At 73.0% G+C, this 56,155-nt stretch carries 56 protein-coding genes and 1 tRNA gene (2 of these 57 cut by a window edge); 11 read left to right on the top strand and 46 right to left on the bottom strand.

The window, feature by feature from the left end; translation table 11 throughout:
- A protein-coding gene (locus QOL16_RS06195) for a DUF1648 domain-containing protein (RefSeq protein ID WP_139266526.1) crosses the window boundary here: on the top strand, positions 1–801 show its 3' portion. The gene continues 144 nt to the left of window position 1, outside the view; only the last 801 of its 945 coding nucleotides appear in the window; the start codon falls outside the window, past its left edge; it ends in the stop codon at positions 799–801.
- Between the two features lie 245 nt (positions 802–1,046).
- Positions 1,047–1,739, top strand: a complete 693-nt coding sequence (locus QOL16_RS06190) for a bifunctional 2-polyprenyl-6-hydroxyphenol methylase/3-demethylubiquinol 3-O-methyltransferase UbiG (protein ID WP_083394122.1) — start codon at positions 1,047–1,049, stop codon at positions 1,737–1,739.
- 99 nt (positions 1,740–1,838) lie between these two features.
- Here the strand turns inward: QOL16_RS06190 and QOL16_RS06185 are convergent, their stop codons facing one another.
- The gene (locus QOL16_RS06185; RefSeq protein WP_065959897.1) at positions 1,839–3,281 is read right to left on the bottom strand and encodes a GAF domain-containing serine/threonine-protein kinase; all 1,443 of its coding nucleotides are present in this window, start codon (positions 3,279–3,281) and stop codon (positions 1,839–1,841) included.
- Positions 3,282–3,398: 117 nt separating this feature from the next.
- On the opposite strand from QOL16_RS06185, the gene QOL16_RS06180 reads away from it, so the two are divergent.
- Both QOL16_RS06180 and QOL16_RS06175 read left to right on the top strand, forming a co-directional pair.
- Positions 3,399–3,977, top strand: a complete 579-nt coding sequence (locus QOL16_RS06180) for a tetratricopeptide repeat protein (RefSeq protein WP_083395194.1) — start codon at positions 3,399–3,401, stop codon at positions 3,975–3,977.
- 101 nt (positions 3,978–4,078) lie between these two features.
- Positions 4,079–4,681 (top strand): dihydrofolate reductase family protein, encoded by a 603-nt coding sequence (locus QOL16_RS06175; protein WP_071285658.1) that lies wholly within the window; start codon positions 4,079–4,081, stop codon positions 4,679–4,681.
- A gap of 135 nt (positions 4,682–4,816) precedes the next feature.
- Here the strand turns inward: QOL16_RS06175 and QOL16_RS06170 are convergent, their stop codons facing one another.
- The 13 genes from QOL16_RS06170 to QOL16_RS06110 form a co-directional block, all read right to left on the bottom strand.
- Positions 4,817–5,008, bottom strand: a complete 192-nt coding sequence (locus tag QOL16_RS06170; RefSeq protein WP_071285660.1) for a hypothetical protein — start codon at positions 5,006–5,008, stop codon at positions 4,817–4,819.
- 55 nt (positions 5,009–5,063) lie between these two features.
- Positions 5,064–5,627 (bottom strand): hypothetical protein, encoded by a 564-nt coding sequence (locus tag QOL16_RS06165; protein WP_305411469.1) that lies wholly within the window; start codon positions 5,625–5,627, stop codon positions 5,064–5,066.
- Positions 5,624–6,199 (bottom strand): DUF6286 domain-containing protein, encoded by a 576-nt coding sequence (locus QOL16_RS06160; protein ID WP_065959888.1) that lies wholly within the window; start codon positions 6,197–6,199, stop codon positions 5,624–5,626. Before QOL16_RS06160 ends, QOL16_RS06165 begins: the two co-directional genes overlap by 4 nt.
- 8 nt (positions 6,200–6,207) lie before the next feature.
- A complete protein-coding gene (locus QOL16_RS06155) occupies positions 6,208–6,522 on the bottom strand; it encodes a hypothetical protein (RefSeq protein WP_305411467.1) in 315 nt (104 codons plus the stop codon).
- Entirely contained in the window at positions 6,519–6,710 is a 192-nt protein-coding gene (locus QOL16_RS06150; RefSeq protein ID WP_065959885.1) for a DUF2273 domain-containing protein, read from the bottom strand. The genes QOL16_RS06155 and QOL16_RS06150 overlap by 4 nt, the downstream gene beginning before the upstream one ends.
- The gene (locus tag QOL16_RS06145) at positions 6,703–7,161 is read right to left on the bottom strand and encodes an Asp23/Gls24 family envelope stress response protein (protein WP_065959883.1); all 459 of its coding nucleotides are present in this window, start codon (positions 7,159–7,161) and stop codon (positions 6,703–6,705) included. Before QOL16_RS06145 ends, QOL16_RS06150 begins: the two co-directional genes overlap by 8 nt.
- A 422-nt stretch (positions 7,162–7,583) precedes the next feature.
- Positions 7,584–10,424, bottom strand: coding sequence for an alpha/beta fold hydrolase (locus QOL16_RS06140; protein ID WP_071285171.1), 2,841 nt, complete (start codon positions 10,422–10,424; stop codon positions 7,584–7,586).
- Positions 10,425–10,694: 270 nt separating this feature from the next.
- On the bottom strand, positions 10,695–11,435 hold the full coding sequence (locus QOL16_RS06135) for a hypothetical protein (RefSeq protein ID WP_071285169.1): 741 nt from the start codon (positions 11,433–11,435) through the stop codon (positions 10,695–10,697).
- 156 nt (positions 11,436–11,591) lie between these two features.
- Positions 11,592–12,566 (bottom strand): alpha/beta hydrolase, encoded by a 975-nt coding sequence (locus QOL16_RS06130; protein ID WP_071285168.1) that lies wholly within the window; start codon positions 12,564–12,566, stop codon positions 11,592–11,594.
- Positions 12,563–13,411, bottom strand: coding sequence for a carbohydrate ABC transporter permease (locus tag QOL16_RS06125; RefSeq protein WP_065959875.1), 849 nt, complete (start codon positions 13,409–13,411; stop codon positions 12,563–12,565). The genes QOL16_RS06130 and QOL16_RS06125 overlap by 4 nt, the downstream gene beginning before the upstream one ends.
- Positions 13,408–14,391, bottom strand: a complete 984-nt coding sequence (locus QOL16_RS06120; RefSeq protein WP_071285167.1) for a carbohydrate ABC transporter permease — start codon at positions 14,389–14,391, stop codon at positions 13,408–13,410. The genes QOL16_RS06125 and QOL16_RS06120 overlap by 4 nt, the downstream gene beginning before the upstream one ends.
- Before the next feature lie 74 nt (positions 14,392–14,465).
- Complete coding sequence (locus QOL16_RS06115) at positions 14,466–15,791, bottom strand: extracellular solute-binding protein (protein WP_065959874.1); 1,326 nt, start codon at positions 15,789–15,791, stop codon at positions 14,466–14,468.
- Positions 15,792–15,840: 49 nt separating this feature from the next.
- On the bottom strand, positions 15,841–16,836 hold the full coding sequence (locus QOL16_RS06110; RefSeq protein ID WP_071285173.1) for a family 43 glycosylhydrolase: 996 nt from the start codon (positions 16,834–16,836) through the stop codon (positions 15,841–15,843).
- A gap of 188 nt (positions 16,837–17,024) precedes the next feature.
- On the opposite strand from QOL16_RS06110, the gene QOL16_RS06105 reads away from it, so the two are divergent.
- Both QOL16_RS06105 and QOL16_RS06100 read left to right on the top strand, forming a co-directional pair.
- Entirely contained in the window at positions 17,025–18,077 is a 1,053-nt protein-coding gene (locus QOL16_RS06105) for a LacI family DNA-binding transcriptional regulator (RefSeq protein WP_065959870.1), read from the top strand.
- Between the two features lie 148 nt (positions 18,078–18,225).
- The gene (locus QOL16_RS06100; protein WP_175473128.1) at positions 18,226–18,375 is read left to right on the top strand and encodes a hypothetical protein; all 150 of its coding nucleotides are present in this window, start codon (positions 18,226–18,228) and stop codon (positions 18,373–18,375) included.
- 148 nt (positions 18,376–18,523) lie between these two features.
- Here the strand turns inward: QOL16_RS06100 and QOL16_RS06095 are convergent.
- The 3 genes from QOL16_RS06095 to QOL16_RS06085 form a co-directional block, all read right to left on the bottom strand.
- A tRNA-Pro gene (locus QOL16_RS06095) sits at positions 18,524–18,597 on the bottom strand.
- A gap of 132 nt (positions 18,598–18,729) precedes the next feature.
- Positions 18,730–19,422 carry a hypothetical protein gene (locus tag QOL16_RS06090; protein WP_071285916.1) on the bottom strand — a complete coding sequence of 231 codons (693 nt, stop codon included), beginning with the start codon at positions 19,420–19,422 and terminating at the stop codon, positions 18,730–18,732.
- Positions 19,410–20,258, bottom strand: a complete 849-nt coding sequence (locus QOL16_RS06085; protein ID WP_071285914.1) for an endonuclease/exonuclease/phosphatase family protein — start codon at positions 20,256–20,258, stop codon at positions 19,410–19,412. The genes QOL16_RS06090 and QOL16_RS06085 overlap by 13 nt, the downstream gene beginning before the upstream one ends.
- Positions 20,259–20,398: 140 nt before the next feature.
- Here QOL16_RS06085 and QOL16_RS06080 point away from each other — a divergent pair, with 140 nt between their 5' ends.
- Both QOL16_RS06080 and QOL16_RS06075 read left to right on the top strand, forming a co-directional pair.
- A complete protein-coding gene (locus QOL16_RS06080; RefSeq protein WP_065959867.1) occupies positions 20,399–21,133 on the top strand; it encodes an SGNH/GDSL hydrolase family protein in 735 nt (244 codons plus the stop codon).
- A gap of 129 nt (positions 21,134–21,262) precedes the next feature.
- On the top strand, positions 21,263–23,392 hold the full coding sequence (locus QOL16_RS06075) for an ATP-dependent DNA helicase RecQ (RefSeq protein WP_071285912.1): 2,130 nt from the start codon (positions 21,263–21,265) through the stop codon (positions 23,390–23,392).
- A gap of 546 nt (positions 23,393–23,938) precedes the next feature.
- Here the strand turns inward: QOL16_RS06075 and QOL16_RS06070 are convergent.
- The 6 genes from QOL16_RS06070 to QOL16_RS06045 form a co-directional block, all read right to left on the bottom strand.
- Positions 23,939–24,808, bottom strand: a complete 870-nt coding sequence (locus QOL16_RS06070) for an oxidoreductase (RefSeq protein ID WP_071285910.1) — start codon at positions 24,806–24,808, stop codon at positions 23,939–23,941.
- A gap of 79 nt (positions 24,809–24,887) precedes the next feature.
- Entirely contained in the window at positions 24,888–25,412 is a 525-nt protein-coding gene (locus QOL16_RS06065) for a hypothetical protein (protein WP_254780342.1), read from the bottom strand.
- 180 nt (positions 25,413–25,592) lie between these two features.
- Positions 25,593–27,116, bottom strand: coding sequence for a ribosome biogenesis GTPase Der (gene der / locus QOL16_RS06060; RefSeq protein WP_071249400.1), 1,524 nt, complete (start codon positions 27,114–27,116; stop codon positions 25,593–25,595).
- A gap of 182 nt (positions 27,117–27,298) precedes the next feature.
- Positions 27,299–27,982 carry a (d)CMP kinase gene (cmk, locus tag QOL16_RS06055; protein WP_254780343.1) on the bottom strand — a complete coding sequence of 228 codons (684 nt, stop codon included), beginning with the start codon at positions 27,980–27,982 and terminating at the stop codon, positions 27,299–27,301.
- Positions 27,983–28,164: 182 nt separating this feature from the next.
- Positions 28,165–29,283, bottom strand: coding sequence for a prephenate dehydrogenase (locus QOL16_RS06050; RefSeq protein WP_254780341.1), 1,119 nt, complete (start codon positions 29,281–29,283; stop codon positions 28,165–28,167).
- Between the two features lie 19 nt (positions 29,284–29,302).
- A complete protein-coding gene (locus QOL16_RS06045) occupies positions 29,303–30,133 on the bottom strand; it encodes a pseudouridine synthase (RefSeq protein WP_083394138.1) in 831 nt (276 codons plus the stop codon).
- Between the two features lie 159 nt (positions 30,134–30,292).
- Between QOL16_RS06045 and QOL16_RS06040 the strand changes: the two genes are divergently transcribed.
- Entirely contained in the window at positions 30,293–31,600 is a 1,308-nt protein-coding gene (locus QOL16_RS06040; protein ID WP_305411615.1) for a hypothetical protein, read from the top strand.
- Here QOL16_RS06040 and QOL16_RS06035 read toward each other — a convergent pair.
- The 9 genes from QOL16_RS06035 to QOL16_RS05995 all read right to left on the bottom strand — a co-directional run bounded on the left by QOL16_RS06035 (position 31,503) and on the right by QOL16_RS05995 (position 39,032).
- Complete coding sequence (locus QOL16_RS06035; protein ID WP_083230007.1) at positions 31,503–32,252, bottom strand: SMC-Scp complex subunit ScpB; 750 nt, start codon at positions 32,250–32,252, stop codon at positions 31,503–31,505. The genes QOL16_RS06040 and QOL16_RS06035 overlap by 98 nt on opposite strands.
- Positions 32,242–33,093 (bottom strand): ScpA family protein, encoded by an 852-nt coding sequence (locus tag QOL16_RS06030; RefSeq protein WP_065959858.1) that lies wholly within the window; start codon positions 33,091–33,093, stop codon positions 32,242–32,244. Before QOL16_RS06030 ends, QOL16_RS06035 begins: the two co-directional genes overlap by 11 nt.
- Positions 33,077–33,955, bottom strand: a complete 879-nt coding sequence (locus QOL16_RS06025) for a ParA family protein (protein WP_065959856.1) — start codon at positions 33,953–33,955, stop codon at positions 33,077–33,079. Before QOL16_RS06025 ends, QOL16_RS06030 begins: the two co-directional genes overlap by 17 nt.
- Before the next feature lie 207 nt (positions 33,956–34,162).
- Entirely contained in the window at positions 34,163–35,035 is an 873-nt protein-coding gene (locus tag QOL16_RS06020) for an SseB family protein (protein ID WP_071245905.1), read from the bottom strand.
- Between the two features lie 4 nt (positions 35,036–35,039).
- The gene (priA, locus tag QOL16_RS06015; protein ID WP_065959937.1) at positions 35,040–35,786 is read right to left on the bottom strand and encodes a bifunctional 1-(5-phosphoribosyl)-5-((5-phosphoribosylamino)methylideneamino)imidazole-4-carboxamide isomerase/phosphoribosylanthranilate isomerase PriA; all 747 of its coding nucleotides are present in this window, start codon (positions 35,784–35,786) and stop codon (positions 35,040–35,042) included.
- 295 nt (positions 35,787–36,081) lie between these two features.
- Positions 36,082–36,732 carry an imidazole glycerol phosphate synthase subunit HisH gene (gene hisH, locus QOL16_RS06010; protein WP_253181533.1) on the bottom strand — a complete coding sequence of 217 codons (651 nt, stop codon included), beginning with the start codon at positions 36,730–36,732 and terminating at the stop codon, positions 36,082–36,084.
- Positions 36,729–37,331 carry an imidazoleglycerol-phosphate dehydratase HisB gene (gene hisB / locus QOL16_RS06005; protein WP_065959853.1) on the bottom strand — a complete coding sequence of 201 codons (603 nt, stop codon included), beginning with the start codon at positions 37,329–37,331 and terminating at the stop codon, positions 36,729–36,731. The genes hisH and hisB overlap by 4 nt, the downstream gene beginning before the upstream one ends.
- The gene (locus tag QOL16_RS06000; protein WP_071285154.1) at positions 37,328–38,464 is read right to left on the bottom strand and encodes a histidinol-phosphate transaminase; all 1,137 of its coding nucleotides are present in this window, start codon (positions 38,462–38,464) and stop codon (positions 37,328–37,330) included. The genes hisB and QOL16_RS06000 overlap by 4 nt, the downstream gene beginning before the upstream one ends.
- Before the next feature lie 190 nt (positions 38,465–38,654).
- Positions 38,655–39,032, bottom strand: coding sequence for a LysM peptidoglycan-binding domain-containing protein (locus tag QOL16_RS05995; RefSeq protein ID WP_065959850.1), 378 nt, complete (start codon positions 39,030–39,032; stop codon positions 38,655–38,657).
- Between the two features lie 236 nt (positions 39,033–39,268).
- On the opposite strand from QOL16_RS05995, the gene lexA reads away from it, so the two are divergent.
- Positions 39,269–39,913, top strand: a complete 645-nt coding sequence (gene lexA / locus QOL16_RS05990; RefSeq protein ID WP_071245900.1) for a transcriptional repressor LexA — start codon at positions 39,269–39,271, stop codon at positions 39,911–39,913.
- 339 nt (positions 39,914–40,252) lie between these two features.
- On the opposite strand, the gene hflX is transcribed toward lexA, so the two are convergent.
- Positions 40,253–41,791, bottom strand: coding sequence for a GTPase HflX (gene hflX, locus QOL16_RS05985; protein ID WP_071245927.1), 1,539 nt, complete (start codon positions 41,789–41,791; stop codon positions 40,253–40,255).
- A gap of 61 nt (positions 41,792–41,852) precedes the next feature.
- On the opposite strand from hflX, the gene QOL16_RS05980 reads away from it, so the two are divergent.
- Positions 41,853–42,467, top strand: coding sequence for a class I SAM-dependent methyltransferase (locus QOL16_RS05980; protein WP_065959846.1), 615 nt, complete (start codon positions 41,853–41,855; stop codon positions 42,465–42,467).
- 184 nt (positions 42,468–42,651) lie between these two features.
- On the opposite strand, the gene dapF is transcribed toward QOL16_RS05980, so the two are convergent.
- The 13 genes from dapF to QOL16_RS05915 form a co-directional block, all read right to left on the bottom strand.
- Complete coding sequence (dapF, locus tag QOL16_RS05975) at positions 42,652–43,542, bottom strand: diaminopimelate epimerase (RefSeq protein WP_071285017.1); 891 nt, start codon at positions 43,540–43,542, stop codon at positions 42,652–42,654.
- Positions 43,539–44,492, bottom strand: a complete 954-nt coding sequence (gene miaA, locus QOL16_RS05970; RefSeq protein WP_175473117.1) for a tRNA (adenosine(37)-N6)-dimethylallyltransferase MiaA — start codon at positions 44,490–44,492, stop codon at positions 43,539–43,541. The genes dapF and miaA overlap by 4 nt, the downstream gene beginning before the upstream one ends.
- The gene (miaB, locus tag QOL16_RS05965; protein ID WP_071285018.1) at positions 44,479–45,975 is read right to left on the bottom strand and encodes a tRNA (N6-isopentenyl adenosine(37)-C2)-methylthiotransferase MiaB; all 1,497 of its coding nucleotides are present in this window, start codon (positions 45,973–45,975) and stop codon (positions 44,479–44,481) included. Before miaB ends, miaA begins: the two co-directional genes overlap by 14 nt.
- Before the next feature lie 141 nt (positions 45,976–46,116).
- Positions 46,117–46,992 (bottom strand): regulatory protein RecX, encoded by an 876-nt coding sequence (locus QOL16_RS05960; RefSeq protein ID WP_083395093.1) that lies wholly within the window; start codon positions 46,990–46,992, stop codon positions 46,117–46,119.
- A complete protein-coding gene (recA, locus tag QOL16_RS05955) occupies positions 46,989–48,050 on the bottom strand; it encodes a recombinase RecA (RefSeq protein ID WP_065959841.1) in 1,062 nt (353 codons plus the stop codon). The genes QOL16_RS05960 and recA overlap by 4 nt, the downstream gene beginning before the upstream one ends.
- Before the next feature lie 341 nt (positions 48,051–48,391).
- Positions 48,392–48,616 carry a DUF3046 domain-containing protein gene (locus QOL16_RS05950; protein WP_065959838.1) on the bottom strand — a complete coding sequence of 75 codons (225 nt, stop codon included), beginning with the start codon at positions 48,614–48,616 and terminating at the stop codon, positions 48,392–48,394.
- A gap of 178 nt (positions 48,617–48,794) precedes the next feature.
- Positions 48,795–49,103 (bottom strand): helix-turn-helix domain-containing protein, encoded by a 309-nt coding sequence (locus QOL16_RS05945; RefSeq protein WP_058742950.1) that lies wholly within the window; start codon positions 49,101–49,103, stop codon positions 48,795–48,797.
- Positions 49,104–49,255: 152 nt separating this feature from the next.
- Positions 49,256–49,738, bottom strand: coding sequence for a CinA family protein (locus tag QOL16_RS05940; protein ID WP_071285056.1), 483 nt, complete (start codon positions 49,736–49,738; stop codon positions 49,256–49,258).
- Between the two features lie 149 nt (positions 49,739–49,887).
- Positions 49,888–50,526, bottom strand: a complete 639-nt coding sequence (gene pgsA / locus QOL16_RS05935; protein WP_065959837.1) for a CDP-diacylglycerol--glycerol-3-phosphate 3-phosphatidyltransferase — start codon at positions 50,524–50,526, stop codon at positions 49,888–49,890.
- Positions 50,527–50,545: 19 nt separating this feature from the next.
- Positions 50,546–53,500, bottom strand: a complete 2,955-nt coding sequence (locus tag QOL16_RS05930) for a DNA translocase FtsK (protein ID WP_071285019.1) — start codon at positions 53,498–53,500, stop codon at positions 50,546–50,548.
- A gap of 48 nt (positions 53,501–53,548) precedes the next feature.
- A complete protein-coding gene (locus QOL16_RS05925; RefSeq protein WP_065959834.1) occupies positions 53,549–54,793 on the bottom strand; it encodes an ABC transporter permease in 1,245 nt (414 codons plus the stop codon).
- Positions 54,790–55,539 carry an ABC transporter ATP-binding protein gene (locus QOL16_RS05920; protein WP_071245888.1) on the bottom strand — a complete coding sequence of 250 codons (750 nt, stop codon included), beginning with the start codon at positions 55,537–55,539 and terminating at the stop codon, positions 54,790–54,792. The genes QOL16_RS05925 and QOL16_RS05920 overlap by 4 nt, the downstream gene beginning before the upstream one ends.
- Positions 55,536–56,155: the 3' portion of an efflux RND transporter periplasmic adaptor subunit gene (locus tag QOL16_RS05915; protein ID WP_071285020.1), read on the bottom strand. Its footprint extends 418 nt past the window's final position; 620 of the gene's 1,038 nt are visible here — the last part of the coding sequence; the start codon falls outside the window, past its right edge — the gene reads right to left on this strand; its stop codon occupies positions 55,536–55,538. The genes QOL16_RS05920 and QOL16_RS05915 overlap by 4 nt, the downstream gene beginning before the upstream one ends.

Raw genomic sequence — 56,155 nt, 5'->3', positions numbered from 1 at the left:
GGGTCGCCGTGGCCGGTGTTCGGCGGGGCCCTCGCGACCGCGGTCGTCGCGCTCGGCGTCGCCCTCGCGGTACCCCGGTTCCCCGACCGACGGACCGCCGCCATGGTCGTGCTCGTCACGGAGCTGCTCGCCTCGGTGCTCGTCGTCACCTGGATCCTGCTGGCGGTCGTGAACCGGTCCGCCGAACCCACCCTGCCCGTCGCCGCGACGCTCGTCGTCGTGCCGGTCGCGGTCGTGGCCGGGGCGGTCCCGCTCGTCGCCCTCTGGCGGACGGCCGGCCCGGTCCCCCGTCGCGCGGTCGCGCCGCTGGCGGTGCCGCCCGGTGCCCGGGTCGCGTGGCGGGGCCGTGCCGGGAGCCGCTGGTTCGCGGTGCTCGGGGTCCTGCTCACGGTGATCGGCGTGGTCGCGGCGGTGATGGTCGGCGTCGGGGCGGACGCCACCGGGACCGCGGTCATCACGGGTGGGGTGTCCGTGTTCGTCGGCCTCACGGTGCTCGTGCTCGCCCGGGTCGAGGTCACCGTCGACCGCCGCGGTCTCCGGGTGACCTCCGCCGTGACCCGGCTCCCGCTCATGCGCGTCCCGCTCGACCAGGTCCGGTCCTGCGGGTGGGAGGACGTCTCCCCCGGACAGTGGGGCGGTTGGGGGTACCGGATCAGCGGTCGGGGCGTCGCGTACGTCTCGCGATCGGGACCGGGGCTCGTCGTCGAGACAGTGGGTGGCGGCGCCCGCCTGGTGACCGTGGACGGGGCAGCCGAGGCGGCCGCCACCCTCGGGGCGCTGCTCGAGGCGCGCGCGGCCTGACCCGGCCGCGACAGGTGGACGCGACCCCGGGCGGACGGGAGGGACGGGGTCGGGCCGCCACGCCCCTCCCCTCCGTCGTGGGCGGACGGGAGGGACGGGGCGGCCAGCCACGCGCCTCCCGTCGGTCGGTCGGCCGTGGAGGCCGGGAGGCACGGGGCGGGGCCGCCACGCGCCTCCCGGCCGGATCGTTGCCGGACCGGCAACGCGGCTTGCGCCGCGGCGCAGCCGCGCGGTGGACTGACCGGATGCACGAGCACGACACCGCTGCCGCCCGAGCCGACGAGCGCGGCGCCCAGGTCGACGAGCGGGACGCCCGCACCTGGTGGGAGGAGCGCTACGCCGAGCGCGACGGCATCTGGTCGGGCCGCGTGAACGCCGTCCTCGCCGCCGTCGCCGCGGAGCTGCCGGGCGGCACCGCCCTCGACCTGGGGTGCGGCGAGGGCGGTGACGTCGTCTGGCTCGCCGGGCGGGGCTGGCACGCGACCGGGGTCGACCTCTCCCCCACGGCGGTCGCCCGTGCCGCAGCCGCCGCGACCACCGCCGGGGTGGCCGACCGTACCGCGTTCGCCGCTGCGGACCTCGCCACCTGGGTGCCCCCGGCGGGCGAGCGGTACGACCTCGTCACGGCGTCGTTCCTGCAGTCGTGGCCGGTCGAGATCCCGCGCGCGGCGATCCTGCGACGGGCCGCCGGGTTCGTCGCACCCGGCGGGCACGTCCTGGTCACCGCGCACGCCGCGCCCCCGCACCGCGACCTGCCCGCGGAGATGCGGTCGTACCGGTTCCCGACGCCCGAGGAGGACCTCGCCGCACTACGGGGCGACGACCGTGACACGTGGGAGGTCCGCCACGCCGAGCTCCGACCGCGGACCGCGACCGCCCCGGACGGGACGGCGCACGAGACGGCCGACAGCGTGGTGCTGCTGCGTCGGCGGAGCTGACCGACCGGACCCGGCCGGGCTGGGCCCAGCCGGACCTGACCGGGTGGGACCTGACCGGGTCGGGCCTGACCGTGTCGGGCCGCGCCGGGCCGCGCTCGCTCAGGCGCCGTGCGCGTCCAGGGGCAGCGCGTCGTTCGTGGTGCGCAGCGATTCCTGCCGGAGTTCGAGCTGCGTGACCGCCAGCGCCGCGAGGTCCCGGAGGTTCGCCAGGTCGGCCTCCGAGGCCTCGCGCGGGTGCGTGTCGAGCACCGCGAGGGTGCCCACCGCGGTGCCGTCGTGGCGCAGCAGGGGGACGCTCACGTAGAAGCGCAGGCCGAGCGGGCCGGTGACGAGCGGGCTCTCGCGCATCTCGGGGTGGGTCGAGCCGTCCGGGATCACGACGGGCACCGGCACGGGTGCGAAGCCGTTGCGGAAGGTGATGTTGCGCGCGGCCTCGTCGACGCCCTCGGCGATCCACGACTGCGACCACTCGCGGTCCTCGTCGAGGACGTCGACCAGCGCGATCGGGGCGTCGAACAGCCGGGCGGCCATCGCGACGGTGCGCTGCAGCGACTCCTCGGGCAGGACGTCGAGCGTCGCGGGGCGCGTGCCCTCGGCGGTCGCCGGGCGGGTGCCGTCGGCGGTCGCGGGACGGGTGCCCTCGGCGGTCGTGGTGCGGCCGCCGTCGGTCGACCCGGGCGACTGACCGCCGGACGGGTCGCTGCTGGCCGTCTCGGCGATGACGACGTCGCGGAGCATCGCGACGAGCTGCCCGCCGACCGGACGGTCGGCCGGGGTCTGCGCGGTCATCGCGCGGAGCAGGTGCTTCCAGTGCTCGGGCAGCGGCTCCGGCAGGACCGGGCCGCGGGACAGGCGCGCGATCGCCGACTCGACGATGGAGCCGGGGAACTCCTGCCGTCGCGTGAAGCACTGCAGCAGCACGAGCCCGAGGGAGTACACGTCGCTCGCGGGTCCGACGTCGGCGCCGCGGGCCTGCTCCGGGCTGAGGTAGGCGGCGGTGCCGGTCGTGACGCCGTCGGCGGTGAGACGCTCGACCCCGGCGGCCAGGGCGATGCCGAAGTCCGTCAGCCGTGCACGCGCGCGCTCCGAGCCGTTGCCGTAGTCGACGAGCAGGATGTTCGACGGCTTGATGTCCCGGTGCACGACGCCGCGGGCGTGGATGTAGTCGAGCGCCTCGGCCATGTCGTAGCCGATCTCGCCGATGTGCCGCGACGCGAGGGGGCCGGCGGACAGCCGCGCCTCGAGGTCCTGGCCGACCACGAGCGACATCACGAGGTACCGCTGCGCCACACCGTCCTTGGTGGTGAGCACGCCGGTGTCGAGCAACCCGACCAGGTTGTGGTGCTCGAGCGAGGCGAGCACGCCGAGCTCGGCGTCCTGCCGGGCGATGTCGACCGACCCCGCGTGGAAGACCTTGACCGCGACCTGACGGTGCAGCACCTCGTCGGTCGCGCGGTACACGACGGACATGCCGCCGCGGCCGATGGCCTGCTCGATCCGGTACCGCCCGTCGAGGAGCGGCGCCGCGTCGTCGTGTCCCATGCGTTCCTCTTCGTGTCCGGGGGGCAACGATGCATCTTCGCATCCCGACACGCCGCCCGGTGCACTCACCGCCCGCGACGCCCCGGCACGGGGCAGACACGCCGCTACGGTGGCCAGATGACGCACTCGAGCGACGACGCGACCGGCCGGGACGACGGACGGGAGGCGCGTGGCGGCGCCGCCACGGGCCTCCCGTCCGTCCCGCCCCGACCCACGGACGCGACCTGGGAGGCGGAGGTGGCCGCCCTGTGGGACGACGCGGCCGTCGACGGGCAGGAGCGGATCGCGCGCATGCACGTGCTCGCGGCGGCCGCGCCGCATCCCGCCCTGGGCGCGTTCGAGCTGGGCGGGGCCTTCGACTCGGGCGGGCAGGAGGCGGCGGCACACGAGCAGTACGCGGCGGCGACCGCGGGGGGACTCGACGAGGTCGACCCGGACCGGGCCGCCCGGATGGTGGTGCAGCACGCGTCCACCCTGCGGAACCTCGGCCGGGTCGACGAGGCGATCGCCATGCTGCGGGACGCCCCCGAGCACCCGGCCACCGGGGCGGCGCCGCGGGTGTTCCTCGCCCTGGCGCTGCACAGTGCCGGGCGCGGTGACGAGGCGCTGCGGGTCGCGATCGAGGCGCTCGTCCCGACGCTGCCGCGCTACCACCGGTCGGTGCGGGCGTACGCGGCGGCGTTGACCGGGGAGTGACACCCTCGGCCGTGAGGCCTCCGGGACCGCACCGGGGACTGTCGCACGGGGACCCGCGGCACTAGCATCGGCGCCACCGCACACGCGACGAAGGAGTCCCGATGCCCGCACGGTTCGTGTACTGGATGAACGTCTCGGTCGACGGCTACATCGAGGCCGAGCCGGGTGAGCACGGCGGCCGGGACGCGCCGGGCTGGATCCGCATCGACGAGCAGCTGCACCAGGAGTTCAACGACCGGGCCCGGGCGATGACCATGTCGGTCGAGGGCCGCGTCGTCCGCGACATGATGGACCCCTACTGGCCCGACGCCCGGACGGACGAGTCCGCCCTCCCGGTGGAACGGGAGTACGGCGAGATCTGGACGGCCCAGCCGAAGGTGCTCGTGTCACGCAGCCGCACCAGTGCCGACCACGACACGACGGTCATCGGCGCCGACGGTGACGCGATCGAACGACTCGCGCAGATCCGCGAGGAGGGGTCGGGCGACGTCGGGGTCGGCGGTGCGAACGTCGCGACGCAGTTGCTCGACGCCGGCCTGCTCGACGAGCTCCTGTTGTTCGTCCACCCCGCGGTGCTCGGCCGCGGTCGACCGCTGTTCGACCCGCCGGCGTCGGGGACGCGGCCGGCGCTGCTGCTCGACCTGCTCGAGACGCGGTCGTTCGACAACAGCGTCGTCATGCACCGGTACGACATCCGACGGTGACGACGGACGGCGGACGAGACGGACGCCGCTGACGACGGACGGCCCGGATCGCGGTCGGTACGGACGACGAACGGACGGGAGGCGCGGTGCCAGCTGGCACCGCGCCTCCCGTCCGTCGTGGGTCGCCTGGTCGGATCAGTGACCCTGGGCCGCCTTCGCGACCTTCTTCCGCAGCTTCGCGCGCTGCTTGCGGGCGTGCGGATCGTTCCACGCCTTGCGGAGGGTCTCCGCGGTGCTCGTCTTCTTGACGACCGGCCGGTTCGACCGCGAACCGAGCCAAACGGCGATCAGGGCGACGACACCGAGGACGATGATGCGGTTGCGCATGGGGACTCCTTGCTGCTGGACGTGGGACGTGCGGTGGCGGTTCGTCCGGGTCCGGCTAGTGGACGCGGGCGGGTTTGGCGAGGGTGGTGCGGGTGCCGCCGGTGAGGTGGACCAGGACCGGGAGCTGGTGGCCCAGGGTCTGGTCGAGGGTGTCGACGGCGTGCTCGACCGCGGTCAGGACACCGACCGCGTCCCCACCACGACGGACGTGGACCTTGATCCGCGCGGCCCGCTGCTTCCGGACCAGGTACGTGTCGACCTTCGCCGCGACCACGTCGTGGACGTCGGCGAGTTCGTGGTCGACCACGTCCCGCACGAGCGCGACGTTCACGGTGACCTGGTCATCGCCCGTGCGTTCCCGGGCCGCGACCGAGGTGCCGCCACCACCACGGGTGAACACCACGACCAACGCCAGGATGATCACGACCGCGCAGACGGCGGCGATGATCCACAACGCCTGCGACGGCACGTCGACTGTCGACGGCAACGTGACGTACGGCTCCACGGCGTCGCGGACGGGGGTGAGGACCCCGGCGCCGATGACGACGCCGACGATGATCGCGACCAGGCCGAGCAGGAACAGCAGGATCCGGTTCAGGGTGCGGTTCGTGGTCGTCACGACAGGGTTCCCTTCTGTTCCACGTGCACCCTCACGCGGGTGCCGTGCTTGCCGCCGAGCCGGCCGAGGCGTTCCTGGACGGCGTCGCGGACGGCTGCCTGGTCGACGGGGATGCCGGACAGGGGCACCACGCGCACCTCGGTGTGGTGGCCGCGGGCGGTGGCGGAGGTGTTCGACTCGGGCAGGTGCGCGGCGGATGCTGCGGCGTTGGCTGCGGTCGAGGCGAGGATGCGGGTGTCGATCACGACGGCACCGCGGTCGTGGTCGATCGCGGAGCGCGACATCCGGCCGGGCTTGAGGGCGAGGACGACCAGGACGATCCCGGCGATCACGAGGACCGCGGCGATGACCTCGGCGATGGTCGTGAACGCCGCGTCGGGCTTCAGGGCGGTGTCGACCACGGTCTGCGGGTCGGCGAGCAGGGGTGCCTGACCGATCGCCTTCAGGACCGATTCAGTGCCGATCCACGCCGCGACGAGCGCGGTCACGACCAGGGCCACGGACACGGCGGTGGACCGGGACCGGTGCACGCTCCGGCGACGCAGGCGCCGCTCGATGCTGCTGGTGCTCATGGTTCCTCCTACCGGACCCGGCCCTCGTGCTCACGCACGATGCCGGTCAACTCGATGTGGGCGCGTCCGACCTTCCGGCCGGACAACTCCCCGACCCGGGCCCGGATGCGCTCGGCAGCGGCCGTGGCCGCACCGATGACGTCGTCCTGGGCCCGGATCGGGCCGGTGACCTCGAGCGACAGCACGCCGTCGTGGTCACCGAGGTCGACTCGGAGACGCTTCGCGGGAGCGCCGAGCCGTTCTGCTGCGACCGCCCGCGACAACGCGGTCAGTGCACGAGCGGTGATCTCGACGCGGCCCGGGACGTCCGGGCCGGCGCTCACCGGGAGCTCCGGCGTCCGGTCAGCACGTCGGTCAGGGCACCGCGGTCGATCTTGCCGGTCGACAGGGCAGCCACGAGGGCGCCGATCAGGCCGAACACGATGACCAGGACGAAGCCCCAGAACCCGAACTGCAGTGCCACGACGGCGAGGATCGCGCCGATCAGGGCGCCGACCAGTGTGTTACTCAACGCGCGACTCCTTCTTGTCCTCGTTGTCGTCGTCGTCGCCCGGGATGTAGACGTCCTGGACGGTCACGTTGACCTCGACGACGTCCATGCCGACGATCTGCTCGAGCGCACGGCTCACCGAGGCGCGGACGCCGTCGGCGAGCTGCTGCAGCGGCACGGGGTACTCGGCGACGATCACGACGTCGGCAGCGACCTGCTTCTCGCCGACCTCGACCTTGACGCCCTGGCCGTGGTCACGCTGGCCGATGGCGTCGCGGATGGCACCGATGGCGCGGGCCGCGCCGTTGCCGAGGGAGTGCACGCCGTTGACCTCGCGGGCCGCGATGCCGGCGACCTTCTCGACGACCGTGTCGTCGATCGTGGTCTTGCCGTTGGCGGACGACGGCTTGGTGCCGGCGGTGCGCGCGGCGGCCGGGGTGGTCGCAGAGGTCGTGGTGGTGGTGTCAGCCATGAGGTGTGCTCCTTCCGATGGGGACCCGCCGGGCTCGTGCCCAGCGGATGCTGTTCACGGATGAGACGGGCTGTCACCGAGGTTCGTCACGTCCCCCGTTCCGTTCCGAGCGATTCCCCAGGATCGGCGGATTCCCGCGGTGTGCTGTACCCCGATCGGGGTCCGGAGCGCGGTTGTCCTGCGCAACCTGGTCGCGCACGTGCGCCTTCCGGCGGTCCGGTGGCCGCCGTCGACGGCACCGGCCCCCGTCGGCGCTGCGCGCGCCGCGGTGCGGTCGTCCGCCGGTCCGGGCGGTCGCCCGGCGCGACCTGACGGGCGGTCGCCTGCTCGTCGGGGCGGCCACCGGTCCGTGACGCGGGACGGGACGGACGGGAGGCGCGCCACCCGCTGGTGCCGCGCCTCCCGTCCGTCCCCTCCCGACGTCAGTCGGCTGCGAGCCGCGCCGCCAGGACCGTCGCGAGCTCGGCGACGTGCGGTTCCCGCAGGACGGAGGTGTGCTCCGCGTGGATGCGCACCTCGTCGACGTCGCCGGGCAGGTAGGGGGCCCACCGGGCCGCACCCGACTCGTTGCCGTCGGCGATCACCAGTGTCACCGCTCCCCCGTAGACGGGCAGGCGGTGCCCGCGGGACACGACGAGCGCGTGGTCGAAGAACGCGCGGAACTGCTGCTGGCCCTGCCAGCGGAACACCCCGGCGCCGTACGCCCGCGCGTGCCGCCCGATCTGGCCCATCGGTGTCAGGACCCGCCCGCGGAACGCGCTCGTCCGCGCGGCCACGCGCCGGAGCGCGCCTGCCCGCGGGCGACCCGCTGCGGCCGGTGCCACCGGGTCGAGTTCACCGAACTCGACGACGCCGGCCTGCTCCGCGGCCTGGTCGGGCAGGTAGGTGTCGAGCAGGACGACACGGCGGACCTCCTGGCCGGCCGCCGTGAGGATCGTGGCCATCTCGAGGGCGACGATCCCGCCGAACGAGTGCCCGACGAGCGTGTACGGGCCGCGGGGCTGCACGATGCGCATGAGCTCGATGTACCGCTTCGCCATCGCGCGGACGCTCCAGTCCGGGACCGCGCGCCGCTCCATGCCGTGCTGCTGGAAGGCGTACACCGGGCGGTCCCCGAGCCGACGGGTCAGTGGCGCGTACGTCAACGCGAGGGCGCCGGCCCCGGCGATGCAGAACAGCGGTTCGGCCTCGAGTCCGGCCCGGTCGGCGAGCGCGACGACGTCCGGGTGGCTCGGGGTCGCCGCGGCACCGCGCCGGATGCGCTCGGTGAAGGTCCGGAGCGTGGGGTGCTCGAGGAGCTCGGTCGAGGGCAGGGTGACGCCGAGGCGGTCGCCCACGGCGGCGAGCATCTCCTCCGCCGACAGCGAGTCGCCACCGAGCGCCGCGAAGTCGTTGTCGAGTCCGACGGCCGGCAGCTCGAGCGGACCGACCGTCGGGAGGCCGAGCACCTCCGCCCAGATCTGCCCGACGGCGAGCTGCCACTGGTCGTAGGTGTCCGCGTCGAGCTCGAGCCCGGCCTCGACCGTCGGTGCCTCGGGCAGGGCGGCACGGTCGACCTTGCCGCGCTCGTTCCGGGGCAGCGCCGCCATCGGCACGATCGCCGTCGGCACCATGTAGTCGGGCAGCAGGTCGCGGAGCGCCTTGCGGAGCGCGGCGGGCGACGGCGACCGACGCCCGGGGCGGGTCACGACGTAGGCGACGAGCCGGGTCGGCGCGGGCGGGTCCTTGACCGCGACGACCGTGGCCTCCTGCACGGCGTCGACCGTGCGGAACGCGGCCTCGACCTCGCTCGGCTCGACCAGGTAGCCGCGCACCTTCACGGCGTCGTCGGCGCGGCCGAGGAGCGTGAGCCGACCGTCGGCGTCGAAGCGGCCGAGGTCGCCGATCGACCAGGTCGGGGTGCCGTCCGGGTCGACGCCGGCGCGGGTCGCGGTGACCTCCGGGGCGCCCCAGTAGCCGATCGTCATGGCGTCGGAGATGCACACGACGGCACCGCTCTCGCCGACGTCGGCGACCGAGCCGTCCGGGCGGCGGACCTCGATGCGCTTCCCGGTGACGATCCGGCCCGAGGGGACGCTGCGCTCCGGGATCGGGTCCTCGGCCCGGATCTCGTTCACGGCGTAGACGGCGGTCTCGCTCGAGCCGGTCCAGTTGCAGAACGACGTCGCGGAGCCGAGCAGCGGACGCAGCGCCGTGATGTCCGGACCGGTGACGGCCTCACCCACGGTGGCGACGATGCGGAGCCCGCGGAGACGGTCGTCGGCGGGGTCGAGCGCCGCCGTGATCGACCGGACCAGGTGCGGTGTGGTGTGCAGCGTGGTCAGTGCGGCGTCGCGGACCCAGGTGACGAGCCGGTCGACGCCGGTCCTCCGCGGGTCGACGACGTGCACCGACGCGCCCGCGAGCAGGGCGGAGAGGACGAGCGTGAAGCCCGCGGCGAAGCCGTGCGGGAGGACCGAGGCGACGCGGTCGTCGGGGCCGAACCGGAACGCCTCGCGCTGGGCGACGGTGTCGACGACGATCTGACGGTGGGACATGGTGACGCCCTTGGGGGCGCCGGTGGAGCCCGAGGTGAAGATGATGACCATGGGGTCCTGGCCGGTGCGGTCGCGGGCGCCGGGGACGGTGGGGATCGGGGCGGTCGCGCCGTTCGTCGCCTGGTGGGCCGTAGTCGTCGACCGGTCGGCCGTGGTCGCGGCCGTTCGTGCTCGTTCGAGCAGGTCGGCGGTGGTCGCGGCCGTTCGTGCTCGTTCCAGCAGGTCGGCGGCGGGCAGGACCCGGCCGTCCCGGCCCTGGGCGGCGACGAGCTCGCGCGCACGGTCGGCGTGGTCGTCGTCCGCGACGACGTCGACGATCCCGGCGAGCGCCATCACGTGCTGCAGCCGGGCCTCGGGGAGGAACGGGTCGAGGGCGACGATGATCCGTCCGGCGTGCACGAGCCCGAGCAGCGCCACGACCGAGCCGTGGCCGTGCGCGACCATCACGCCGACCGGGACCGACGCTCCCCCGGGCTCGGGGCCGACGCCGCGACCGCTGTGGTCGTCCGGCGTGAGCTGCTCGTGCAGGAGCGCGCCGAGTGCCCGGGCCGTGCGGTCCAGCTCCGCGTGCGTGAACGACGTGTGCTCGTCGGTCAGGGCGAGGGCGTCGGGCAGCCGCTCGGCGACGGCGGCGAGGCCGTCGAGCAGCGTGACGTCGAAGGGGTGCGGTGCCGACCGCGGCGGCTGCGCGGGAGCGGCTGCGGTCGTGTCGGTCGAGATGAGCATGGGGCCCCTGTTCACCGTGCTGCGGGTCGGTCGGTCATGTGACGCTAACTCGACGCCGGAGACGGGCGGACGGCAGGGGCCGGGGGTGCGGGAAGCCGCGCAGAGGTGCGACTTCCCGCAGGGCGGCGGCGCGGGCGCGGGCGTGGTTGCTGTCGCGGTCGCGGTCGCTGTCGCGGTCGCTGTCGCTGTCGCTGTCGCGGTCGCGGCTGTGGTCGCGGTCGCTGTCGCTGTCGCAGCCGCGGTCGCGGCTGTGGTCGCGGTCGCGGGCGTTCAGGGGATCGGGACCGGGTCCCACGCGACGGAGACCTGCAGCTGGAAGACGAGCACGTCGGGCCGGGGCCCGAACGACGAGCTGACGGGCGCCGTCGCGCCCTGCACGCCGGGGACCTCGACACTCTCGCCGATGCGCTTCGTGCTCATCGTGTCGGCCGTCGCGGCGGGCTCGGTCGCCCGGTCCCGCAGTTCGTCCGCCTTCGTCGTCGGCAAGTCAGCTCGCTGCAGCGCGTCGCGGAAGGCACCGACCCCGGCGTCGACGCCCTCCTCGGTGACGCCGTCGACGCGCAGGAAGAACCGGCGCCCCTGGGGGATGATCACCTCGCCGCTGTCCGGGTCGGTCACCGCCTCCTCGGAGTCCGACGCCTCGAAGATGACCTCCCCTGCCGCGAGGTCGACGGACCGCCCGCCGGGCAGGAGCAGCCGGACCTGCCGCTCCGGGGTCGAGCTGTAGGCCCCGGTGGGGCCGCGAAGCGGCGCGCGCCCGCGGGTGTCGATGCCGAAGGCCTCGACGGTCGGCGGTCCGGTGAGGTCCCACACCTCGACGCCGTCCTCGTGGCGCATCGCGGTCGGGGTCGGTCCGTGGTGGATCACGCGGGACTCGCTCCCGTGTCCGGTGCCGGTCGAGCCGCCGGCCCCACCGGGGAGCGGACCCGAGCAGCCCGCGAGCAGACCCGCGACGAGCGCCGCGGTGAGCACCGTGGCGACGCCGAGTGCTGGTCGTCGGTACCGCGTCACTGCGACCTGCCCTCCCCGTCGTGGAGGTCCTCAGGCCGATCGCCCGTGTTCCCGGCGGCGACGATGCGCGCGTTCACCACCTGTGGGTACCCCCGTACGGGCTGATGGCAGTGGGACGGGGAACGGGTGTCCGCTCCGTGGCACCCCGACCCTCCGTCAGCGGCGGACAGCCGTCCGGATCGCGTCGGCGATCGCGTCGAGGGTCGCGGCCGACCGCTCGACCTCCCCGGTGAACGACAGGAAGGCGTGCGGGACGCCGGGCACGACCTCGTGGCGGACCGCCACCCCGGCGGCGCGCAGGGCGTCGACGTACCGGACACCCTGGTCGAGCAGCGGGTCGACCGCGGCCGAGACGACCATGGCCGGGGCGACGCCGTGCAGGTCGGGGGTGCGGATCGGTGACGCGCGCGGGTCGGACCCGTCCGCGTCGCCGAGGTACGTGTCCCAGAACCACCGCATCTGCGCCGCGGTGAGGACCGGGCCGTCGGCGAAGGTGCGCATCGAACCGGAGTCGTCGGCGTGGTCGGTCACCGGGTGGACGAGGACCTGCAGGACCGGCTGTCGGCCGCCGCGGTCGCGAGCGTGACGGGCCGCGACCGCCGCGAGGGTCGCTCCGGCACTCTCGCCGAACAGGACGACCCGCTCCGGGTCGCCGCCGAGCTGGTCGGCGTGGTCGAGGATCCAAGCCACGGCGCCCTCCGCGTCGTCCACCGCCGCCGGGAAGGGGTGCTCGGGCGCGAGCCGGTAGTCCACGGACACGACTAGGCACCGTGCCCGGGCGCACACGACCCGGGCGATGTGGTCCTGACTGTCGAGGTCGCCGAGCACCCACCCGCCACCGTGCAGGAACACGGTGACGGGCAGCGGGCCACGGGCCTCCACCGCGTCCGGGACGTACAGGCGGACCGGGACGTCGCCGTGCGCCGTCGGGAGCGTCCGGTCCTCGACCATCCCGACCGCGACCACGGGTCCGGCGAGCGCCGCGAACCGGACGGCCTGCGCGCGCTGGCCGGCCACCGTCGCGGGCCCGCCGGCTCCCCCTCCGGACGGGTCGCGGGCGAGCCGCGCGAGGAGGGCGACGACCTGGGGGTCGAGCGTCGTCGGGTCGGGCGTCACCGGGTCCGGCGTCATCCCTTGACGGCCGAGCCGGCGACGCTCTGGATGAAGTACCGCTGGAAGGCGAGGAAGACGATCAAGACGGGCAGCACGAGCAGCGTGCCGAACGCGAACGTCTGGCCCCAGTCGACGGGCTCCTGGCCCGAGAACACGCTGATCTCGAGCGGCAGCGGGCGGGCGGTCGGGTCGGAGGTGACGATCGAGGGCCACAGGTACGAACCCCACGAGCTGAGGAACGTCAGGATCGCGACCGTCGCGAACACCGGGCGGGCGTTCGGCACCACCACGCGGACGAACGTGCCGAAGGCCCCGAGTCCGTCGAGCCGTGCGGCCTCCTCGACGCTCTTCGGCAGGTTGAGGAAGAACGTGTAGAACAAGAAGATCGAGAAGGCGTTCGCGATGAACGGGATCATCTGCACGGCCAGGGTGTCGCGCTGACCGTTGAGCAGGTACAGCAGGGGCACCGCGACCGACTCGAACGGCACGATGACGAGCAGCACCACGAGCAGGAACACGGCGTTCTTGCCCTTCCACTGCAGCCGCGCGAACGAGTACCCGGCCATGGCGTTCACGACGAGCCCGCCGACGACGACCACGAGCGAGATGAGCACCGAGTTCGTCATGAACTGCCAGAAGTACCCGGTGGCGTCGGAGTCGAGCGCCGCGAACACGCCGCGGTAGTTGTCGAGCGACAGGTGGGTCGGCAGGAAGCCGGTGAACCCGTCGAGGACCTCGCCGCTCGGCTTGAAGCTGCCGAGGAGCAGGTAGTAGACGGGGGCGAACATGAGCGCCGAGAGGACGATCAGGATCGCGTAGGAGCCGGTCTTGGACGCCAGACGGCGCGGGCGGATGGTGGTCAACTCTCACTCCTCTGTCGGAGCACGGCCCGCTGGACCAGCGCGATGACGACGATGATCACGAACAGGACCACGGAGATCGCGGTGGCACGGCCGACGCTGTTCTCGGTGATGATCGCGTTCGTGGCCTGGTACAGGACGGTGCGCAGGGCGTTCTCGTTGCCCCCGGCCGTGGTGATCAGGATGTACACCTGGTCGTAGACGCGGAACGCGAAGATCGTGGTGAGCAACACCACGAAGATCAGGGTGTTGCGCACGCCAGGGACGGTGATGTGCACGAACTGCTGGAAGCCGTTCGCCCGGTCCAGCCGGGCCGCCTCGTAGCGTTCCTCGGGGATCTCCTGCAGCGCGGCGAGGATGATCACCATCTGGAAGCCGACGCCCTGCCAGACGGACAGCGCGATGACGGACAGCATCGCGGTCGCGCCGGAGCCGAGCCAGTCGTGCGGACCGACCGCTCCCCCGGTCACCGCGTCGACGGCGCTGTTCAGCAGGCCGCTGCCGCTGCGGTCGAGGATGACGCGCCAGATGACCGCGACGAGCGCCATCGGGAACACGACGGGCATGAAGAAGAAGGTGCGGAAGAACCGGATGCCCTTGAGCTGCTGGTTGAGCAGCACGGCGAAGACCAGGGCGAGACCGGTCTGCAGCGGGATGACGACCGCCGCGAAGAACAGGTTGTTCCCGAGGGCCCGGAGGAACTGGGGTGCCTCGACCGGGTCCGTGAACAGCCGGACGTACTGGCTCATCCCCACGAACGTCGGCGGCCGCGGGGAGCCGAGCTGCACGTTGAAGAATGACAGCCCGATGGCCGCGGCGAACGGCACCGCGATGAACAGGACGATGCCGGCCATCGCGGGCAGGGCCATGAGCGGACCGGCGACGAGGTCGCTGCGCTGCCGGCGGAGCTGCCGGGGTGCCCGACGGCGCCGTTCGGACGGTGCTGCCGGCGCGGCCGGCTGCGGGGTGGTCGTGGTGGTCACGAGGACTCCTGGTCTCCTGGTTCTGCGGGAGGACCGGGGGTGGCGGCGCCGGGGTCCGACGCCGCCACGACCGATCACTTGTAGTCGTTGTTGTCCGAGTAGGCCTGGTCGATCGACTTCGCAGCGGTGGTCAGCTGCTCCTTCGCGTCGGCGCCGCCCCAGACCGCCGACAGGGCGCTGGAGAACTTCGACGTGATCACCGGGTAACCCGGGGTCACCGGCCGGTAGACGGCGATGCAGTCCTTCGTGATCGCGGTCGCCGGGCAGGACGCCTCGAGCTGCTTGCCCCAGAGGGCGAGCGCGCCGCCCGACTGGTAGACGCTCTGCGCGGTGAACGCCGACTTGGTCGCCGCGGGTGCGCCGTTGGCGTCGGTGATGGCCTTCACGTTCGCGTCGTTCAGCAGGTAGTCGAGGAAGGCACCGGCGGCCTTGCCGTGCTTCGTCGCGGAACCGATGCCCCAGGTCCAGGAACCGGCGCCGACCTTCTCGCCGTCACCGAAGTTCGGCAGCGGCAGGGCGACGAGGTCGCTGCCGACCGCCTTCGAGTAGGTCGGGTAGTTCCAGTGCCCGCTGAGGCTCAGCGCGACACGGCCGTTCGGGAAGGCGTTGCCGTCGGTGTTCGAGTCGACGTAGGGCTTCCAGGACGCGATGTCCTCGAGGGCCTTGACCGAGTCGGACGAGTCGAGCACGCCCGACGCCTTGTCGCCCTTGACGAGGTTGCCCCCGGCGGACTGCAGCATCGGCGAGAAGCCGTAGGTACCCCACTCGCCGTTCAGGGCCGACTCGGACAGGTCGAGCGACTTGCCCGACGCGTTCGCGGCGGCGAGCTTCTTCAGCGCGTCCGAGAACTGGTCCGGGGTCCACGCCTCGGACGGCGAGCTGGGGATGGACACCCCGGCAGCCTCGAGCATCTTCTTGTTGCCGTACAGGCCCATCGCGGAGCTGTACTGGGCCAGGCCGTAGAGCTTGCCGTCGTACGTGCCCTCGGCGATCGAGCCGTCGGTCGCGTTCGACACGGTCGACTTCGACACGGAGCCGGTCAGCGGCGCGAGCTTGCCGTTGTACGCGTAGCTGGCGAGCGTCGGCCCGTCCATCTCGAGCACGTCGGGGAGCTTGTTCGTGGGCGTGTTCGTGACGGTGCTCGTGTAGGTGTCACCGGAGATCAGCTTGAGGGTGACGTGCACCTTCTTCTGCGACGCGTTGAACGACTTGACGGTGTCCTGGATGGCGCTGACCTCGCTGTCCTGGCCCTGGTGGCCCCAGACGACGATGTCCCCGGTGCCGTCGCCGGCAGCACTGCCGGATCCGGAACCGGCGGAGCAACCGGTGAGGGCGGCAGCGGCGACCGCGAGCATCGCGACGGCCACCCCCGCTCGGCGGGCGGTGAGCTTGGTGTTCATGGTTCTCCTCGGGAAGGGTTCTTCGGGGTGGCGCGGGTTCGCCGCGGGATCAGGGGGTGGTGGCGACGGCGGGAGCGCGCAGGGCGAGCCGTCCGTCGACGAGGTCCACGGGGACCGGGTCGGTCAGCACACCCGGCAGGGGGCCGCCGGCGGGGCCGTTCTCGAACGTCACGAGCGCCCACGACCCGTCGCGGTGCTGCACCAGGCGCCCGGAGTACCGGGACGCGTCGGTCAGCGGCACCGCACGGGTGACGTCGAAGGGGCCGGTGGGGTCGTCGATCGGCATCGACCAGGTGCCCGGGGTCGAGTGCACGGCGGGGTGCGCGGGGCTCAGGGCCTCCTGCGGGCATGAGAACAGCAGGAACCACTGCCCCTGCACCTCGACGACCTGCGGGACCTCGAGGTGCACGAAGCCGGAGCCGGGCGTGCTCAGCGGCGGCCGCACCTCCCAGTGCTCGAGGTCCGGGGACACCGCGTGACCGACGACGCCGCGCTCGTCGAGCGTGCCGTCGTTCGTCCGGGCGGTGACGAGCATGTGCCAGCCGTCGCCCGACGGGTCGCGAAACACCCACGGGTCGCGCCAGGCCTCCTCGCGGAACACCGCGCCGTCGGCGTCGGGCGCGGTGCCCAGCGTCTCGTACCAGCGCGCGTCGGCACGGGTCACCGGGCCGGGACGCTTGTGCCAGGTGCGGAGGTCCTCCGACACGGCGACGCCGACGGTCTCGACGTTCGTGTGGTCGGGCTCGTCCGCCAGGAACCGGGTGCCCGTGTAGAACATCCGCCACAGGCCGTCGTCGCCACGGACGACGCTGCCGGTCCAGGTGGTCGTCGCGTCGAAGTCGTCGGCGGACCCGGGTCCGAACGGCTGCTCGGCCGGCTCCCAGTGCACGAGGTCGGTGCTCGTGGCGTGGCCGATGCGGGCCGCGCGGTGGCGGCGCCCCTCGTCGCCGAGGGAGGTCGGCGCCTGCAGGAAGAACACGTGGTGCTGCGCACCGTCGTCGGCGAACCAGAAGTCCCACACCCAGTGCTCGGGGACCCTCAGCACGTCGCACCACACGGACGGACGCTGTCGGTCAGGAGGAGGTCAGTCACTGCTCGGCACCACTCTTCATCGAGGTCGTCATCGGTTGCACCCGCGTTGGTGAACCGGTTGATCACGAATGGTGTACCGGTTCACCACCTGCTGTCAAGCCCGTATGATGAGCGAATGCGCAAACAGTCCGCGGAAGTGCCGTGAGTGCGCGACGCGTCACGCTCTCCGACGTGGCGCAGCAGGTCGGCCTGTCGAAGGCCGCGGTCTCCCAGGTCCTGAACGACCACCCCGCGTCACGGGTCTCCGCCGACGCGGCAGCGCGCATCCGAGCTGCGGCCGGCGAACTCGGGTACCGCCCGAACCTCACGGCCCGCTCGCTCACGACCCGGCGGTCGGGCGTCATCGGACTCGTGTCCGAGGCGATCACCACCGACCGCTTCGGCAGCGGCATGATCCGCGGCGCCCTGGCCGAGGCGAAGCGCCAGGGCCACGTGCTGTTCATCACCGAGACCGAGGACCAGCAGGACGCGATGGCCGCGGCGTTCGGCGTGCTCATCGACCACCAGGTCGACGGCCTCGTGTACGCCTCCATCCGCCCGCACCCGGTCGACCTGCCCGACGTCGGCGGCGGCATCCCGACCGTGATGCTCAACGCCGTCGCCACCCGCCCCACCACGACCGTGCTCGCCGACGAGCGCGCCGGTGGCGAGGAGATCGTCCGCCTGCTCCTCGGGGCGGGCCACACCGACGACGTCGTCGTGATCGGTCGCGACCGTGCGAGCTCGGTCGAGTGGAGCACCGCCGCGATCGAGCGACGTCTGGACGGGATCACGACCGCGCTCGACGCCTACGGGGTCGTCCCCGTCGCCGAGGTCGACTGCCACCCGTGGGACCCCGACCACGGGTACGTCGCGATGCGGGACCTGCTCGCCGGCGGTCGGCGCCCGGCGGCCGTCATCGCGCTCAACGACCGTCTGGCGTTCGGGGTGTACCGCGCCCTGGCCGAGGCCGGGATCTCGGTCCCCGACGAGGTCTCGGTCGTCTCGTTCGACGACGACGACATCGCGCTCTACCTCGAACCGACCCTGACGACGGCGGCCCTGCCGTACGAAGAGATGGGCGCCCTGGCGGTCCGCCTGCTGCTGCAGCCGGACATGGCGCCGGACGAGCACCTCGTGCCGATGCCCGTCCGGGTTCGCGGTTCGGTGTCGGCGGTGCCGCAGGGCATCCGGTCGTTCGACCGGCCGCACTGACCCCGCACGGTCCGACCGCGACGGCGGCTATCGTGCTGAGACGAGAGCGGACCGCGAGTGCGCCAGGACGGAGGCGGCCACGTGCTGAGCCGCAGGACGACGCTGGCAGTCCTCACGATCCTCCTGTCCTCGGTGACCCTCATCGCCTGTGCCGACACGCCCACCGGGAAGCGACGGGCACCTCTTCGCCGTCGCGTACCGGGACTTCGACGGCTTCACCGCGAAGACCTTCTCGCTCGGGTTCTCCACGGGCACGACGGACAAGCCGGAACCGGACCACCGCTTCTCGCGACGCTGACCGCGCTCGGACGAACCGGCGCGGACGCCCGTCGGCGGCATGCACCGCTCGACCACACTGCAGCCCGCACGTCCCGTGGACGACGAGAGGCCCGCAGCCATCCGGCTGCGGGCCTCTCGTCGTCGCGGTGTCTCACGACACCTTCCGGTCGGGCTGACAGGATTTGAACCTGCGACCCCTTGACCCCCAGTCAAGTGCGCTACCAAGCTGCGCCACAGCCCGTAGGTCCGCGAGCGGACCCGGAACCCCACGAGTGGGACTCCACCACCCACGTCCGACCGGAGCGTGAGCAGCCCGTCAAGCATAGCGGACCCCGGAGCCCCTCCGCGCCACGGCGCGTCGCGGGCACCTCGCTCACCCCCGCCGCGAGCCCTCCGACCGCGTGACGGGCCGCGCACCAGGCCGTCCGGCAGGCCCGGCAGGCCCGGCAGGCCCGGCAGGCCCCGCGCCAGACCCAGCGGCAGGCCGCACGACCTCCCGCCGGTCCGCCAACCACGGCAGCGCGAACCCGACGAGCAACCCACCGAGCCCGTCCGCCGCCAGGTCACCGATCGTGTCGTCGTACCCGACGTAGATCCGCGAGTCGACGTAGTTGTGCCCGAGCCACTCCCCCATCTCCCACACCGCCCCGATCGCGAGCCCGGCCGAGAACACCAGGAGCGCCACCGGCACCCGGCCGGCGTCGGGCGCGTGCGGGACGAGCCGCAGGTCGGCCGCGATGACCGCGAGCAGGGCCGCGAGCAGCCCGGTCAGCACGACGTGCACGAACTTGTCCCACAGGAACACCGAGGTGTACCACTCGAGCGCGCTCGACCACCCGGCGAGCAGCACGAGCAGGCACACCGCGACGTCGAACGCCTGTCGCAGGCCGAGCATCCGCGGCAGCACGACCCCGAACAGCGCGAGCGACATCACCGCGAACGACGTGCTCCCCCACCCGATCGTCGCGATCGGCAGGCTCACCAGGGTCAGCGCGCGCACGACGTCGGCGGGCAGGAACCTCGGGCGCAGGAACGTCGTGCCGAGCGTCGCGATCACGGTGTCCACCGCAGGACGGCGTGCACGGCGGCGTGGTCGGACGGCCAGGCGCCGCCGGGTCGCCGCGTCGAGACCGCGGCGCGCTCGACGACGGCGTCGCCGGTCGCCAGCACACCGTCGATGCGCGGCCCTCCGACGCGGGGGCTCCCGTAGTGCGGGTACGTCCCGTAGGGCTCGGTGACCGCCCGGGAGGCGCGGCTCCAGGTGTCCGTGACGCCCGCCTCCGCCAGTGCCCGCCAGGGCGCGGAACCGGCCGGGCAGTTCCAGTCGGCCATCACGACGGCGGGCAGGCCGCCGTCCCGCACGATCCGCCCGAGCAGCTGCGCACCGCGCAGCCGCGCCCACGGTGACACGACGTCGAGGTGGGTGGCGACGGCGAGGAACCGGGTCCCGGTCGCCAGGTCGTCGAGCACGGCGCCGACGGCGTGCCGTGGGAAGGCCGTGGCCCACGAACGAGACCCGGGCCGCGAGGGCGTGCGGGACAGTGCCCACGTACGCTGTTCGACGACGCGGACGCGCTCGCGGTCGGTCAGGAGCCCGACCGCCTCGCCGCCACCACGGGCACCGCGCCCGACGACGACCGGTTCCCAGCGCGACCCCGTGCGGGCCGTGAGGTCCGCGACCTGGGTGGGCAGCGCCTCCTGGACGGCGAGGACGGTGGGCGCTTCGGAGGTGACGAGCGCGGCCACCGCGTCCCGTCGTCGTTCCCATGCGTCCGGGTGCCCGGCCGGCCGCGGCACGCGGCGGCGCAGGTTGAGCGTCACGCAGTGCACGGCGGGCGCGTCGACCGGCCCGATGACCGGAGGGTCGACCGGGTCGTCCGAGGCAACGGGGGCGTCCTGCATGCTCCCTGTCTACGAGACGGCCACCGTCGCGTTCCCAGGACCGCCGCGTGTCCCCCGCTCCCCATGACGCAGGTCAGAGGCTCCCAGCAGTCGCCACAGGAGCCGGGCACCGGCGCGCACACGCATCTACAGTCGATGACGTGCCCCTCACCCGTCCGTTCCTCGCCGCCGTGGTCGTCACGGTCGCGGTGTCCGTGCTCGGCGTGGTCGGCTGGCACGCCGCCTCGGGGCACGTCGCCGCCGCGTCCGCGGAGCGCATCGCCTCGGCGAGCCCGACGGCGTCACCGACCCCGACCCTCGCGCCCTTCACGATCGACTCCGACGTCGTGGTGATCGGCGACTCGATCATGGCCGGGTACGGCCTCGACGACGCCGCGGACGCCTGGCCGGCGGTGCTCGGGCAGCAGACCGGCGCGCAGGTCGCGAACGACTCGTGCAGCGGCGCTGGCTTCGTCTCGGTCGGCGACTGCGGCACCGACTTCGCCGGACTGGTGCCGCGCGCCGTCACCGCGAAGCCCGAGCTCGTCGTCGTGCAGTCCTCCGACAACGACTTCGACTCCGACCCGACGACCGTCGCACAGGCGACGCAGCAGACCGTCGCGCAGATCCACCAGGCGATGCCGGGCGCCACGATCGTCGGGCTCAGCACCCTGTGGGACCAGCCCGGCGACGTGCCCGCCGAGGTCGCCCAGACGAGCTCGGCGCTGCAGCAGGCGGTGACGAGCGTCGGTGGCACGTACATCGACGTCGGGCAGCCGCTCGCCGGGCACGCCGACTGGCTGCAGGCGGACAGCGAGCACCCGACGGTCGCCGGGCAGCAGGTGCTCGCGGCGACGTTCCGGGCAGACCTGGAGCGGGCGGGCTTCCACCTCTGAGGGGTGCAGCCGCGGCTTCGGCTGTTGGTTCGGCAGCGGCGTCCTCCACAGCTCGGTGGGTGGTCGGTTCCGTCCACAGCCGGGAGGCGCGACACGCGTCGCGTCGGCGGGTCCTGACAGCATGGGGGCATGGAACCGACCGCCCCGCCCTCCGCAGACATCGCCGCCGAGGCCCAGCAGGCGCTCGCGGCGCTCACCGGCCGCGCCGACGCGGTGTTCCACCCCGGACAGCTCGAGGCGATCTCGGCCCTCGTCGAGCACCGGCAGCGGGCCCTCGTCGTGCAGCGCACCGGGTGGGGCAAGTCCGCCGTGTACTTCCTCGCCACGCTGCTGCTGCGGCGCCGCGGGGGTGGCCCGACCGTCCTCGTCTCGCCGCTCCTGGCGCTCATGCGCGACCAGGTGGCCGCCGCAGCACGCGCGGGCGTCCGTGCGGTGTCGATCAACTCCGCGAACGCGCACGAGTGGTCCGACACGCAGGCGGCGCTCGCCCGTGACGAGGTCGACGTGCTGCTCGTCTCCCCGGAACGCCTCAACAACCCGCGGTTCCGCGACGAACAACTCCCGACGCTGATCGCGCGGATGGGCATGCTCGTGGTCGACGAGGCGCACTGCATCTCCGACTGGGGGCACGACTTCCGACCCGACTACCGCCGGCTCGCCGAGCTCATCCGGTCGCTGCCGCACGGGGTGCCCGTCCTCGCGACGACCGCGACCGCGAACGAGCGCGTGGTCGAGGACGTCGCCGAGCAGCTCACCGCCGGCCCCGACGACCCGGTGTTCACGATCCGCGGGTCCCTGGCGCGGTCGTCGCTGCGGCTGGGCGTGCTGACCCTGCCCGATGCCCGCCAGCGGCTCGGGTGGCTGCTCGCGCACCTCGGCGACCTGCCGGGCAGCGGCATCATCTACACGCTCACCGTCTCGGCGGCCGAGGACATCGCCCGCCTCCTGCGCGACAACGGGTACGCGGTGCGGGCGTACACGGGCCGCACCGACACCGAGGAACGCGAGCAGCTCGAACAGCAGCTCAAGGGCAACGAGCTGAAGGCCCTCGTCGCCACGAGCGCGCTCGGCATGGGCTTCGACAAGCCCGACCTCGGCTTCGTGGTGCACGTCGGGGCGCCGTCGTCGCCGGTCGCCTACTACCAGCAGATCGGTCGCGCCGGCCGCGCCACCGACAACGCCGACGTCCTGCTGCTGCCCGGGCGCGAGGACCGTGAGATCTGGCAGTACTTCGCGAGCGCGTCGATGCCGACCGAGTCCCGCGCTGCCGCCGTCCTCGGCGCACTGTCGACCGACTCGGCGATGTCGACCGTCGCGCTCGAAGGGCTCGTCGACATCAAGCGGTCCACGCTCGAACTCCTGCTCAAGGTGCTCGACGTCGACGGCGCGGTGCGACGGGTCGCCGGCGGCTGGGTCGCGACCGGGCAACCGTGGGAGTACGACGCCGCCCGGTACCAGCGGGTCGCCGCGGCGCGCGAGGCCGAGGCAGCCTCGATGCTCGACTACGAGTCGACTTCGGCGTGCCGCATGCAGCTCCTGCAGCAGGACCTCGACGACCCGTCGGCGGAACCGTGCGGGCGGTGCGACAACTGCGCCGGGGTCTGGTTCCCGACGGCGGTGTCCGACTCCGACGCCTCGGGAGCGGCCGCGGCGCTCGACACCGTGGGCGTGGAGATCGCACCGCGGGCGCAGTGGCCGTCGGGCATGGCGTCCCTCGGCGTCCCGGTGAAGGGCCGCATCCCGGCCGGTGAACTCGTCGAACCCGGGCGTGCCGTCGCCAGGCTCACCGACCTCGGCTGGGGCGGCCCGCTGCGTGCGCTGTTCTCGCCGTCGACGCCCGACGACCCGGTGTCGCGCGAACTCGTCGACGGCTGCATCCGGGCGCTCAAGGACTGGCCGTGGGCCGTGCGCCCGACCGGCGTCGTCGCGATGAGCTCGCGGTCCCGGCCGGAGCTCGTCGGGTCCCTGGCGCAGGCACTGTCCTCGATCGGGCGGTTGCAGTTCCTCGGGACGCTCGGGCGCAACGGCGGTGAGCCGCGCGGGGACGGTGCGACGAACAGCGCCTACCGGTTGTCCGGCGTCTGGGACACGTTCGTGGTCGACCCCGCACTGACATCGGCGTTGCAGGCGCACGAGGGCCCGGTGCTCCTGGTCGACGACCTGGTCGACAGCCGCTGGACCGTGACCGTCGCGGGCCGCGAGCTCCGGCGGGCGGGAGCGGACGCCGTGCTGCCGTTCGCCCTCGCGACGGTGGCCTGACCCCGGCCGCCCCTGCGGCACCCCACCCGTGGCAGCGCGCCACCCGCGGTCCTCGTCGGTCGCGCGGCTCCCGCCGTCCCGCGGCGCGAGATGCTCCCGAACAACGAAGAGCACGTCGCACCACGGAATCGCGTGGCGCGACGTGCTTTCGCTTGTGCGGACGTCCGCACGGCCGCATGCGCCGCCCGGCGACCGCCGCCCCGTGACCGCCGGACCGCTCCCGCCGTCCCGCCGTCCTTCGATCCCACGTCGGCCCGGCGGCCGTCCCGCTCTTCAGCGGCGCGGAATACTTCCGAACAACCGGGAGCACGTCGCACCACGGAATCGCGTGGCGCGACGTGCTTTCGCTTGTGCAGACGTCCGCACGGCCGCCCGTACCGCCCCCGCGCACCGTCATGACCGTCCCGCGGCGCGGAGTGCTCCCGCACAACCGGGAGCACGTCGCACCACGGAATCGCGTGGTGCGACGTGCTTCTGGTTGTGCGGACGTCGGCACCAGGCCGTTCCGCACCGGCGCAGGCGACCGGCACCCGCGCCCCCGACGCGTCAGGCGGCGCCGATGGCGTCCAGCTCGGCGAGCGCGTCCGCCGGCAGGGTGATGCCCGCGCCGGCGACGTTCGCGCGCAGGTGCTCGACCGACGACGTGCCCGGGATGAGCAGGATGTTCGGCGACCGCTGCAGCAGCCAGGCGAGCGCGACCGACAGCCGCGACTCCCCCAGGCGCTCCGCGACGGCGTCGAGCGCGCTCGACTGGATGGGCGAGAACCCGCCGAGCGGGAAGTAGGGCACGAAGGCGATCCCCTCGGCCGCGGTCAGGTTCACCAGGTCGTCGTCGGCTCGCTGCGCGACGTTGTACATGTTCTGCACGCACACGACCGGGGCGATGGCGAGCGCCTCGACGAGCTGCGCACCGGTGACGGTCGACAGGCCGAGGTGCCGGATGAGCCCCTGCTGCCGGAGCTCGGCCAGCGCCTCGAACTGCGGCGCGATGCTGCCGGGCTCGGGCGCGTCGAAGCCGCCGACGCGGAGGTTGACGACGTCGAGCTGCTCGACGCCGAGACGTTCGAGGTTGGCGTGCACGTCCTCGACCAGCTGCTCGGGCTTCCGCGCGGGCGGCCACTGTCCCTTCGCGTTCCGCCGACTGCCGACCTTCGTGACGATGTGCAGGTCGTCCGGGTACGGGTGCAGGGCCTCGCGGATGATCTCGTTCGTGACGTGCGGGCCGTAGAAGTCCGCGGTGTCGATGTGCGTGATGCCGAGCTCGACGGCGGTGCGGAGGACCCGGACGGCTTCGTCGCGGTCCTCGGGCGGTCCGAAGACCTGCGGGCCCGCGAGCTGCATGGCGCCGTAGCCGAAGCGGGTGACCTCGAGCTCGCCGAGGTCGTACGTGCCCCCGGGGAGCGTGTCGTTCGTCATGCGTCGACCCTGCTCCGCGCGCCTCGGACCCACCTGGCTCCCGTTGTCCCCTGGTCGTCGCGGGCGTGCTCCGGGACGACTAGTGCCGACCCGTCACCCGCGCGCGGTCCGGCTTCGGGAACGTCGATCGCATGTGGTCGCTCGTCAGGACGTCGCCGATCCCGATCATGAGCAGCGAGAAGACGATCTGCTCGATGACCATCCAGAACGGGTAGAGCCCGGGGATCGCTGCGACGACGAGGGTCACGATCGGGAAGATCCGGCTGAAGAGCCGCAGTCGCTGGTACGCCCAGTAGTAGCCCAACTGCGCGCGCCACGCGAACACGTAGAGCGTCAGGGTGATGAGCAGCACCACGGTCGCGCGGAACCACACCGCCCACGCGACGGTCTCACCCGCACGGGTGAGCAGCACGGCGATCACGATGGCGGCGAGCCCGACGACGGTCTCACCGACGAGCAGCCAGCGGATCCACCGGAACGACCGCACGGTGTCGGGGTGGGCGAGCATGTCCTCGCGGATGACGTACTCGGCCTGGCGACCGCCGGCCAGGCGGTCGAGGTGCAGCCGACACCACAGACGGTCGGCGAGGACGGGGAGACGCACGAGTCCATGGTGCCGCATCCGACGGGGCGGTCCGACACCGCGCCTCCCGTCCGCCGCGCACCCGACGTTCGCAGACCACGCAGACGACCGCGGTCCACCGCCCGCCGCCCGCCGCCCGGACGACGACGGCGAGTGACGGGATGACCGCCACTCGCCGTGTCTCGTCCGGATCCGCTCGGATCAGGTGCGCTTCCGGCGCTCGCGCACCCGCATGTTCACGTTGATCGGGGTACCCGAGAAGCCCCACACCTCGCGCAGACGGCGCGTGATGAAGCGGCGGTACTGCGGGTCGAGGAACGCCGACGTGAACAGGACGAACGTCGGCGGCTGGCTCGACGCCTGGGTCCCGAACAGGATGCGGGGCTGCTTGCCGCCGCGGACCGGGTGCGGGTGCTCCTGCACGAGCTCGGCGATGAAGGCGTTGACCTTGCCGGTCGGGATGCGCGTGTCCCACGACTCGAGCGCGGTCTCGAGGGCCGGGACGAGCTTCTCGAGGTGGCGTCCGGTGCGTGCCGAGATGTTCACGCGCGGGGCCCAGGCGACGTGCGCCAGGTCCTGCTCGATCTCGCGCTCCAGGTAGCGGCGGCGGTCGTCGTCGAGCAGGTCCCACTTGTTGTAGGCCAGGACGAGTGCCCGGCCGGATTCGAGCACCAGGTCGATGATGCGGAGGTCCTGCGTCGACACGGGTTCGGTGACGTCGAGCACGACGACCGCGACCTCGGCCTTCTCGAGCGCCGCGGTGGTGCGGAGCGACGCGTAGAAGTCGGCGCCCTGCTGCAGGTGCACGCGCTTGCGGATGCCCGCGGTGTCGACGAAGCGCCAGATCTTGCCGCCGAGCTCGATCTGCTCGTCGACCGGGTCGCGGGTGGTGCCGGCGAGGTCGTTGACGACCACGCGCTCCTCGCCCGCCGCCTTGTTGAGCAGCGAGCTCTTGCCGACGTTCGGGCGGCCCAGGATGGCGACGCGTCGGGGCCCGCCGACCTCCTGCTTGGCGACGGCCGACGTGTCGGGGAGCGTCTTGATGATGAGGTCCATCAGGTCCGCGACGCCGCGGCCGTGCAGCGCCGAGACCGGGTGCGGCTCGCCGAGACCCAGGTTCCAGAGCTCGAACGCGTCGAGGTCGCGACGGTCGTCGTCGGCCTTGTTGGCGGCGACGATGACCGGGCGGTCGGTGCCGCGCAGCATCTTCACGACGTGCTCGTCGGTCGCGGTGATGCCGACCGTGACGTCGACGACGAACAGGACGGCGTCGGCGAGGTCGACCGCGACCTCGGCCTGGGCGGCGACCGAGGCGTTGATGCCGCGGGCGTCGGGCTCCCACCCGCCGGTGTCGACGAGGGTGAATCGCTTGTCGTTCCACTCGGCCTTGTACGAGACGCGGTCGCGGGTGACGCCGGGGACGTCCTGGACGACGGCCTCGCGGCGACCGATGATGCGGTTGACGAGCGCGGACTTGCCGACGTTCGGCCGTCCGACGATCGCGAGCACCGGGTAGGCCGGCAGGTAGTGCAGGCCGTCCTCGCCGATGGTGCCGGCGTCGAGGAGCGCGACGTCCTCGTCGTCGAGCTCGTACTCGTCCAGGCCGGCGCGGAGCGCGTTCGCCCGCTGGTCGGCCTCGGCCTCGTCGAGACCGGCGAGCCGCTCACCCAGGGCGTCGTCGTACTCCGGGAAGTCGTCGTTGTCGGGGCTGTCCTGTTGGGCCATGTCGTTTCCTCGTGTGCGGTCGGGCCGCGGTGTCGGTGGCCGTTCCCGGCCGGGCCGGTCCCCCGGCCGTGGTGGCCGGGGAACCGGTCCTGGTGACCGGCTGCCCGGTCCTGGTGACCGGACTGCCCGGTCCTGGTGACCGGCTGCCCGGTCGTGGTGACCGGACGGCGCCCGGTCTCGCGTCAGTGCGTGGCCGCTCGGGCCAGGTCGACGACCGCCTGGACGGTCTGGTCGAAGTCGAGGTCGGTGGAGTCGAGCGTCGTGACACCGTCCGCGGCGTTCATGAAGTCGACGACCTTCGCGTCCGCCGCGTCGCGTCGGGCGAGTGCGGCGGAGGTCTCGGCGGCCGACTGGGTCGTGACCTCAGCCGAGCGTCGGGCCATCCTAACCGACTCGTCGGCGGTCAGCAGGATCCGGACCTCGGCGTCGGGTGCGACGACGGTCGTGATGTCGCGTCCCTCGGTGATGATGCCCTGCGCGTCGGCCTTCCGCATGACCTGGCGGAAGAGCTGGACGAGCCGCTCGCGGACCTCCGGGAGCTTCGCGATGTGGGCGACGGCTGCGGTGACCTCGGGCGTGCGGATCGCGTCGGTCACGTCGGCGTCGCCCACGCGGACGAAGTAGTCGTCGGGGTCGGTGCCGATCGCGTAGTCGAAGGTGTCCCAGCTCGCGAGGACGGCCGCCGGGTCGTCCAGGTCGACGCGCTGCTGCAGCGCGTGCCAGGCGAGGGCGCGGTACGCGGCCCCGGTGTCCTGGTAGCCGAAGCCGAGCACGCGTGCGGCCGCACGGGAGACGCTCGACTTGCCGCTGCCGGCCGGGCCGTCGACGGCGATGACGGTCTTCGCGACGAAGGCACCCGCGGGCAACCCGGACGGGACCGGGGCGCTCGTCGAGCCGGGCTCGCCGCCGCCCTGCCCGTCCAGCCCACCGGCGACGTCGCCGCCGCCGAGCGGCCCGGTGGGGTTCCCCGGCGTCGGCAGCCCGGTGTCGGGCCCGTCCGGACCGCCGGTGACGCCGGAGTCGTGCGCGGTCGGGGTCGTCTCGTTGTTCAGGCCCATGCTGCTGCGATCCTCCATCCGCGACCCTCGAGTTCCTCGACGAGTCGCTGTTCCTGCTCGGGCACGACCGACACCTCGACGATGCCGATCGGTGCGCCCGGTGAGTGCTCGAGGCGCATGTCCTCGAGGTTGATGCCGATCTCCCCGATGAACGCGAGGAGCGCGGCGATCTGGCCCGGGGTGTCGTCGACGAGGACGACCACCCGGGCGAAGCGCTTCGTGGTGCCGTGCTTGCCGGGCAGCCGCTCGACCCCGCGGTTGCCGGCGGCGATCGTCTCGGCGATCGCTCGGGGCGCGCCCGCGGCGTCCGGGTCGCCGAGCGCCGCGATCACCCGGTCGAGGTCGTCGCGCAGGTCGGTGAGCACGGGGCGGATGTGCCCCGCGTTCGCGCCGATGATCTGCACCCACAGGCCGGGGTCGCTCGCGGCGATCCGGGTGACGTCGCGGACCCCGCCGCCGGCCAGGTCGAGCGACCCGTCCGGTGCCGCCTGCAGCCGCGCCGCCATGAGCGTCGAGACGAGCTGCGGGGCGTGGGACACGTACGCCACCGCGAGGTCGTGCGCCTCGGGGTCCATCGGCACGACCGTCGCACCGACGTCGAGCGCGAGGTCCTCGACGACCGCCGCGCGCTGGTAGGAGATCGCGTCGTGCCCGGCGATCACCCAGGGGCGTCCGACGAACAAGTCGGCGCGGGCCGCGGTCGGACCGCTCCGCTCGCGTCCGGCCATCGGGTGCGAGCCGATGTACCGGCCGACGTCGGCTCCGGCGGCGAGCAGCCGCTCGAGCGGTCCCGTCTTGACGCTGGCGACGTCGGTGACGATCGCGCGGGGCAAGGCCGCGAGTTCCCGTTCGACGACCGTCGCCACGACGTCCGGGGGCACGGCGACGACCACGAGTTCGGGGTCGTCGCCGTCGGCGGGGCGTCGGCCGGCGCCGTAGTCGACGGCGAGCGCGAGGGCTGCGGGCGAGACGTCGTCGAGGACGACGTCCACGCCCTTCTCGCGGAGCGCCAGGCCGATCGACGCCCCGAGCAGGCCGGCGCCGACGATCCGGACCGGTCCGCGGAGGCGTCGGTCGACGTCGGCGGGCACGGCGGGGGTCTCGGTCACCCCGCCAGCCTACCGAGCGTCAGTCCGTCGACTCCTCGTCCGCGTCGTCCTGCGCCGTCCCCTTCGCCTCGCGGGCCATGCGGAGCAGTCCCCCGAGCTCGACCTTGGAGAGCTCGCGCGTCTTGCCGATCGGCAGCGACCCGAGCTGGAGCGGACCGAACGACCGCCGGACGAGCTCGATGACCGGGTGGTCGACCGCCTCGAACATGCGCCGGACGATCCGGTTGCGGCCCGAGTGCAGCGTGACCTCGACCAGGGACTCGCCGCGGGACGACTCGATGAGCCGCACCTTGTCCGCCGCGATCGGCCCGTCCTCGAGGTCGACGCCCTCGAGCAGCCGCTGCACGACGGCAGGGTTCACGTTGCCGTGCACCTTCGCGATGTAGGTCTTGGCGACGCCGAACGACGGGTGGGCGAGCACGTGTGCCAGGTCGCCGTCGTTCGTCAGCAGCAGGAGGCCCGACGTCTCGGCATCGAGGCGGCCCACGTTGAACAGGCGCTCCTCGTAGCGGTCGACGTACTCGGACAGGTCGCGTCGGCCGCGCTCGTCCTGCAGGCTCGACACCATGCCGGTCGGCTTGTTGAGGAGCACGTACCGTCGCGAGGAGTCGATCTGCACCGGCAGACCGTCGACGGCGATCTCGTCGGTTGCCGGGTCGACCCGGCGACCGAGCGCGTCCACGACCTCGCCGTTGACCGTCACGCGGCCCTCGACGATCAGGTTCTCCGCGACGCGTCGGGACGCCACGCCCGCAGCGGCGATCACCTTCTGCAGGCGCTCACCGTCGGCCTGGAGGCTCGCCTCGCCCCCGGCGGTCGACGTCGCCTCGGACGCGTCCCAGTCCGGGATCAGCGGCCGCTCGGGCGTGCCCTCGACCGGCAGTCCGTGCTCGTCGCGGGCGCCCTCCGGGCGCGGCGTCGTGCGGCGGGCGGTGTCGCGCTGCGCCGAGGCGCCCTGGCGGTCGCCGTTGCGCGCCGTCGTGGTGCCGCCGACGTACCGGCGGCCGTTGTGCCAGACCGTGCTGGGGCGCCCGTCGGGCGTGCGACGGTCCTCGCGGGCCGGGTCCCGGCGGTCGTCACGACGGTCGTCGCGGCCGCCCGTGGGGCGACGGTCGCCGCCGCGGTCGTCACGGCCGCGGTACCCACCACGGTCACCGCCACCGGAACGCTCGTCACGGCCGCGGTACCCACCACGGTCACCGCCGCCGGAACGGTCGTCCCGACCCCGGTACCCACCACGGTCACCGCCACCGGAACGGTCGTCACGACCCCGGTACCCGCCACGGTCGTCCTCGCGGCGCACGAAGCCACCACGGTCACCACCGCGTCGGTCGTCCTCACGGCCGACGAAGCGACCGCGGTCGCCGCCGCCGCCGCCGGCACGGTCGTCACGGCCGCGGGAGCCGCCGCCGGCAGGACGCTCGTCACGACCCCGGTAGCCACCACCGGACCGGTCGTCCCGACCCTGGTAGCCACCACCGGCCGGACGCTCGTCACGGCCGCGGTAGCCGCCACCGGAACGGTCGTCCCGACCCTGGTACCCACCACGGTCACCACCGGACGGACGCTCGTCCCGACCCCGGTAGCCACCACCGGCCGGACGCTCGTCACGTCCGCGGTACCCACCGCCGGAGCGGTCGTCACGACCCTGGTACCCACCACGGTCGCCACCGGAACGGTCGTCACGACCCCGGTAGCCACCACCGGCCGGACGCTCGTCACGTCCGCGGTACCCACCGCCGGAGCGGTCGTCGCGGCCCTGGTACCCACCTCCGGCGGGACGCTCGTCGCGCCCGCGGTAGCCGCCACCGGAGCGGTCGTCACGACCCTGGTACCCACCACGGTCACCACCGGACGGACGCTCGTCACGACCGCGGTACCCGCCACCGGCGGGACGCTCATCACGGCCGCGGTACCCGCCACCGGCGGGACGCTCATCACGACCCCGGTACCCGCCACCGGCGGGACGCTCGTCACGACCCCGGTAGCCACCACCGGCGGGACGCTCGTCACGACCGCGGTAGCCCCCGCCGGAGCGGTCGTCGCGACCCTGGTACCCACCACGGTCGCCACCGGACGGACGCTCGTCGCGTCCGCGGTACCCGCCACGGTCGTCACCGGGCCGGCCACCCGACCGACCGGAGCCGCCGTCGCGGTCGCGGGGCGCGCCTCCCGACCGTCCTGCGGAGCCGCCGCGCGGCCCACCTCGTCGTCCGTCCTCAAACGCGGCCATCGGGGATCCCTTCGTCCTGCCCGAAGCCGCCCGTTCCGTCCTCCAGGAGTGGAGAGATCAGCGGCAGCTCGTCGAGCGAGTTGATTCCGAGCTGCTGGAGCAGCAGCCCGGACGTGATGTAGTTGATCGCGCCGGTCTCGGCGTCGGTGAACGACTCCTCGATGAGGCCGCGCGCGACGAGCGTGCGGACCACGCCGTCCACGTTCACGGCCCGGATCGAGGCGATCTGTGACCGGGTGATCGGTTGCTTGTAGGCCACGACGGCCAGGGTCTCGAGCGCCGCCTGGGACAGCCGCGCCGGGCGCTCCGCCTCGACGAACTGCTCCACGACGGCGTCGAGCTCCTCGCGCACGTAGAAGCGCCAGCCACCGCCGACCTCGCGCAGCTCGAAGCCACGTCGGACGGTGCCGGCGACGCCGTCGAAGTCGGCGACGAGCCGTTCGAGGGCCTGGCGCACGACCGGGACCGGTGCGCCGACCGCGGCCGCGAGGGCGACGGGCGACTGCGGCTCGTCGGCGATCATCAGGATCGCCTCGAGTTGCCGGTCGACGGGGACGTCGACGGGCGCACGACGGCCCTCGTCGGGGTCCGGCTCGGGTGCGGCATCGGCCCCCGCGCGCAGCTCGTGCTCGATCGCGGCGGCGTCGGCGACCTCGTCCGCTCCCCCGGGTTCGGCACCGGCGCCGCCGTGGCGCGCGACGGCAGCCGCGTCGTGCGGCACGGCGTCATCCGTCATAGTCGGCTCCCAGGTCGGCGAGGCTCTCGTCGGACCAGTCCTCGGCGGTCCACCGGAGTGTCAGCTCCCCCAGCGGTTCGAACTGCTCGAACGAGATCGACGCGTTCCGGTACAGCTCCAGGATCGCCAGGAAGCGAGCCACCACGATACCCGTCTCCGAGACGCCCGCGACCAGTTCGCGGAACGGGACGTCCTCGTCGGCGCGCGTCCGCAGGATCGACACGACGATGGCGGCCTGCTCACGGATGCTGACGAGCGGTGCGTGCAGGTGGTCGAGCCCGACGGTCGGCAGCTCACGCGGCGCGAAGGCGAGCGTGGCGATCGCGGCGAAGTCCTGCACCGACAGGGTCCACACGAGCTCGGGCGTCCGCGCGCGGAACCGTTCCTCCAGGCGCACTCGGCGGACGTGACGGCGGGACTCGGTCAGCCACCGCTCGCCGAACCACTCGGCCGCCTGCTTGAACGCCCGGTACTGCAGCAGTCGTGCGAACAGCAGGTCGCGGGCCTCCAACAGGGCGACGTCCTCGGCGTCGACGAGTTCGCCCTGCGGCAGGAGGCCGGCGATCTTCAGGTCGAGCAGGGTCGCGGCCACGACGAGGAACTCGCTGGCCTCGTCGAGCTCGTCCGCCGACTCCGCCTGGCGCACGTAGGCGATGAACTCCCCCGTCACGGCGCCGAGCGACACCTCGGTGATGTCGAGCTCGTGCTTCGTGATGAGCGACAGCAGCAGGTCGAACGGTCCGTCGAAGTTGCGCAGCCGCACCCGGAAACCGGGCGCCGTCGTGGTGCCGGCCGGCGCGTCGGCCGACCGAGCAGAGGCGGCGTCAGGCGACGGCGCCACGCTGGACGAGCTCCCGCGCCAACTGCCGGTACGCGTGCGCGGCGGCGTGGTCCGGCGCGGTCTGGGTGATCGGGCGCGCCGACACCGTGGCGTCCGGGAACTTCACGGTGCGGTTGATGACCGTGTCGAGCACGCGGTCGTCGAAGGTCTCGACGACGCGCTCCATGACCTCGCGCGAGTGCAGTGTGCGCGAGTCGTACATGGTGGCGAGGATGCCGTCGAGCCGGAGCGCCGGGTTGAGCCGGTCGCGCACCTTGTCGATCGTCTCGATGAGCAGCGCCACACCGCGCAGCGCGAAGAACTCGCACTCGAGCGGGATGAGCACACCGTGCGCCGCGGTCAGGGCGTTCACGGTGAGGAGCCCGAGCGAGGGCTGGCAGTCGACGAGGATCAGGTCGTAGTCGTTCGAGACCTTGCGGAGGACGCTCGCCAGGATCTGCTCGCGGGCGACCTCGTTGACCAGGTGCACCTCGGCCGCGGACAGGTCGATGTTGGCCGGGATGACGTCGAGCCCCGGCGTGTTCGTCGGCTGGATGATCTGGTTCGGGTCCTTCACGGAACCCATCAGCAGGTCGTAGACCGTCGGGATGTCGTGGGTCCGGACCCCGAGCCCCGCGGAGAGCGCGCCCTGCGGGTCGAAGTCCACGGCGAGGACGCGGCGGCCGTACTCCGCGAGCGCCGCACCGAGGTTGATCGACGTCGTGGTCTTGCCGACGCCGCCCTTCTGGTTGCACAGCGCGATGATGCGAGCCGGGCCGTGGCCGTCGAGTTCCTCGGGCACCGGGAACTCGCGCCGGGGACGGCCGGTGGGGCCGACCGCGGGATCGCCGGTTCCGGGCCTGGTCGTCGGGTTCGTGCTCACCCCGTCATGGTACCGGCGACCCGGCACCGCGCCGGGCGCACCGCCGGGGCTTCCGCACGCGCACCGGACGGCACCACCTGCCGACCAGAGCCGGTCCGCCGGGGACGACCCGCGCCTCCCGGCCGGCGGTCAGGCGAGCCGTCCACCGGAGGCGACCCGCGCCGACGGTCGGGCGAGCCGTCCACCGGAGGCGACCCGCGCCGGCCGTCAGGCAGGGCGGAGGGCCACCCGCATGCTGTCCACCCGGTCGGCGATGACGGCGTCCGCCGTCCAACGCTCCTGCAGCCGGCCGACGAGCTGCTGCACCGCCGTCTGGTCGAGCCCCGGCCGCAGCGCGAGCCCGACCGTCAGTTCGGCACCCGCGAACCGGCCGAGCGGGTCCCCCGGCGACAGCTCGACACGGGCGACGGCGTCCTCGCCGACGATCGAGTCCGCGAACGCCTGCGCGACCTCCGGGTCCTCGAAGCAGGGCGTCCACGGCAGGTCCTGCCCGATCGCCCACACGGCCGGCCGGCGGAGCACGAACTCGGTCGGCGCGGTCGGGTCGAGCACGACGAGCTGCGTCTCCTCGCTCGCCGCGGCCATCGCCACGCGCCGCGAGTCCGCGGGCACCGGACGGGCGGCGGGGTCCCAGGACCGCATCGCCTCGGCCGAGGTGAACGCCGGCATGACGCTGCGGCCGTCGGGACCGGCGACCGTGACGATCGACAGCTCCTGGGTCTTGTCGACGAGCCGACCGTCGGGCGTGTGCCCGACGTCGCCGGCCTGCGCGACGAGCGGGATGAGCAGCCGGGCCGAGCGGAGCGCGTCCACCACGCCCCGCTGCGACGCGCCCTGCTGCAACGCGAGGACCGCGGCGACCACGGCGGGGTCGGCCAGGCCGTCGTCGTCGGCGTAGGCCTCGTCGTGGTGGTCGAACGTCCGACCGGCCCACGGGTTCCCGGCCGAGTCGCCGGCACCACCGGGCGTGTGCGCGTCGTCCGGTGCGGCGGCCCCCGGTGCGTCCGCGCCGGCGGCGGTCCCCGATGCGTCCGCGCCGGCGTCGGGTCCGGTGCCGCGGCCGTTCGAGATACCCGCCACGGCGTTACTCCCCGGCGACGTCGAGGGCGGCCGGCAGGGTGAACGCGCCCGAGTAGAGCGCCTTGCCGATGATGGCACCCTCGAGGCCGTGCGGCACGAGCTCGCGCAGCGCACGGAGGTCGTCGAGCGTCGAGATGCCACCCGAGGCCACGACGGGCTGGTCGGTCCGGTCGCAGACCTCGCGCAGCAGGTCGACGTTCGGGCCCTGGAGCGTGCCGTCCTTCGTGACGTCGGTCACGACGTAGCGCGAGCAGCCGGCGGCCTCGAGGCGGTCGAGCACCTCCCACAGGTCACCGGCGTCCTCGGTCCAGCCGCGGCTCGCGAGCGTCGTGCCGCGGACGTCGAGGCCGACCGCGATCTGGTCGCCGTACTCACCGATCACCCGGGCCGCCCACGCCGGGTCCTCGAGCGCCGCGGTGCCGAGGTTCACCCGGGCCGCCCCGGTCGCGAGGGCCGCCTCGAGCGAGGCGTCGTCGCGGATCCCGCCGGAGAGCTCGACCGACACGCCCTCGACCTCGCGGACCGCCTTCGCGATCAGGCGGCGGTTGTCGCCACGGCCGAACGCCGCGTCGAGGTCGACGAGGTGGATCCACTCCGCGCCCTGGTCGCGCCAGGTGCGGGCGGCGGCGACCGGGTCGCCGTACGACGTCTCGCTGCCGGCCTCGCCCTGCGTGAGGCGGACGGCCTGGCCGTCGACGACGTCGACGGCGGGGAGCAGGACGAGGGGCGGGGTCGCGGTGAGGTCGGTCATGGTCCTGTCGGCTCCGGTGCGGTGGGGGTCGGTGGCTGTGGTCGCGGTGGTCGTGCTGGTCGGGCTGGTCGCGGCGGTCGGGCTGGTCGCGGCGGTCGTGCTGGTCGCGGCGGTCGGGCTGGTGTCGGTCTGGAGGCGCGGGTCGCGCTCGTCGCGGCGGTCGCGTGGGCGGTTGGTCACCGTCCGCTGCGCGTGGTCGCGCGGCGCTGCGGGGCTGGTCGGCGGACACGCGGCGGGAGCGGTCCCGGTCCCGGCGCCGGCTCGTGCCGAGCCGACGCGGCGCCGAGCCGGGGCATCAGAGCGACTGCACCCAGTTCCGGAGGAGCCGGATGCCCGGCTCGCCCGACTTCTCGGGGTGGAACTGCGTCGCCGTGAGGGGGCCGTTCTCGACCGCCGCGACGAACCGCTGCCCGTGCTCGGCCCAGGTCAGGCCCGGCGCACGGAAGGGACCGTAGGCATCGAGCGGGAAGTCCGTGACACCGTACGAGTGCACGAAGTAGAACCGCTCGTCGTGCAGGCCGTCGAAGAGCACCGAGTCGGCCGGGGCCTCGACCGTGTTCCACCCCATGTGCGGCAGGACGTCGGCCTCGATCTGCTCGACCGTGCCCGGCCACTGTCCGAGGCCCTCGACGTCGACCCCGCGCTCGATCCCGCGCGCGAACATCACCTGCATGCCGACGCAGATGCCGAGCACCGGGCGTCCGCCGGCCAGGCGGTGGTCGACGATCTCGCCGCCGCGCACCCCCTCGAGCTGGTCGACGACCGCGGCGAACGCGCCGACGCCGGGGACCAGGAGACCGTCCGCGCGCAGCGCGGCCTGCTTGTCGGCCGTGAGGGTGACGTTCGCCCCGGCGCGCTCGAGTGCCTTGGCGGCCGAGTGGACGTTGCCGGACCCGTAGTCGAGGACGACGACGTCCGGCTTCGCGCCGGTCAGCAGCTCGGTCACAGTGCTCCCTTGGTGGACGGGATGCCGTCGACGCGGGGGTCGAGCTCGACCGCGCGACGCATCGCCCGGGCGAACGCCTTGAACTCGGCCTCGGCGATGTGGTGCGGGTCGCGACCGCCGAGCACCCGGACGTGCACGGTGATGCCCGCGTTGACCGTGATCGCCTCGAAGACGTGGCGGACCATCGAGCCGGTGAAGTGCCCGCCGATCCGGTGGAACGCGAAGCCCTCGGGCTCTCCGGTGTGCACGAGGTACGGGCGGCCGGACACGTCGACGACCGCCTGCGCGAGCGCCTCGTCGAGCGGCACGAGGGCGTCACCGTACCGGCCGATGCCGGACCGGTCGCCGAGGGCCTGCTTGATCGCCTGCCCCAGCACGATGCCGGTGTCCTCGACCGTGTGGTGCACGTCGATGTCGGTGTCACCCGTCGACCGGACGCGGAGGTCGATCAGCGAGTGCTTGCTGAACGCCGTGAGCATGTGGTCGAAGAAGGGCACGCTCGTCGAGACGTCGGACGAGCCGGTGCCGTCCAGGTCGAGCGACAGCTCGATGCTCGACTCGCTCGTGCTCCGGCTGATGGCGGCGGTACGGGCGGTCATGCTGCAACCCTAACCGGGGGCTGGTCGACGGCGACGCGGCGCATGGCCTCGAGGAACGCGGTGGTCTCCTCCTCGGTACCGGCGCTCACCCGCAGGTGGTTCGGGATCCCGAGGTCCCGGACGATGACGTCCTGCTCGAGCAGGGCCTCGAACGCCGCGTTCGGATCGGCGACGCCACCGAACAACACGAAGTTCGACCACGTCTCGTAGGTGCGGTAGCCCATCGCGGCCAGTTCGGTCACCATGCGGTCGCGCTGCTCCTTGATGTCGTCGACCATCGCGAGCATCTCCGGGGCGTGGCGGAGCGCGGCGACGGCGGCAGCCTGCGTCAGGGCGGACAGGTGGTACGGCAGGCGGACGAGCCGGACCGCGTCGACCACGGCGGGGTCGGCGGCCATGTACCCGACGCGGGCGCCCGCGAAGGCGAACGCCTTGCTCATCGTCCGGGAGACCACGAGGCGCTCGCGTCCCGGCAGGAGGGTCACGGCGCTCGGCGCGTCGACGGGCATGAACTCGGCGTACGCCTCGTCGACCATCACGATGCCGTCGGTCGCGTCGTAGGCGGCACGGATCGTGTCGATCGACAGCGGGGTCCCGGTCGGGTTGTTCGGCCCGCAGAGGAACACGATGTCGGGCTGGTGCTCCCGGATCGCCGCGACGACGGTCTCCGGCGAGATCCGGAACTCGTCGTCACGCTCCGCCGGGATCCAGGTCGTCCCGGTGCCGGCCGCGAGGATCGAGTGCATCGAGTAGGTGGGCGGGAAGCCGAGCACCGAGCGACCCGGGCCCCCGAACGCCTGCAGGAGCTGCTGCAGGACCTCGTTCGAGCCGTTCGCTGCCCACAGCTGCTCCGCGGTGAGTCCGTGGCCGAGGTACGCGGCCAGGGACTCGCGGAGCTCCGTGAACTCGCGGTCGGGGTACCGGTTGACCGTGGTCAGCGCCTGCCGGATGGAGGCGACGATGTCGTCGGCGACGTCCTGCGGCACGGGATGCGTGTTCTCGTTGACGTTGAGCTGCACACGCACGTGCTTCTGAGGAGCGCCGTACGGGCTCTGCCCGCGGAGGTCGTCGCGGATGGGGAGGTCGTCGAACGAGGTTGCCACCGATCCATCGTAGGCCGACGGGGGCTGCATGCCCCAGGCCGTCCGGACGGTGACTGACGGGCGACCGGTCACGCCACCGTCGAGCGGCCTGCGCTTGCCTGTCCTGCCTACTAGTCAGGCCAACCGGTCGAGCGTCTCGCAACCGTGCCGCACGCGACTGGGCCGCTGCCGACTGTGCCGCACACAGGCGGTCGAGCAGCCCGCGGGCCCTCGTTCGGCCTCAGTCGCCGTGGGTGTACTTCGCCGGGATGGCGATCTGCTCGCCCGCCTGCAGCGACGACCCGTCGAGCGCGTTCAGGCTGACGACGTCCTGCACGAAGTCGCGGGGGTCTGCCTGCGGCGCTGTCTCCTCGGCGAGCTGCCACAGGGTCTCCCCCGGCTGCACGGTGACGGTCGCGAAGTGGACCGTCGACCCGGCGCGCGAGGCGTCACCGGCGGAGGCCTGTCCACCGTTGAGGACGGCCACGGCCACTGCGGCGAACAGGGGGATCGCGGCGAGGGTCGTGAAGACGATGCGTCCGCGGCGCGTGAGACGCAGGCGCGTACGGACGGCGGTCGTCGCGGAGCGCTGGTGGTCAGCGATGGCGATGGTGCTCATGTCGTTCTTGCCTTCCCGTTCGGGTGGACCGAAGTCGTGTACCGAACATAGTTTCGAACCGGCGCCCGCACAAGTCCCAGGGAGAGATTTCTGCGGGATTTTCTGCCGACACGCTCGAACAGGTGTTTGTCCGGCCTGGAGCGGTCGGATACTGTTTCGATCGACTGGGACGAGTCAAGCGGGGACCACCGACATTCCCGCCGACCGGCTCCGGCACCGACGAAGGGCGAGACGACGTGGCGGACGAACTGCGGAGCCAGAAGCCGCTGACGGCGAAGCAGCAGGCGATCCTCGACGCGATCCGTGCGTCGGTGGCGAACCGGGGCTACCCGCCGAGCATGCGCGAGATCGGCGACGCGGCCGGCCTGTCCTCCCTCTCGAGCGTCTCCCACCAGCTCGGCCAGCTCGAGCTCGGCGGCTGGATCCGCCGCGACCCGAACCGCCCCCGCGCGCTCGAGGTCTTGGTCGACGAGCCCACGCCCGACGTCGACACGCCGGACGTCGACGCGACGACCCTCGTGCCGCTCGTCGGCCGCATCGCCGCCGGCGTCCCGATCACCGCCGAGCAGCACGTCGACGAACTCGTACCGCTCCCCCGGCAGCTCGTCGGGACCGGTGACCTGTTCATGCTCAAGGTCGTCGGCGAGTCCATGATCGACGCCGCGATCTGCGACGGCGACTGGGTGGTCGTCCGCTCGCAGCAGACCGCGGACAACGGGGACATCGTCGCCGCGATGCTCGACGAGGAAGCGACCGTCAAGGTCTTCCGCCAGCGCGACGGGCACACGTGGTTGCTCCCGCGGAACTCGGCGTTCGAGCCGATCCTCGGCGACGCCGCGACCGTGCTCGGCAAGGTCGTCGCGGTCCTCCGCTCCATCTAGCCGCGTCGCCGCAGGCGATCGCGGTCGCGGACCGCCGTGGGCGGCCGCGGCGGTCTGCGCGCGGCTCGCGGTACCGCCGCACAACGAGAGGCACGTCGCGCCACGTGATCACGTGGTGCGACGTGCCTCTCGTTGTGCGGCGCGCTCGCCTCTCGTGCGACGAGCGTGCGCCGCGCAGCGTGCGCGCAGCGTGCGCCGCGCAGCGGTGCAAGCACGCGGAGCGGCCGCGCCACGCCGGACCGACGCGACCTGGCCGGCTCGCGTCCGACGCGACGACGGACGGACGGGAGGCGCGGTGCCAGCCGGCACCGCGCCTCCCGTCCGTCCTCTGGTCCGGTCCTAGCCGGCCGCGACCGGCGCGACCACGTAGGGGTCGAGCTCCGCGACCTGGCGCTGGAAGACGCGCACCCGCAGACGTGTGCCGTCCTCGACGTACTCCGTCGACTCGACCGCGCCGGAGTCGTGCAGCGACGACACCAGGTCGCCGCGGTCGTACGGGATCACCACGGTGAGGTCGACGTCCGGTTCGGGCAGTCGCTCCTCGATCGCGGCGAGCAGCTCGGGGACGCCCTCGCCGGTGCGCGCCGAGACGAACACCGCGTCCGGGACGAGCCCGACCAGGACGAGCCGCTGCGACTCGTCGATCAGGTCGGCCTTGTTGAACGCGACCACCTCGGGGATGTCCCGGGCGCCCACGTCGCCGATGACCTCCCGGACCGTCGCGAGCTGGGCCGCGGGGTCAGGGTGCGAGCCGTCGACGACGTGCACGATGACGTCGGCCTGGCCGACCTCCTCGAGGGTGGACCGGAACGCCTCCACCAGCTGGTGCGGCAGGTTGCGCACGAACCCGACGGTGTCGACGAACGTGAACTCGCGGCCCTTCGTGCTCTCGGTCCGGCGGACCGTGGCGTCCAGCGTCGCGAACAGCTGGTTCTGCACCAGCACGCCCGCGCTCGTCAGCCGGTTCAGCAGCGAGGACTTGCCGGCGTTCGTGTAGCCCGCGATCGCGACGCTCGGCACCTCGTTGCGGGCGCGGTCGGCACGCTTGGCCTCACGCGCCGGGGTGAACCCGGCGATCTGCCGACGGAGCTTGGCCATCCGGGTGTGGATCTTCCGGCGGTCGAGCTCCATCTTCGTCTCACCGGGACCACGGGAACCCATGCCCGCACCGCCGGAGACCTGACCACCGGCCTGCCGGGACATCGACTCACCCCAACCGCGCAGACGCGGCAGCAGGTACTGGAGCTGTGCGAGCTCGACCTGCGCCTTGCCCTCGCGGGTGGAGGCGTGCTGGCTGAAGATGTCGAGGATCACGGCCGTGCGGTCGATCACCTTGACCTTCACGACGTCCTCGAGCGCACGACGCTGCGAGGGCGCGAGCTCCGTGTCCGCGATGACCGTGTCGGCGCCGGTGGCCTTGACGACCATCGCGAGCTCGGCGGCCTTGCCCTTCCCCAGGTAGGTCGAGGGGTCGGGCGTGGGTCGTCGCTGCAGCAGCCCGTCGAGCACCACCGCACCGGCCGTCTCGGCCAGCGCCGCGAGCTCACGGAGCGAGTTCTCGGCGTCCTGCGCATCGCCCTGCGGGTACACGCCGATGAGGACGACCTGCTCGAGCCGGAGTTGCCGGTACTCGACCTCGGTGACGTCCTCGAGTTCGGTGGAGAGACCGGCGACCCGGCGCAGGGCGGCCCGGTCCTCACGGTCGTACTGGTCGCCGTCGCCGGTCCAGCCGTGGTCGTCGACCGAGCGCGTCTGGATCGCCTGGGCCGGGGCGAAGATCGCCGAGGAGGCCCGGGAGTCCGCGTTGCGGAGGACCCGCTCGACGACACCCTCGGCGCTGTCGTCGGACCGTCCGTCGTTCATGTTCGTTTCCGTCATCTTCTCCACAGGGTACCGCCGCCACGCCCGGGACACACGGGTGGGCCGGTACGGTTCTTCCATGGCGAACGACCACTACTTCTCCGCGAACCCGTCGTCGGAGGAGCGTCAACGCCAGGTGCACGTCACGCTCGCCGGTCGCGACCTCACCCTGAGCACCGCAGCGGGCGTCTTCAGCCCCGACGGGATCGACCGCGGCACCCGCGTCCTGCTCGGCGCCGTGCCACCGCCCGCGACCGAGGGCGCCCTCCTCGACGTCGGCTGCGGCTGGGGCCCGATCGCGATCACGATGGCGCTCGAATCGCCGGACGCCCAGGTCTGGGGCGTCGACGTGAACGAGCGCGTGCTCGGACTCGCCCGCGCCAACGCGCAGACCGCGGGGACCGAGAACGTCACCGTCGCCCTCCCCGACGACGTCCCCGCCGACCTCCGCTTCCGCACGATCTGGTCCAACCCGCCCATCCGCGTCGGCAAGGACGAACTGCACACCATCCTCACGACGTGGTTGCCGCGGCTCGAGGTGGGCGGTGACGCCTGGCTCGTCGTGTCGAAGGACCTCGGTGGCGACTCACTGCAGAAGTGGCTCGCGGACACGCTCGGCGGCGCGTTCGTGGTCAGCCGGGCGTCGACGGCCAAGGGGTTCCGCGTCATCCGGGTGCACCGCGCCGCCGAGTAGCGGGCCGCCGACCGCCCAGCCGCCCGACCGGCGGGATGCCCGGCCGGCGGGATACCCGACCGGCGGGATACCCGACCGGCGGGATACCCGACCGGCGGGATACCCGACCGGCGGGATGCCCGACCGGCGGGATGCCCGACCGGCGGGATGCCCGATCGCGACCGTCCGGCGGGATGCCCGCCGTTCAGACGGTCAGGTCCCCCGAGAACACCAGCTCCGCCGGCCCCGCGAGCGCCACGTGCTCGCCGTCCTCGGCCGCGAACATCCGCACGGTGACGACGCCACCGGGGACGCGCACGCGCCAGGTGTCCGGCGCGGACGGTCCGGCCCAGTACCGCGTCGCCAGGGCGGCGGCGACCGCCCCGGTCCCGCAGGACAGCGTCTCGCCGCTCCCCCGCTCGTGCACGCGCATGGTGATCTCACCGACGCCGTCCTTGACGAGCGGGTCGCCGGGCAGGACGAACTCGACGTTCGCCCCGGCTGCCGGTGCGGGGTCGAGGACCGGGATGTAGGTCAGGTCGAGACCGGACAGTTCGTCATCGGTGGCGACCGCGACGACGACGTGCGGGTTGCCGACGTCGATCCCCAGGCCCGGTCGTGCGCCGTCGAGCTCCCTGGCACGGACCAGCACGTCGTTCGCACCGCCGCCCTCGATGCCGAGGCCCCACCGCCCGAGGTCGGCCGAGAAGCCGTTCGTGGTGCGCTGGACGTCGACGAGCCCCTTCCGGCTGCCGACGGTCAGCGTCTCGCCGGGCGCCAGGTCGACGAGCCCGGACTCCGTGAGGTACCGCGCGAACACCCGGATGCCGTTGCCGCACATCTCCGCGATCGAGCCGTCGGCGTTGTGGTAGTCCATGAACCACGTCGCCTCGGGTGCGACGGCGAGCAGCGGACGTCCCTCGGGCAGCGCCTCGGAGCGGACCGCGCGGATGACGCCGTCGCCGCCGACACCGAACCGGCGGTCGGCGATGGCGCGGACGCGCTCGGGGGTCAGGTCGACCGTCGCGTCGGGGTCGGCGAACAGGACGAAGTCGTTGCCGGTCCCCTGGCCCTTGGTGAAGTGCAGCTCGGTCACGGGACGATCCTACGGGCCGCCTCCTGCAGCCCCGCGACGTCGGCCCCGGTGACGTCGAGCACCGCGGCGTCGGCGTAGCGCTTGAACCAGGACACCTGTCGCCGCGCGTACTTGCGGGTCGCGACTGCGGTCGCCTCGACGGCCTCGTCGACGGTCGCCCGCCCGTGGAGCACGTCGAGCGCCTGCGAGTAGCCGATCGCGGCCCGGGCGGTCCGGCCCTGCTCGAGTCCCCGCGCTCGCAGGCCGGCCACCTCGTCGACGAGCCCCCGGTCGAACATGCGCGCTGCGCGCGCGTGCAGCGACTCGACGAGGGCGGTCCGTTCGCGGTGCAGGTGCAGGACGCGGGCGGGTCGCCAGGCGCGGGGCGCGGACGGGAGGCGCGGGGTCACGACCTCGGACCGGCTCGCGATCTCGAGTGCCCGGATCAACCGCCGCGGGTTGCGCTGGTCGACGTCGGCTGCGGCCGCGGGGTCGAGGGCGCGCAGCCGTTCGACGAGCACGCCCGGTCCGAGCTCGGCGTGCTCGCGCTCGAGCTGTGCGCGCAGCTCGGGGTCCGTGCCCGGGAACGCGAGGTCGAACAGCACCGACGACACGTAGAGCCCGCTGCCGCCGACGAGGAGCGCCACGGACCCCGACGCCGTGATCCGCTCGACGTCGGCGCGGGCCTCCTGCTGGTAGGCCGCGACACTGGCCTCGTCGGTGACGTCGAGCACGTCGAGCTGGTGGTGCGGGACACCCCGCCGTTCCGCGACGTCGAGCTTGGCGGTCCCGATGTCCATGCCGCGGTACAGCTGCATGGCGTCGGCGTTGACGATCTCCGCCGCGCGACCGGACCGCGCGAGCTGCTCGGCGACCGCGAGCGCGAACTCGGACTTCCCGGTCCCCGTCGCGCCGACGACGGCGATCAGGTCGACGGCAGCGGCGTGGGTCGCGGGCTCAGCGTCCGACACGGAGCGTGGGCAGGCCGAGCGAGACGGGACGCGGGCCGTTCCCGACGGGGGCCGGCGCAGCGGGGACCCCGCAGCTCTCCGCCTGGGCGCGGTCCCACGCGTCGCCGGCGCGCGTGCGGCGGATGCGGAGCGGTGCCTCGCCGTCGGCGATGAGGAAGTGCGGCGCGGCCCGGGTGACCTCGACCGTGACGACGTCGCCCGGACGCGGCACCTCGGAGCCCTGCGGCACCGCGAAGTGCACGAGGCGGGAGTCCTCGGCGCGGCCGGACAGCCGGTGTGTGGCGTCGTCCTTCTTGCCCTCACCGGTGGCGACGAGCACCTCGACCGTGCGGCCGACCTGCTTCGCGTGCTCCTCGGCGGTGATCCGGTCCTGCAGCGCGACGAGTCGCTCGTACCGCTCCTGCACGACGGCCTTCGGCAGTTGCTCGTCCATCGTCGCGGCCGGTGTCCCGGGTCGGATCGAGTACTGGAACGTGAACGCCGAGGCGAACCGGGACTGCTCGACGACGCGGAGGGTGTCCTGGAAGTCCTCCTCGGTCTCGCCGGGGAAGCCCACGATGATGTCGGTCGAGATCGCGGCGTGCGGGATCTTCGCGCGCACCCGGTCGAGGATGCCGAGGAACCGCTCGCTGCGGTAGCTGCGGCGCATCGCCTTGAGCACCCGGTCGGAGCCGGACTGCAGGGGCATGTGCAGCTGCGGCATCACGTTCGGCGTCTCGGCCATGGCGTCGATCACGTCGTCGGTGAAGGCGGCCGGGTGCGGGCTCGTGAACCGCACGCGCTCCAGGCCCTCGATCGCACCGGCCGCTCGCAGCAGCTTGCCGAAGGCCTGGCGGTCGCCGAACTCGACACCGTACGAGTTGACGTTCTGCCCGAGGAGCGTGACCTCGATCGCGCCGTCGTCGACGAGCGCCTGGATCTCGGCGAGGACGTCACCGGGCCGGCGGTCCTTCTCCTTGCCGCGCAGGGACGGCACGATGCAGAACGTGCAGGTGTTGTTGCAGCCGACCGAGATCGACACCCAGCCGCTGTGCGTCGAGTCGCGCTTCGTCGGCAGGGTCGAGGGGAACACGTCGAGCGCCTCGAGGATCTCGATCTGCGCCTCGTCGTTGTGCCGCGCACGTTCGAGCAGCGTCGGCAGGGATCCCATGTTGTGCGTCCCGAAGACGACGTCCACCCAGGGCGCCTTCTCGAGGATGACGTTCTTGTCCTTCTGCGCCAGGCACCCGCCGACGGCGATCTGCATGCCGGGGTGCTCCCGCTTGATGCCCGCGAGCTGTCCGAGGTTGCCGTAGAGCCGGTTGTCCGCGTTCTCGCGCACCGCACAGGTGTTGATGACGACGACGTCGGCCTGCTCGCCGTCCGCCGCGACGTACCCGGCGGCCTGGAGTGAACCGCTGAGCCGCTCCGAGTCGTGCACGTTCATCTGGCACCCGTAGGTGCGGACTTCGTAGGTGCGCGTGGGCGCTGCGACGGTGGCCATGATCGTCCCAGTGTAGGTCTGACGGCGCGGCCGCCGGGCCCGGTCCGAGGCGCTCAGGCACACCCCGTCCGGCCGTCGGGGCGCATGCACCGGGATGCAGCGGCGCGCCCCGCCGGCCACCCCTCGGACCGCCCCGCGCCGCTACTCGAAGCGGACCGCGCCGCCACCCGGCGAGGGGCGCCGAGGCCCGCCGTCGAGCGCCCGGGCCACCGCGACCCGCACCACGCCCGAGCCGTAGCCCTTGCGCATGAGGAAGCCGCTCAGTCGTCGTTCCGCGGTCGCCCGGTCGAGTCCGCGCATCTGCCCGGCGCGCTTCTCGGCGAGCTCGATCGCGCGGACGAACTCGTCGTCCGCGTCGTCGGCAGCGGCGTCGAGCGCGGCTTCGATCGCCGCCTGGTCGATGCCCCGTCGGCGGAGTTCCGCGACGACGCCCTGCCGGCCGAGGCCCTTGCGGTCGTGCAGGCGGTCCACGAGGTCGGTCGCGAGGGCGACGTCGTCGAGCAGACCGACGCGCGTCAGGCGTGCCACCTCGTGTTCGACGACGTCGGGGCCGAGGTCCTGCTTGGTCAGCACCTGACGCATCTCGGACTCGCTGACGCCCTTGCGACCCAGCGCGCGCATGCTCAGTCGCTCGGCGTCCGCGCGCTGTTCCTCGATCGGTCGCGGCGCATCCGCCGGGTCGAGCGCTTCGCCGGAGTGGATGGCGAAGACCGACGCGCCGGCCGCGTCCGCGGTGTCGCTGTCGTAGCCGTCGAGCTCGGCACGGGCGCTGCGCCCGGTGCCGTCACCGACGACCGGGGACAGCCACTCGGCCGGAGCGGGAGCGCCGTCCTCGTCACGGTCGTCCGCCCAGGAGTCCTGTGCGGCGACCGACAGTCCGTCATCGACGCCCGCTGCACCCTCGGCAGCACCTGCTCCCGCGGTGTCGTCCGTGCGAGGGCGACCACGGCGGGACCGCGCACCGAACAGGTCGGTGACCGGTGCGAGACCCTCGCCGTGGTCGTGCTCGTCCGTCACGCGCCCTTGCGCTCCGCGATCTTCGGCGCGATCGGCTCGACCTTCGCGTCCGTCTCCTTCGCCCCACCGACGCCGAGCTTCACGAGGATCTTGCCCTCGATGTCAGCCGCGATGTCCGGGTTCTGGATGAGGAACGAGCGCGAGTTCTCCTTGCCCTGCCCGAGCTGGTCGCCGTCGTACGTGTACCAGGCGCCCGACTTCTTCACGATGCCGTGGTCGACGCCGAAGTCGAGCAGCGAGCCCTCGCGGGAGATGCCGGTGCCGTACAGGATGTCGAACTCAGCCTGCTTGAAGGGCGGGGCCATCTTGTTCTTGACGACCTTGACGCGCGTGCGGTTGCCGACGGCGTCGGTGCCGCTCTTCAGCGTCTCGATGCGACGGATGTCGAGGCGCACCGAGGCGTAGAACTTCAGCGCCTTGCCGCCCGCGGTGGTCTCGGGGCTGCCGAAGAACACACCGATCTTCTCGCGCAGCTGGTTGATGAAGATCATCGTGGTCTGGGTCTGGTTCAGGCCACCCGCGAGCTTGCGGAGCGCCTGCGACATGAGTCGCGCCTGCAGACCGACGTGCGAGTCACCCATCTCGCCCTCGATCTCGGCGCGGGGCACGAGCGCCGCGACGGAGTCGACGACGATGAGGTCGATCGAGCCCGAGCGGACGAGCATGTCCGCGATCTCGAGCGCCTGCTCACCGGTGTCGGGCTGCGACACGAGGAGTGCGTCGATGTCGACGCCGAGCTTCTTGGCGTACTCGGGGTCGAGCGCGTGCTCGGCGTCGATGAAGGCTGCGATGCCCCCGGCGCGCTGGGCGTTCGCGATGGCGTGCAGCGTCAGCGTCGTCTTGCCGGAGGACTCCGGGCCGTAGATCTCGATGATGCGGCCGCGGGGCAGGCCGCCGATGCCGAGTGCGACGTCGAGGGCGACGGACCCGGTGGGGATGGTGGCGACGGGTGCCCGGTCGTCCGAGCCGAGGCGCATGACCGTGCCCTTGCCGAACTGCCTGTCGATCTGTGCGAGTGCGGTCTCCAGGGCCTTCTCGCGGTCTGCCGGTGATGGCATGGGGTGCTCCTTCGTGCTCGATGTCGGCCGCCTGTAGGCTGTCGCGTCCACCCCGGCCGGTGGTGCAGGGCCGGTGCTGTGCGACAAGGCTTCGGGCTGTTCCCGATGACTCGAACCTAGGGCGGGCCACCGACATCACTGCCGACGACCGCGGGTCCTGTGGACGAGCTTCTGGAACAGCGCCGTTGTGGAGGAACGTAGCACCGATCGAACACGCGTTCGAGCAACACGCCGAACACACGTTCGGGCGCGGCGCCCCGCGACGAGCCCGGCACCGGAGCGCCGGTGCCCGCGGGCGAGCCGCCGCCCGCGTCCGCCAGCGAGACCGGGCCCACGCCCGGTCAGTCGTGCGGTTCGGCGAGCCCCTTGCCGTGCCGCTTGTCGAGCGGGACGTCCTGCGACTCGCAGAGGGCATCCCAGACCCGCCGGGTGTCGACCCCGGCGTCCAGGGCCTCGGCTGCCGACCGGCCGCCGAGCTCCTCGAGCACGACGTCCCGGGTGACGACGGCACCGTAGGCCGCACCGAACACCTGGTCGACGGCCCGCCAGAACTCACTCACCCGCATCCGTCCAGCGTACCGAGGCCGAAGCCACGCCTCCCGCAGCCCCGGGAGCGCACCGGCACCGCCGGGAGCGCACGAGCACCGCCGGGAGCACGACCTGTCACGGCCGCACGCACGCCCCCGGACGCACGAACGCCCCCGCCGTGGTCGGCAGGGGCGTCACGTGTCGTGGCGGGACGGGTCAGCGCACCGCGAGGTCGTTGTCGAACTCGGCGACGAGGTCGTCGGGCAGCGTGTCGGGGACCGGGGTGAGTCCCTCGACGACGGCGAGACGGTCTCCGACCTCTCGCATGATGGTCGAGATGGGGGTGTCGAGTGCGTCGGCCACCGAGGCGAGGATCTCGGAGCTGGCTTCCTTCTGCCCACGCTCCACCTCGCTCAGGTAACCGAGCGCGACGCTGGCCTTGGACGCGACCTGACGGAGGGTCCGGCCCTTCTGCAAGCGGAAGTCCCGAAGCACGTCGCCGATCTCCTGACGAACGAGAACCATGTGGACTCCTCCTTCCTGTCGTCTCCGCGCCCGCCTGGTCCGGGTGACCGGGGTCGGGTTGCAACAGTGACGTTGCCGATCGCAGCATGCTAGCGACGCTGCCTGCCGTCCTGCTGGAGATTGCGTGGGATGTAACCCAGCGGTAACGAGGCCTATTCCCCCTCGTGCACCGTCGCCGACATCCGTGTCAGGAGTTCGGAGACGGTCGCGTCCCGGATTGCCCCGCGGTCGCCGTCGAGGTGCAGTTCGACCGCCCGGGACCCGTCGGCCGACGCGATGCCGACGAAGACGGTGCCGACGGACTTGCCGTCCTGCGGGTCCGGACCGGCGACACCCGTCGTGCTGATCCCCCACGTCGCGGGCTCGCCGTCGACCGCCAGCGCGGTGCGGACGCCGCTCGCCATCTGCCGTGCGACCTCCGGGTCCACGGCACCGTTCGCCGCGAGGAGCGCTGCATCGACCCCGAGCACGGTGTGCTTCACGGGCGTCGCGTACGCCACGACCCCACCGCGGACGACGGCGCTCGCACCCGGGACCCCGACGAGCGTCGCGACGACCAGGCCCCCGGTCAGGGACTCGGCGACCGCGACGGTCTCGCCGCGTTCGGTGAGCGCCGCGACGAGTGCCCGGGCCACCCCGACGGTCGCGTCCGGCCGAGCGGTCGGCTCCGCCTGGCCGGTCGGCTCCGACTGGTCGGGCACGTCCGGCACGTGGTCGCCGGACGACGGGCCGGGAGGCGCGACCCGCGTCGCCGGGGCGTCGTGCGCCCCCGGGTCGGTCGCCATCAGGACGTGGTCCGGTTGTGCTTCCAGGCCTGCCACAGGTAGTCCACACCGCTCAGGACGGTCGCCGCGAGGGCCGCGGTCATGAGGATGCCGTTCACCCAGTGCGCGAGGTCGCCGACGAGGTTCCACCACGGGAACAGCGCCAGGGTGATCGCGACGGCCTGCAGCACGGTCTTCACCTTGCCGCCGCGGCTCGCCGGGATGACGCGGTCGGACAGCACCGCGAACCGGAACACCGTGATGCCGATCTCGCGGACCATGATGAGCACCGTCACGATCCAGGGCAGCTCGCCCAGGATCGACAGCGCCACGAGCGCGCCGCCGATGAGCACCTTGTCGGCGATCGGGTCGACGAGCTTGCCGAAGTCGGTGACGAGGTCCTGTCGGCGGGCGATGATCCCGTCGGCGCTGTCCGTGACGATCGCCACGACGAACACGACGGCCGCCCAGATGCGCAGCGACGTGTCCTGCCCGCCGTCGGTGAGCAGCATGACGAAGAACAGCGGCGCCATGAGGATGCGCACGACGGTGATGACGTTCGCCACGTTCGCCGTCGACGCCGGCCCCGGGCCCTTGCGCAGCACGCGGCCCCGCCAGGGGAACCGTGCCGCGCTGCGGCTGCTGCCCGTCCCGCTCATCGCACCCGTCCCTCGTCCGTCAGTCACGACCCGTCAACCCCCACGCGTCCTCGTCCGGCCCCTCGTCCTCCTCAGGGTACCCACGGGTCATGTCCGCCACCGGGTCGGCCCCGTAGCGGTCGTCGTCACCGTCCGACGACACCGCACCGCCCGCTGCTCCCGCGGCGCCACCGATGCCGTCGGACGCCGCACCGACGGCAGGAGCGGCAGGAGCGACCGCGGCCGGCGGGTCCTCGCCGCGCAGCTTCGCCAGCACACCGGCGAGCTGGTCCGGGGTGACGAGGACGTCGCGCGCCTTCGACCCCTCGGACGGCCCGACGATGTCCCGGGACTCCATGAGGTCCATGAGCCGTCCGGCCTTCGCGAACCCGACGCGGAGCTTGCGCTGCAGCATCGACGTCGAGCCGAACTGCGTCGACACGACCTGCTCGACGGCCGCGAGCAGGAGCTCGAGGTCGTCGCCGATGTCGGCGTCGATCTCCTTGCGCTCGACCACGGCCTGGACGTCCTGGCGGTACTCGGGGCGGGCCTGCCGGGTGACGTGCGCGACGACCTCGGCGACCTCGCTCTCCTGCACCCAGGCGCCCTGCACGCGCACGGCCTTCGAGGACCCCATCGGCAGGAACAGCGCGTCGCCCTGCCCGATGAGCTTGTCGGCTCCCGGCTGGTCGAGGATGACGCGCGAGTCGGTGACGCTCGTCACCGCGAACGCGATGCGCGACGGCACGTTGGCCTTGATGAGACCGGTGATGACGTCGACCGACGGACGCTGCGTCGCGAGCACGAGGTGGATGCCGGCCGCACGTGCCAGCTGCGTGATGCGGACGATCGACTCCTCGACGTCACGCGGCGCGACGAGCATGAGGTCCGCGAGCTCGTCGACGACGACGAGCAGGTACGGGTACGGCTTGAGCTTCCGCTCGCTCCCCGCGGGCAGGATGATCTCGTCGTTCTGCACGGCCTTGTTGAAGTCGTCGACGTGACGGAACCCGAACGACGCGAGGTCGTCGTACCGCATGTCCATCTCCTTCACGACCCACTGCAGCGCCTCGGCCGCCTTCTTCGGGTTCGTGATGATGGGCGTGATGAGGTGCGGGACACCGGCGTAGATCGAGAGCTCGACGCGCTTCGGGTCCACCAGGACCATCCGGACCTCGGACGGCTTCGCGCGCATGAGCAGCGAGGTGATCATCGAGTTGATGAACACCGACTTGCCGGAGCCGGTCGAACCCGCGACGAGCATGTGCGGCATCTTCGCGAGGTTCGCCACGACGAAGCCGCCCTCGACGTCCTTGCCGACGCCGATGGTCATCGGGTGCTTCGACTTGGTCGCCGCGTTCGAACGCAGGACGTCGCCGAGCGAGACGACCTCGCGGTCGGTGTTCGGGATCTCGACGCCGATGGCGCTCTTGCCCGGGATCGGCGACAGGATCCGGACCTCGTTCGACGCGACCGCGTACGACAGGTTCTTCGACAGCGCCGTGACGCGCTCGACCTTCACACCCGGGCCGAGCTCGATCTCGTAGCGCGTGACCGTCGGGCCGCGCGAGAAGCCGGTGACCTTCGCGTCGACCTTGAACTCGGTGAGCACGCCGGTGATCGCGGCGACGATGTCGTCGTTCGCCTGGCTGCGGGCGACCGAGGGCGTGCCGGCGCTCAGGGTCGTCGCGGCGGGCAGGCGGTAGGGCGCGGCGGGGTCCTCGTCGGCGTCCGTCGCGGCGAGCGGTCCCGCGTCGTCGGGCTCGGGCGCCGAGGCCGACACGACCGGCGAGACACCCGCGTCGGGACGGACGACGGGTGGGGCGGGCCGCTCGGGCACGGCGACCCCGGAGTTGCGCAGCGCCTGTTCGGCGACGTCGAGGTCGTGCTCGACCGAGTCGTTGAGGTTGACCGAGGCGGGCACGGCCGGGGTGTGGTCGACGAGACCGGCGGCGGCTCCGGCGTTCGGCGAGACCGCGGGCGCGGCGACCGTCGGCGGCACGGGCGGTGCCTGCTGCGTCGCGGCGGCCGGCAGCACGGGGCTGTCGTACGCCGGGTCTTCCTCGCGGCCGGACTTGTTCCGCCGCCACCAGGGCACGGTGCTGCCCTCGGCGTCGGCCGCCTCGGGGTCGCCCTGCTCGTCGAACCCGAGGTCGTCGAACAGCTGGAGCTCGGGTCCGTCCTGCTTCGTCCGACGCGACCCCTTGGTGCGCGGCGTCGGCTGCGCCGGGGCGGCCGCCTCGTCGACGTCGTCGGTGTCCGCGGGCGCCGGGGCGCCGAACAGGTACGCGTAGAGCTCGTGCAGCCGTCGGCCGGTCTTGTTCGGCGGCGTCTTGGTGATGATGAAGAGCGAGAGCACGAGGAGCACCACGGCGACCGGGACCGCGACCCACACGGTGGCCACCGCGACGAGCCAGCTGATCACGACCCAGCCGAGGACACCACCGGCGGACGCGAGCGCGACCATGCCGTCGGCCGCGCTCGGCTGCCCGCCGAACACGTGGCAGAGCGAGGCGATGGACACCAGGAGCAGCCCGAGGCCGATCCCGATCCGGGTGTTGTCGTGCACCGAGGCGGGGTGCCGGAAGAGCCAGCCCGCGAAGACGATCATGATGACCGGGAGCGCGAACGCCAGACGGCCGAATATCCCGCCGAACGTGTAGGCGTCGAGGGCGATCGACACCGGGTTCGTCGGGTTGAGCCACTCGACGACGCCACCGGCGAGCGCGAGCACGAACAGCAGGAACGGGAAGCCGTCGCGCCGCTCGTCGGCGGCCAGGGACTCCTTGCCGAGCAGGCGGAACAGCGCGCCGACGCCGTGCGCCATGCCGAGCCACGCGGTGACGAGCGGGTTCTGCTCGCGGAACACCGGTGTCGGGGCGGCCTGCGGCAGCTTCTTCGTGGTCGCCTGCGTGCGCGACGTCCCGCGCGACCCGCTCCCGCGGGACGACGTGGACGCGCGCGAGCGCGTGGTCGACTTGGTGCCTCCGGCCATGGCGTCGACCCTAATCCCCGGCCGGGACATTCCGTGGATGCCCCGCCATCAGTACCGGATCGCGTCGATCACCTTGACCCGGACCGCGACGAGCGCCGGCAGGAAGCCGGCGAGCGCCCCGACGAGCACCGCCGAACCGACCCCGACGAGCGCCGCCTCGACGGGGAACGGTGCCCCGCCGATCTCGACACCGTCGGTGATGAGCCCGCGCACGGTGTCGTTGCCGAGCACCGCGGCGCCGACCATGACGCCGATCCCGCCGGCGACGAGGGTTCCCAGCACGTTCTCGAGCAGCACCGCGACGAAGATGCGGCCCGCGGTCGCGCCGACCCCGCGCCGGATGCCGATCTCGCGGATGCGCTGTCGCACGCTGACGAGCGAGACGTTGAGGAGCCCGAGGCCGCCGAGCACCAGGACCAGGACGGCGGTGCCCGCGATCACCCAGCGGAGCGCACCGAGCGGGTCGCCGCCCACCGAGCCGCCGGCGTCCGACCGCGAGGGCTCGACCGTCCACCCGGGGCCGAGCGCGCGCTCCGCGTCGGACGCCATGCGCTTCGCGACCGCCTTGCCGTCGGCCTCCGGGACCCAGACCTCGAAGGCGCGCTGGGTCCCGAGGTCGGGGGACGCCGTGGCGTTCGCGGTGGCGACGGAGTTCGCGAGCTGGAACATCGTGGGCTCGGTGTCGTACTCCGACGTGACGACGGACCCGATCACCACTGCGGTGACGGCCGGGCTCCCGGGGAGGCGGACGGTCGGGTGGGTGCTGATGTCGGGGTTCCCGATGCGGTCGAGGAACGCCTGGTTCACGACGATCGCGGGAGCCAGTCGGTCTCGGTCGGCCTCGGTGAACCACTCCCCAGCGCCGAGGCGCACCCGGTGCATCTCGGCGTAGGCGGGGTCGACCGTCGTGCCGGACACCGAGGCGACGCCGTCGGGGAACTGCACGTCGCGCTGCAGGTAGGTCGCCTCGGTGACGTACCGCACGCGGTAGCGCTCGGCCCCGGCCCGGAGCTCCCGGTCGAGTGCGGCGGCGTCCGCGACGGCCGCGGGACCGGTCCCGGACGAGGCCGGGGAGGTCCCGCTGAAGGTCCAGGTCGCCGCCCGGCCGCCGTACTGCTCGCTGTAGGCGGCGGTGACGCGCTCCGCGAGCGAGCCGAACCCGACGACGACCGCGAGCGAGGCGACCGCGATGGTGACGCCGACCAGGCTGAGGACGACGCGGCCCCGGTGGACGCGGAGCTCCTGCCAGGACTCGACGAACGTCCCGACCACGGTGGTGAGCAGCCGGTTCACGCGACGACCCCCGCACCGGCGACGCGCACGTCCTCGGTGGGACCCGCGCCGCCCCCGTCCGGGACCGGCCCGTCCACGACCACCCCGTGGTCGATCGTGTGCACCACGTCCGCCCGTGCGGCCACCGCGGGGTCGTGCGTGATCGTGACGAGCGCCGCTCCGGTCTCCGACGCCACCGTCTCGAGCAGCTCCATCACGACGCGTCCGGTGTCGACGTCGAGCGCGCCGGTCGGCTCGTCGGCCAGGATCAGCCGGGGCCCGCGCACGAGCGCCCGGGCGATCGCGACCCGCTGCTGCTCACCGCCGGACAGCCGGTGCGGCTGGGTGTCGGCCTTGTCGGCGAGCCCGACGCGGTCGAGCATCTCGAGGGCGGCACGGCGGCGCGTCCAAAAGGTACGCCCGCTCGCGTACAGCAACGGGACCTCGACGTTCTCGACCGCGGTCCGGCCCTGCAGCAGGTTGAACTGCTGGAACACGAAGCCGACGTCGGCGCCCCGGATGCCGTCGCGGCGCACCGAACCGGCACGCCCGACGTCGCGTCCGTCGAACTCGTGCAGCCCGTCGGTCGGGGTGTCGAGCAGCCCCAGGACGTTGAGCAGCGTGGACTTCCCCGAGCCGGAGCGACCGACGATCGCGACGCGGCTGTCCGCCTCGACGTCGAGGTCGACCCCGCGCAGGATCTCCAGCGTCGACCCGTCGGGCAGCGGGACGGACTTCCGGAGCCCGCGCACGTGGACGAGGCTCATCCGCCCGTCACCGTCCCGCCCTCGGTCGCGTCGTCCTCGGGCTGCTCCTGCTTGCCCGGCACGAACTGGAGCACGGTGTCGCCCTCGGCCACGCCGGCGCGCACCTCGACGGTCTCGCCGTCGTTCAGGCCGAGCTGTACGGTGCGCTCGCTGCGCTTCCCCTCGTCGTCGACGACCGTCACGACGCCCTGCTGCGCGGTGCCCTGCACGGCCGTGGTGGGCAGGGTCAGCACGCCCTTCGCCGAACCCGCCGCGACGGCGACCTGCACCTCGAGCCCGGGGAACACCGTGACGTCGCCCGGGACGTCGCACTGCAGCTGCGTGCCGCCGGAGGTCCAGGCGCCGCCCTCGGTGCCGGTGCCCGCGCCCTGGTCGCCCGACTGCGACCCGCCCGCGGCGGACCCGGGCGAGCCGGCGTCCTGGCCGGCGCTCGTCAACGTGAGGTTCGTGCAGGTGAACGGGGCCGGGCCGTCGGTGACCGTGACCGTCGCCTCGGACGGGCGCGCGGTCAGACGGTACAGCTGCGCCGCGGCGAGCGTCGCGGACACCCGGTAGGCGTCCGGGGCGACCCGCGCCACGGTGTCACCGATCGCGACGGGCTGCTTCGCCACGAGGT

The sequence above is a fragment of the Curtobacterium sp. MCBA15_004 genome (genome assembly GCF_001865055.2).
In the GTDB taxonomy this organism is placed as follows: domain Bacteria; phylum Actinomycetota; class Actinomycetes; order Actinomycetales; family Microbacteriaceae; genus Curtobacterium.
This window is presented reverse-complemented; position numbering and strand designations above follow the sequence as displayed.

What these genes read in the sequence shown, in the direction of transcription:
- QOL16_RS06140 (WP_071285171.1), bottom strand. Translation starts at nt 10,424, where the DNA reads ATGCTCATCTCGACCGACACGACCGCAGCCGCTCCCGCGCAGCCGCCG.
- QOL16_RS06130 (WP_071285168.1), bottom strand. Translation starts at nt 12,566, where the DNA reads ATGACGCCGGACCCGGTGACGCCCGACCCGACGACGCTCGACCCCCAG.
- QOL16_RS05995 (WP_065959850.1), bottom strand. Translation starts at nt 39,032, where the DNA reads ATGAGCACCATCGCCATCGCTGACCACCAGCGCTCCGCGACGACCGCC.
- QOL16_RS05920 (WP_071245888.1), bottom strand. Translation starts at nt 55,539, where the DNA reads ATGAGCCTCGTCCACGTGCGCGGGCTCCGGAAGTCCGTCCCGCTGCCC.
- QOL16_RS06115 (WP_065959874.1), bottom strand. Translation starts at nt 15,791, where the DNA reads ATGAACACCAAGCTCACCGCCCGCCGAGCGGGGGTGGCCGTCGCGATG.
- hisB (WP_065959853.1), bottom strand. Translation starts at nt 37,331, where the DNA reads ATGACCGCCCGTACCGCCGCCATCAGCCGGAGCACGAGCGAGTCGAGC.
- QOL16_RS05980 (WP_065959846.1), top strand. Translation starts at nt 41,853, where the DNA reads ATGGCGAACGACCACTACTTCTCCGCGAACCCGTCGTCGGAGGAGCGT.
- QOL16_RS05945 (WP_058742950.1), bottom strand. Translation starts at nt 49,103, where the DNA reads ATGGTTCTCGTTCGTCAGGAGATCGGCGACGTGCTTCGGGACTTCCGC.
- QOL16_RS06000 (WP_071285154.1), bottom strand. Translation starts at nt 38,464, where the DNA reads ATGCAGCCCCCGTCGGCCTACGATGGATCGGTGGCAACCTCGTTCGAC.
- QOL16_RS06145 (WP_065959883.1), bottom strand. Translation starts at nt 7,161, where the DNA reads ATGGCTGACACCACCACCACGACCTCTGCGACCACCCCGGCCGCCGCG.
- QOL16_RS06190 (WP_083394122.1), top strand. Translation starts at nt 1,047, where the DNA reads ATGCACGAGCACGACACCGCTGCCGCCCGAGCCGACGAGCGCGGCGCC.
- QOL16_RS06175 (WP_071285658.1), top strand. Translation starts at nt 4,079, where the DNA reads ATGCCCGCACGGTTCGTGTACTGGATGAACGTCTCGGTCGACGGCTAC.
- QOL16_RS06070 (WP_071285910.1), bottom strand. Translation starts at nt 24,808, where the DNA reads ATGACGAACGACACGCTCCCCGGGGGCACGTACGACCTCGGCGAGCTC.
- pgsA (WP_065959837.1), bottom strand. Translation starts at nt 50,526, where the DNA reads ATGAGCGGGACGGGCAGCAGCCGCAGCGCGGCACGGTTCCCCTGGCGG.
- QOL16_RS06075 (WP_071285912.1), top strand. Translation starts at nt 21,263, where the DNA reads ATGGAACCGACCGCCCCGCCCTCCGCAGACATCGCCGCCGAGGCCCAG.
- hflX (WP_071245927.1), bottom strand. Translation starts at nt 41,791, where the DNA reads ATGACGGAAACGAACATGAACGACGGACGGTCCGACGACAGCGCCGAG.
- QOL16_RS06185 (WP_065959897.1), bottom strand. Translation starts at nt 3,281, where the DNA reads ATGGGACACGACGACGCGGCGCCGCTCCTCGACGGGCGGTACCGGATC.
- priA (WP_065959937.1), bottom strand. Translation starts at nt 35,786, where the DNA reads ATGACCGACCTCACCGCGACCCCGCCCCTCGTCCTGCTCCCCGCCGTC.
- QOL16_RS06035 (WP_083230007.1), bottom strand. Translation starts at nt 32,252, where the DNA reads ATGACGGATGACGCCGTGCCGCACGACGCGGCTGCCGTCGCGCGCCAC.
- QOL16_RS05930 (WP_071285019.1), bottom strand. Translation starts at nt 53,500, where the DNA reads ATGGCCGGAGGCACCAAGTCGACCACGCGCTCGCGCGCGTCCACGTCG.
- der (WP_071249400.1), bottom strand. Translation starts at nt 27,116, where the DNA reads ATGGCCCAACAGGACAGCCCCGACAACGACGACTTCCCGGAGTACGAC.
- recA (WP_065959841.1), bottom strand. Translation starts at nt 48,050, where the DNA reads ATGCCATCACCGGCAGACCGCGAGAAGGCCCTGGAGACCGCACTCGCA.
- miaB (WP_071285018.1), bottom strand. Translation starts at nt 45,975, where the DNA reads ATGGCCACCGTCGCAGCGCCCACGCGCACCTACGAAGTCCGCACCTAC.
- QOL16_RS06180 (WP_083395194.1), top strand. Translation starts at nt 3,399, where the DNA reads ATGACGCACTCGAGCGACGACGCGACCGGCCGGGACGACGGACGGGAG.
- QOL16_RS06170 (WP_071285660.1), bottom strand. Translation starts at nt 5,008, where the DNA reads ATGCGCAACCGCATCATCGTCCTCGGTGTCGTCGCCCTGATCGCCGTT.
- QOL16_RS06085 (WP_071285914.1), bottom strand. Translation starts at nt 20,258, where the DNA reads ATGCAGGACGCCCCCGTTGCCTCGGACGACCCGGTCGACCCTCCGGTC.
- QOL16_RS06160 (WP_065959888.1), bottom strand. Translation starts at nt 6,199, where the DNA reads ATGAGCACCAGCAGCATCGAGCGGCGCCTGCGTCGCCGGAGCGTGCAC.
- QOL16_RS05950 (WP_065959838.1), bottom strand. Translation starts at nt 48,616, where the DNA reads ATGCGGGTGAGTGAGTTCTGGCGGGCCGTCGACCAGGTGTTCGGTGCG.